General features: G+C 66.5%; 39 protein-coding genes (1 of these 39 running past the window's edge). 24 read left to right on the forward strand and 15 right to left on the reverse strand.

The genetic code is table 11. The annotated features are described in order from the left end of the window. The 10 genes from ASC78_RS05995 to ASC78_RS06040 form a co-directional block, all read left to right on the forward strand. The coding region (locus ASC78_RS05995; protein ID WP_200934274.1) for a YadA family autotransporter adhesin at window positions 1–2,065 on the forward strand (2,065 nt) is incomplete at its 5' end. 17 nt (window positions 2,066–2,082) lie between these two features. Next, on the forward strand, window positions 2,083–2,985 hold the full coding sequence (locus tag ASC78_RS06000; protein WP_082517448.1) for an OmpA family protein: 903 nt from the start codon (window positions 2,083–2,085) through the stop codon (window positions 2,983–2,985). An 81-nt stretch (window positions 2,986–3,066) separates the two neighbouring features. Continuing rightward, window positions 3,067–3,813, forward strand: a complete 747-nt coding sequence (locus ASC78_RS06005; RefSeq protein ID WP_055797888.1) for a response regulator transcription factor — start codon at window positions 3,067–3,069, stop codon at window positions 3,811–3,813. A 133-nt stretch (window positions 3,814–3,946) separates the two neighbouring features. After that, window positions 3,947–5,062 carry a FecR family protein gene (locus ASC78_RS06010; RefSeq protein ID WP_055797891.1) on the forward strand — a complete coding sequence of 372 codons (1,116 nt, stop codon included), beginning with the start codon at window positions 3,947–3,949 and terminating at the stop codon, window positions 5,060–5,062. Window positions 5,063–5,065: 3 nt separating this feature from the next. Beyond that, the gene (locus ASC78_RS06015) at window positions 5,066–7,438 is read left to right on the forward strand and encodes a CHASE2 domain-containing protein (protein ID WP_055797893.1); all 2,373 of its coding nucleotides are present in this window, start codon (window positions 5,066–5,068) and stop codon (window positions 7,436–7,438) included. A 276-nt stretch (window positions 7,439–7,714) separates the two neighbouring features. Further along, window positions 7,715–9,991, forward strand: a complete 2,277-nt coding sequence (locus ASC78_RS06020) for a YadA family autotransporter adhesin (RefSeq protein WP_055797895.1) — start codon at window positions 7,715–7,717, stop codon at window positions 9,989–9,991. After that, entirely contained in the window at window positions 9,963–10,856 is an 894-nt protein-coding gene (bamE, locus tag ASC78_RS06025) for an outer membrane protein assembly factor BamE domain-containing protein (RefSeq protein ID WP_235505004.1), read from the forward strand. The genes ASC78_RS06020 and bamE overlap by 29 nt, the downstream gene beginning before the upstream one ends. Window positions 10,857–11,040: 184 nt before the next feature. Next, window positions 11,041–11,358: a hypothetical protein gene (locus ASC78_RS06030; protein ID WP_055797899.1), complete on the forward strand. Its 318-nt coding sequence runs from the start codon at window positions 11,041–11,043 to the stop codon at window positions 11,356–11,358. A 331-nt stretch (window positions 11,359–11,689) separates the two neighbouring features. Further along, window positions 11,690–12,091 carry a hypothetical protein gene (locus ASC78_RS28285; RefSeq protein WP_327198113.1) on the forward strand — a complete coding sequence of 134 codons (402 nt, stop codon included), beginning with the start codon at window positions 11,690–11,692 and terminating at the stop codon, window positions 12,089–12,091. A 142-nt stretch (window positions 12,092–12,233) separates the two neighbouring features. Further along, window positions 12,234–12,479 (forward strand): GlsB/YeaQ/YmgE family stress response membrane protein, encoded by a 246-nt coding sequence (locus ASC78_RS06040; RefSeq protein ID WP_055797902.1) that lies wholly within the window; start codon window positions 12,234–12,236, stop codon window positions 12,477–12,479. Between the two features lie 63 nt (window positions 12,480–12,542). Here ASC78_RS06040 and ASC78_RS06045 read toward each other — a convergent pair whose 3' ends face one another. Both ASC78_RS06045 and ASC78_RS06050 read right to left on the reverse strand, forming a co-directional pair. After that, entirely contained in the window at window positions 12,543–12,929 is a 387-nt protein-coding gene (locus tag ASC78_RS06045; RefSeq protein ID WP_055797905.1) for a RidA family protein, read from the reverse strand. A gap of 8 nt (window positions 12,930–12,937) precedes the next feature. Beyond that, a complete protein-coding gene (locus ASC78_RS06050) occupies window positions 12,938–14,080 on the reverse strand; it encodes a DSD1 family PLP-dependent enzyme (protein WP_055797908.1) in 1,143 nt (380 codons plus the stop codon). Window positions 14,081–14,458: 378 nt separating this feature from the next. On the opposite strand from ASC78_RS06050, the gene ASC78_RS06055 reads away from it, so the two are divergent. Then, complete coding sequence (locus tag ASC78_RS06055; RefSeq protein WP_055797912.1) at window positions 14,459–15,043, forward strand: BPSL1445 family SYLF domain-containing lipoprotein; 585 nt, start codon at window positions 14,459–14,461, stop codon at window positions 15,041–15,043. Between the two features lie 4 nt (window positions 15,044–15,047). Here ASC78_RS06055 and ASC78_RS06060 read toward each other — a convergent pair whose 3' ends face one another. Beyond that, entirely contained in the window at window positions 15,048–15,902 is an 855-nt protein-coding gene (locus ASC78_RS06060) for a hypothetical protein (RefSeq protein WP_055797915.1), read from the reverse strand. Window positions 15,903–16,175: 273 nt separating this feature from the next. Here ASC78_RS06060 and ASC78_RS06065 point away from each other — a divergent pair, with 273 nt between their 5' ends. The 10 genes from ASC78_RS06065 (at window position 16,176) to ASC78_RS06110 (ending at window position 43,924) form a co-directional block, all read left to right on the forward strand. After that, complete coding sequence (locus ASC78_RS06065; protein WP_055797917.1) at window positions 16,176–16,721, forward strand: sigma-70 family RNA polymerase sigma factor; 546 nt, start codon at window positions 16,176–16,178, stop codon at window positions 16,719–16,721. 90 nt (window positions 16,722–16,811) lie between these two features. Continuing rightward, window positions 16,812–17,015, forward strand: a complete 204-nt coding sequence (locus tag ASC78_RS06070; protein ID WP_055797920.1) for a hypothetical protein — start codon at window positions 16,812–16,814, stop codon at window positions 17,013–17,015. Window positions 17,016–17,112: 97 nt separating this feature from the next. Then, entirely contained in the window at window positions 17,113–17,367 is a 255-nt protein-coding gene (locus ASC78_RS06075; protein WP_055797922.1) for an MbtH family protein, read from the forward strand. Between the two features lie 5 nt (window positions 17,368–17,372). Then, window positions 17,373–18,110, forward strand: a complete 738-nt coding sequence (locus tag ASC78_RS06080; RefSeq protein ID WP_082517453.1) for a thioesterase II family protein — start codon at window positions 17,373–17,375, stop codon at window positions 18,108–18,110. Further along, a complete protein-coding gene (locus tag ASC78_RS06085) occupies window positions 18,088–18,780 on the forward strand; it encodes a 4'-phosphopantetheinyl transferase family protein (protein ID WP_055797924.1) in 693 nt (230 codons plus the stop codon). Before ASC78_RS06080 ends, ASC78_RS06085 begins: the two co-directional genes overlap by 23 nt. After that, window positions 18,777–24,059, forward strand: a complete 5,283-nt coding sequence (locus ASC78_RS06090; protein ID WP_055797927.1) for a non-ribosomal peptide synthetase — start codon at window positions 18,777–18,779, stop codon at window positions 24,057–24,059. The genes ASC78_RS06085 and ASC78_RS06090 overlap by 4 nt, the downstream gene beginning before the upstream one ends. Further along, complete coding sequence (locus tag ASC78_RS06095; protein ID WP_055797930.1) at window positions 24,059–28,648, forward strand: type I polyketide synthase; 4,590 nt, start codon at window positions 24,059–24,061, stop codon at window positions 28,646–28,648. The genes ASC78_RS06090 and ASC78_RS06095 overlap by 1 nt, the downstream gene beginning before the upstream one ends. Further along, window positions 28,645–31,977 carry a non-ribosomal peptide synthetase gene (locus ASC78_RS06100; protein WP_055797933.1) on the forward strand — a complete coding sequence of 1,111 codons (3,333 nt, stop codon included), beginning with the start codon at window positions 28,645–28,647 and terminating at the stop codon, window positions 31,975–31,977. Before ASC78_RS06095 ends, ASC78_RS06100 begins: the two co-directional genes overlap by 4 nt. After that, window positions 31,977–39,839 carry a non-ribosomal peptide synthetase gene (locus ASC78_RS06105; protein WP_055797936.1) on the forward strand — a complete coding sequence of 2,621 codons (7,863 nt, stop codon included), beginning with the start codon at window positions 31,977–31,979 and terminating at the stop codon, window positions 39,837–39,839. Before ASC78_RS06100 ends, ASC78_RS06105 begins: the two co-directional genes overlap by 1 nt. Next, window positions 39,839–43,924, forward strand: a complete 4,086-nt coding sequence (locus ASC78_RS06110) for a non-ribosomal peptide synthetase (RefSeq protein ID WP_055797938.1) — start codon at window positions 39,839–39,841, stop codon at window positions 43,922–43,924. The genes ASC78_RS06105 and ASC78_RS06110 overlap by 1 nt, the downstream gene beginning before the upstream one ends. A 77-nt stretch (window positions 43,925–44,001) precedes the next feature. On the opposite strand, the gene ASC78_RS06115 is transcribed toward ASC78_RS06110, so the two are convergent. The 5 genes from ASC78_RS06115 to fhuF all read right to left on the reverse strand — a co-directional run bounded on the left by ASC78_RS06115 (window position 44,002) and on the right by fhuF (window position 50,374). Then, complete coding sequence (locus tag ASC78_RS06115) at window positions 44,002–46,203, reverse strand: TonB-dependent siderophore receptor (protein ID WP_055797941.1); 2,202 nt, start codon at window positions 46,201–46,203, stop codon at window positions 44,002–44,004. 171 nt (window positions 46,204–46,374) lie between these two features. Continuing rightward, entirely contained in the window at window positions 46,375–47,700 is a 1,326-nt protein-coding gene (locus ASC78_RS06120; RefSeq protein ID WP_055797944.1) for a lysine N(6)-hydroxylase/L-ornithine N(5)-oxygenase family protein, read from the reverse strand. A 13-nt stretch (window positions 47,701–47,713) separates the two neighbouring features. After that, the gene (locus ASC78_RS06125; protein ID WP_055797947.1) at window positions 47,714–48,748 is read right to left on the reverse strand and encodes a GNAT family N-acetyltransferase; all 1,035 of its coding nucleotides are present in this window, start codon (window positions 48,746–48,748) and stop codon (window positions 47,714–47,716) included. Beyond that, a complete protein-coding gene (locus tag ASC78_RS06130; RefSeq protein WP_055797950.1) occupies window positions 48,745–49,596 on the reverse strand; it encodes a formyltransferase family protein in 852 nt (283 codons plus the stop codon). The genes ASC78_RS06125 and ASC78_RS06130 overlap by 4 nt, the downstream gene beginning before the upstream one ends. Window positions 49,597–49,645: 49 nt before the next feature. Beyond that, window positions 49,646–50,374, reverse strand: a complete 729-nt coding sequence (fhuF, locus tag ASC78_RS06135) for a siderophore-iron reductase FhuF (protein ID WP_055797952.1) — start codon at window positions 50,372–50,374, stop codon at window positions 49,646–49,648. 151 nt (window positions 50,375–50,525) lie between these two features. Here fhuF and ASC78_RS06140 point away from each other — a divergent pair, with 151 nt between their 5' ends. Together ASC78_RS06140 and ASC78_RS06145 are read left to right on the forward strand one after the other, a co-directional pair. Continuing rightward, window positions 50,526–52,217, forward strand: coding sequence for a cyclic peptide export ABC transporter (locus ASC78_RS06140; protein WP_055797955.1), 1,692 nt, complete (start codon window positions 50,526–50,528; stop codon window positions 52,215–52,217). A gap of 9 nt (window positions 52,218–52,226) precedes the next feature. Beyond that, window positions 52,227–52,475 (forward strand): hypothetical protein, encoded by a 249-nt coding sequence (locus ASC78_RS06145; protein WP_055797958.1) that lies wholly within the window; start codon window positions 52,227–52,229, stop codon window positions 52,473–52,475. A 12-nt stretch (window positions 52,476–52,487) separates the two neighbouring features. Here the strand turns inward: ASC78_RS06145 and ASC78_RS06150 are convergent, their stop codons facing one another. The 4 genes from ASC78_RS06150 to ASC78_RS06165 all read right to left on the reverse strand — a co-directional run bounded on the left by ASC78_RS06150 (window position 52,488) and on the right by ASC78_RS06165 (window position 55,150). Further along, window positions 52,488–52,703 (reverse strand): hypothetical protein, encoded by a 216-nt coding sequence (locus ASC78_RS06150; protein ID WP_055797961.1) that lies wholly within the window; start codon window positions 52,701–52,703, stop codon window positions 52,488–52,490. 10 nt (window positions 52,704–52,713) lie between these two features. After that, window positions 52,714–53,325, reverse strand: coding sequence for an RNA polymerase sigma factor (locus ASC78_RS06155; RefSeq protein ID WP_055797964.1), 612 nt, complete (start codon window positions 53,323–53,325; stop codon window positions 52,714–52,716). A gap of 251 nt (window positions 53,326–53,576) precedes the next feature. Next, entirely contained in the window at window positions 53,577–54,281 is a 705-nt protein-coding gene (locus ASC78_RS06160; protein ID WP_055797966.1) for a glutathione S-transferase N-terminal domain-containing protein, read from the reverse strand. Between the two features lie 29 nt (window positions 54,282–54,310). Beyond that, entirely contained in the window at window positions 54,311–55,150 is an 840-nt protein-coding gene (locus ASC78_RS06165; RefSeq protein ID WP_055797969.1) for a hypothetical protein, read from the reverse strand. A 219-nt stretch (window positions 55,151–55,369) separates the two neighbouring features. Here ASC78_RS06165 and ASC78_RS06170 point away from each other — a divergent pair, with 219 nt between their 5' ends. After that, complete coding sequence (locus tag ASC78_RS06170) at window positions 55,370–56,023, forward strand: DUF1345 domain-containing protein (RefSeq protein WP_055798289.1); 654 nt, start codon at window positions 55,370–55,372, stop codon at window positions 56,021–56,023. Here the strand turns inward: ASC78_RS06170 and ASC78_RS06175 are convergent. The 3 genes in view from ASC78_RS06175 to ASC78_RS06185 are tightly spaced (at most 36 nt apart) and all read right to left on the reverse strand, a layout consistent with a single transcriptional unit that may run on beyond the window. Continuing rightward, window positions 55,998–56,969 carry a DMT family transporter gene (locus ASC78_RS06175; RefSeq protein ID WP_055797972.1) on the reverse strand — a complete coding sequence of 324 codons (972 nt, stop codon included), beginning with the start codon at window positions 56,967–56,969 and terminating at the stop codon, window positions 55,998–56,000. The genes ASC78_RS06170 and ASC78_RS06175 overlap by 26 nt on opposite strands. A 36-nt stretch (window positions 56,970–57,005) precedes the next feature. Continuing rightward, entirely contained in the window at window positions 57,006–57,500 is a 495-nt protein-coding gene (locus ASC78_RS06180) for a methylated-DNA--[protein]-cysteine S-methyltransferase (protein ID WP_055797975.1), read from the reverse strand. Window positions 57,501–57,506: 6 nt separating this feature from the next. Next, window positions 57,507–57,671, reverse strand: partial view of a DNA-3-methyladenine glycosylase 2 family protein gene (locus ASC78_RS06185; protein WP_055797978.1) — the 3' end only. 1,428 nt of this gene lie beyond the right edge of the window; only the last 165 of its 1,593 coding nucleotides appear in the window; its start codon lies beyond the right edge, outside the window; its stop codon occupies window positions 57,507–57,509.

A 57,671-nucleotide genomic window follows, 5' to 3' on the forward strand; every position in this document is an offset into this window, starting at 1 on the left:
GTTCACCAGCGTGACGACGACCAACCTGACGGCCACCGGCCCGACCACGCTGACTGGTGGCACCACCATCGGCGGCAGCCTGACGCTGAACCCGGCCACCACGGTAAACATGGGCGGCAACGTCATCACCAACGTGGCGGCGGGCACGAACCCGACGGACGCAGTGAACCTGAGCCAGGTGACTAGTGCAACCAATGCGCTGACCAGCGCTGGCCTGAACTTCACGGGCAACGATGCGACCGCAGGGGTGGTGCACCGGGATCTCGGCACCACGCTGGCGATCCAGGGCACGGCTGCAACGGCCGGCAGCTACTCGGGCGGCAACCTGAAGACGGTGACCGATCCGGTCACGGGTGCGATCAACCTGCAGATGGCCGACTCGCCAGTGTTTGGCGCCACGACGATTAACGCCGGCGGCACGGGCATCATCAGCGGCGTGACCGCCGGTGTGGCCGGCACCGATGCGGTCAACGTGACGCAACTCAATGCAGTCAGCACGACGGCCAACCTTGGCTGGAACCTGCAGGCCAATGGCGACATTGCTACCAACGTGGTGCCGGGCGGCACGGTGGAGTTTGTGAACGGGCAGAACATTCTGCTTACGCACACCGGCAACACCATCACGGTGGCAACGTCGCCCGATCTGGTGGCCAACAGCCTGACGATCAGCGGCGGGCCGACCATCAACAGCAGCGGCATCACCATGAATGCCGGCAACACGCTGAACATGGGCGGCAACACCATCACCAACGTGGGCGCGGGTGTCAACCTGACCGATGCGGTGAACCTGAGCCAGTTGAACACGGCAACCTCCACGGCGGCCAACATGTGGATCACCGGTTCGCCGACGGTCTACGTGGCGCCCGTCTCGACGGGCACCAACGCCACGGCAGTGGGCTCGGGCTCCTCGGCCACCGGAACCAACAGCGTGGCCGTTGGCACCGGTGCCGCCGCAACCACGGCCAACAGCGTGGCGCTGGGCAACGACAGCACCACGGGCACTGCCACCGCGGTAACGGGCACGACCATCGGTGGAACCAGCTACACCTTTGCGGGTGCGGCGCCGACGGGTGTGGTGAGCGTGGGTAGCGCTGGCGCCGAGCGCCAGGTCACCAACGTGGCAGCAGGGCAGTTGACCGCCACCAGCACCGATGCGGTGAATGGCAGCCAGCTGTATGCAACCAATACCGCCATCTCGAACCTGGGTACGGCCGTTACCGCGGCCCAGACCCACTACTACAGCGTCAACGACGGTGGTGTGCAGCAGGCCAACTACAACAACGACGGCGCCACGGGTGTGAACTCGCTGGCAAGCGGCGTGGGGGCCAGCGCCACCGGCGCGGGCGGCGTGGCGGTGGGCCTCAACTCGGTGGCAACCGGGGGCAACAGCATTGCGGTTGGCGCAGGCTCCGTGGCTTCGAGCGCGGGCGGGATCGCGTTGGGTGCGGGGTCCACGGCGACTCGAGCAGGCATGAACGGGCAGCGCGAAGCCTTCTCGAACGTCTCGGTGTCTTCCACGCAGGGTGCAGTGTCGGTCGGCAGCGCGGGCGGCGAGCGGCAGATCACCAACGTGGCCGGCGGTACCGCAGCCACCGATGCGGTCAATGTGCGCCAGTTGCAGGCAGTGAAGGACGGCGCCATCAGCTACAGCACGAACGTCGACGGCACCACCAACTACAACCAGATCGTTCTGGGCAACGGGCAGGCACCCAACGGAACCGTTATTTCGAACGTGGCGCCTGGCGTCGCGGGTACCGATGCCGTCAACGTCAACCAGCTCAACGGCGTGAGCAACCGCGTCAACGCGCTGGGCGACCAGATCGACAAGGTGGGCCGCAATGCCTACGCCGGTGTGGCAGCCGCCATGGCCGTGCAGATGCCGGGCCAATCGTTGCCGGGCAAGACGGTGATGCGTGTTGGTTACGGCGTCTTCAAGGGCGAGAGCGCCGTGGGCATCAGCTTCCGCCGCACTGCCGAGAACAACGGCTGGAGTTTGACCGGCGGCGTGGGCATGAGCCGCGCGGGCGCGGCGGCGACCGTCGGTGCCGAGTGGGTCTTCGATTGATTCAAGGAATAACGATCATGGAAAAACAACTGCAACAACGTGCCACTCTGCTGGTGTCGACGCTGGTCGGCCTGCCGCCCCTGCTTGCCCTCTTGTGCGTCATTGCACTGGGCGGCTGCGCGAGCCCCGGCTATCCCATTGCGCCGCAAGCCCAGGCAAGCGCCGCCAAGGACATGCCGCCACCGCCCAAGGCCGAGGACTTTCCGAAGCTCGACGCGGCCAAGTGGAAGCAGGGCGCTTTTCCCAGCTTGGAGGCGCTGCGAATGATGCGCACGGGCATGGGCAAGGACCAGGTTCGCGAGCTGCTCGGTTCGCCGCATTTCAGCGAGGGCCTGGCGGGTGTCAGGGAGTGGAACTACATCTTCCACTTTCGCACCGGTAAAGGCCCGGAGTTCACCACGTGCCAGTACATGGTTCGCTACAACGGCGACAGGCTGACCCACGGCATGTATTGGAAAGAGCCGGACTGCGCAATGCTGGTCGATGCGCCGCAGGTCAAGCCGATTCCCGTAGCTGCGCCGGTGATGACCGCGCCGCAGAAGGTGACGCTTGGCGCCGATGGCCTGTTCCGCTTTGACGGCGGTGCCCTCGGCGACCTGATGCCCGAAGGCCGCGCCAAGGTCGAGCGCCTGGCCGCGGATATCAAGCGCAACTTCAAGCGCGTGCAATCCGTTGCCGTGACGGGGCATACCGACCGGCTGGGCACCGCCAGCTACAACGAAGCGCTGTCGCTGGCACGGGCCAACACCGTGCGTGAGCTGCTGGCGCAACAGGGTGTTGAGCGCAACGCCATCCGCACCGCGGGCATGGGTGACCGGCAGCCGGTGGCGCAGTGCCCTGGCGCCGCAAAGACGCCCGCGCTGGTGAGCTGCCTGCAGCCCAATCGCCGCGTGGACATCGAGGTGGCGGGCGATCAGTAAGGATGCCAAGACATAATGTAACTTTTAGTATTAAAAGTATCATTTTGAGCGCTCCGGTCTTCTCACTCACGCCACACTTTTATGCGTATTGCTGTACTCGAAGACGAGCCGGCCCAGATGAGTCTGCTGGTCGACATGCTCCAGCACCGCTTGCTCGTCGTCGAGGAGCCGGTGTCGTGCGTGCCTTTCAGCAGTGGCGAAGCCTTGCGGGAGGCGCTTCGCACCGAAAGCTTCGATCTGCTGGTGCTGGACTGGAACGTGCCCGACCTGAATGGCGTGGAACTGCTGGCCTGGCTGCGCAAGCAGAGGGAGAGCACGGTTCCTGTGGTGATGCTGAGTTCGCGCCACTCCGAACGCGATGTGGCAAGTGCCCTTGGCACGGGGGCCGACGACTACGTGGTGAAGCCTTTTCGCCCGCTGGAGCTGGCCGCGCGCATCCAACGCCTTCTGAAGTCGAGGCACCTTGCGGCGGCAAGCGCGCTGGAGCACTTCGGCGCTTGGGTGTTCGACCGCATCTCATCGAGCGTGGGAATTGGCGCCGCGGGCGCGGAGCCGGCGCGCCGGGTGGCGCTGAGCGACAGCGAATTTCGCATGGCGCTGGCGCTGTTTCGAAACCTGGGCCGGCCGGTGTCGCGCGCGCACTTGCTGGAGTGCGCCGGCCGCGAGGGCGAAACGCCCAGCCGCGCGCTCGACAGCCAGATCTATCGGCTCCGTATCAAGCTACGTTTGAATGTTGCGCATGGGCTTCAATTGCACACCGTCTACGGACACGGCTATCGCCTGGAGGCATCGCATGGCAATGAGCATGCGGCCGTCGGGCCAGTCTAGGCGGCCCCCGTCAAGCAGCAGCCTTGCGTTGCTCGCTGTGTTGTCTTTGACGCTCCTGTCCGGCGCTGCGCGGGCACAGTCCACTCACGTGGTGCGGCCCGGTGAAACGCTGTGGGACATATCGCGCCAGCACATGAGTACGCCGCTGCGCTGGCCCGAACTGCAGCGCGGCAACGCCGTACCGGTACCCGAGCATCTGAAACCGGGTCAGATACTGAAGCTTGCCGGCGGCACTGCGGTCGCCACCGTGGTGGAGTTGTCGGGCAACGCATGGCTCAAAAGAGGTACCGCAGCGCCGCGCGCGCTGGCGCAAGGCGCTGCGGTGTGGGCCAACGATGTGGTGATGACGGATCGTGGCGCCTTTCTCAGTCTGGGTTTGGGCGACGGCAGCCGCCTGGTCATGCCTTCGAGCAGTGCGGTCCAGGTCCTGGTGGCCAATGGCCGAGTCACGCGGTTGCAACTGCTGGACGGGCGCGTCGAGGCGCATGTCGAGAAACAGCGCGGTCGTGAATTCGAGATCCGCAACCGCACGGCGGGGCTGGCGGTGCGCGGCACGCACTTTCGCGCGCGCAACGAAGAAGGTGTGACGACGGCGGAGGTGATCGAGGGAGCGGTGGCTGTGTCCAGCGCGGACCGTCCGGCCTTGCTGCTTGCAGCGGCAAGTGGCACCTTGCTGGAGGGCCCGGGCGCGCTGCAGGCGCAGCCGTTGTTGCCGCCACCGCAGAATGCGCAGCAAGGCGGTGCCCAGACCTCCGTGGTACCGGTGACAGGGGCCACGGGCTATCGCATGCAGCTGGCGCGCGACGATCACTTTCTGCAATTGACCTATGAGCAGCGTTCGAAGCAAGGCGACTTTGCATTGCCCGCGGATTTGCAGCCCGGCTTCTATCACCTGCGGCTCACGGCGTTCGATGCACGGCAACTCGAGGGCATGCCGGGCGACAGCATCGTCTACATCGGCGTGCCCGCAGCTCAGGCCGGCGTACGTCGCATGGACGATGGCCGCTACGAGATCAGCTGGCCTGCGCGGCCGGGTCAGCGCTTTGCGTTCGAACTGGCGCGCACGCCAGCTTTTGCGCCTGCGCTGGTGAGCGAGCCCGCGCTTTATAGCGGCGGCGCGCTGGTCGGCCCGCTCGACGTGCCGGGGCGCTATCACTGGCGCAGCCGCGAAATCACAGCGCCCGGCGCAGAGGCCGTGGTCTTCGAGGGCAGCTTCGACGTTCCCGCGCCACCACTGAAGAACCCCTGACCCGTGTGGCGCCGCTTTCACGCCGAATGGCTGCTGATGATGGCGTTGCTGCCTCTGGCGATGTGGTGGCTGCAGGGGTCGTCCGACCTGTCGCAAATTGACCTCAAGGTGTATGACCATGTGATGAGCGAGGCGCGGGCCACGCCATCGTCAGACATTCTGGTGGTCGGGATCGATCAACGCAGCCTCGACGCGCTGGGGCCTTGGCCCTGGCCGCGCAGCGTGCATGCACAGCTGCTGGAGCGGCTGGCGCCCATGGAGCCCAAGGGCGTGCTGCTCGACCTGTTTCTGGACACGCCATCGGTGGACCCCGAGCAAGACCGGTTGCTGGCGCGGGCCATGACACGGGTTCCGGTGTATTTGCCGCTGCACTTCACGGGGCCTGGCGACACGCCGCTCGACAACGTATCTGGCTTCCAGGAGCCCTTGCCCGAGTTCGCGCGTAGCGCCAAGGCGCTCGGGCACGTCAACATCACTCGCGATGGTGATGCCGTAGCACGTCGGATGTTCTTGCGCGAGGGACGGCAAGGGAAGCTGCAAGACTATCTCGGTTCGTACCTGGCAGGCCACATTGCGGCGCGCGAAGCCGATAGCTCGCCCTTGCGGCAGCGCGCTGATGGTTGGCAGATGCAAGGCGAATTTGGCATTCCGCTGGCCGGACCTGCGGGCAGCTGGCGCACAGTGCCCTACGTGAGTGTGCTGCGAGGCGAGGTGCCGCCGGAGCTGCTGCGCCACAAGATGATCCTGGTCGGGGCTGTCGGCAGTTCGCGGTTGGAAGACGAACTGTCTGTAGCTGGCGCGGGAGCGATCACCTCGCTTCCAAGCATCGAGCTGCACGCCAATGCCATCGACGCCCTGCGCCACGGGACGACGGTGCACTTTGTCAGCGGGGCATGGCTGGCGGCGTGGATCGCCGTGCCCATCTGGCTGGCGCTGGCGCTCTTTCGCCGGTATGCGCGCAAGGCGTGGACCGTGGCCCTTGCACTGGTGGCAATTTGCGTGGGCTTCAGCCTTGGTCTTTTCGGGACGGCGCACCTGTGGCTTCCTCCCTCTGCGCCCGTGCTGGGCATCATCCTGGGCTACATCCTGTGGAGCTGGCGGCGGCTGGACGCACTGATCCATTTTTTCCAACAGAGTGCCGCGGCACTCAATGCGGTGCCAAGCGGTGCCTTCGATCCGGAACGCCGTGCGCCTGTGCGGGCCTGGGACGACTTGCATGCACATACGCTAGTGCTTGACGATGCCATCGACCGCATCGCGCAGATTCGTACGCTGCTCAGCATGAGCTTGTGGCAAATGCCGGTGGCGCTGCTCGTGTGCCGCGACGACGGCACGATCACCACCAGCAATGCGGCGGCACGTGCGCTGCTGAATGCGGAGGCGGCAGGAGGCGCCGAGGCGGACGATCCGCTGCGCGGCCGCACTGTCGAGGCCCTGCTTGCGCAAACGAGCAGCGATGGGGCTGCCGCTCCGCCCGAGTGCGACGCCATGCGGCATTGGTCGGAAGGCATTGGCGTTGAACGCACGACCCCGGACGGCAAGGTATTGCGCGCTCAGGCTGCAGCGTTGAACCGGCTCAGCATGGGCGACACGAACTGGCTGGTGGTGCTGCACGACCTCACTGTAGAGCGCCGCGCCGAGCAGGAGCGCGAGCAGTGGCTGAGCTTCATGTCGCACGACATGCGCACGCCGCAGGTCAACATTCTGAGTCTGCTCGATCTGCGCGCCCACGGTGCTGACTGGCTCGACCAGCCCAAGCTGACCGAGAGCCTGCGCCGCGAGGCCGAGCGGTCTCTCCGTCTCGCCGACGACTTCGTCGATCTCTTGAAGGCCCGCATGCACAGCTATCGGTTCGTGCAGATGCCGGCAGGGACCATCGCGCTGGACGCTGTCGACCAGGTGTGGGCACACGCGGCGCAGCGAGGCGTCAAGCTCTCTGCCGAAGTGCCGACGGAAGAAGACGTCGAGCTGTGGACGGATGCGCCGCTGCTCACGCGCGCCGCCGTCAACCTGCTGAACAACGCGATCCGACACAGCTCTTCGGGCGCGTCGATCCGGCTGTACGTATCGGTGGGCGGCGAGGGAGCGGCGCAACGGGTGTTGATTGCCGTGAGCGATGAAGGCTCGGGCATGTCGCCGGAGGTCATGGAGGCATTGCTGCGTAAAGACGCGGAAGCCGTGATGCCGGCCCGAGGCAGCGATACGGATGCTGCTGCACCGAGCGGGTTTGCTGCGCGTTCGCATGGCGTGGGCTTGGCCATTGTGCGCGCCGTGGTCGATCGCCACGGCGGACGCCTCGACGGCCATAGCGAGCCCGGCGTGGGCACCACCTTTGTGATGGACTTGCCTCGCCACTTTCCGGCCGATCTAACCTGAACTGTCGGCGCTCGGGTTGCGTAGATTGGTTGATCTCTTAATACCAAACTACTCCGATCTGATAACTAGATCACATTCCCCTGCACCTATTCAACTCAATTCTCGCTAAACCTCGCGAAAGCCCCTCTCGCTCGCACCTCGCTCGACACCATAAGGGCAGTGAGGCCTAAGAAAGTTCTACGGCTGTATTGCCGGGACAAGGCCACCCGAGACCCAAACAAGGAGGTAGCGATGCAGAGAACAGATTGGACTAATTCAGGCACAACCCGAGGTCAGTTGACCAAGCGCGCGGTAAGCACTGCACTGGTGTTGCTGGCCGCGTCTGCCGCGCAGGCGCAGATCAAGATCGGCGACAACCCAACCACCATCAATCCGGGTTCCCTGCTGGAACTCGAAAGCACCAACCGAGGCGCCCTGTTCAGCCGCATTGCGCTGACCGACCGCAACACCTGGGGCCTGAATGGGAACCAGCCGGTCGAAGGCATGGTGGTCTACAACAGCACTGCAACAACGGGCGTCAACGGACTACAGGCAGGCCTGGTGGTGTGGAAGAACGGCCAATGGATCAGCGTGGACGAGACGCCGTACTTCCACACCAATTCAAACCTGACGGGCAATTCGACCTTGGCAAATTCGGGGGCCACTGGTGCCAACTCCATTGCTGTTGGCCCCAACGCGGTTGCCTCTGCCGCCAACACGTTGGCCGTGGGCTATGGCGCCACAGCAGCTACTGCAAACAGTGTTGCCCTGGGCGTCAATGCCAATGCGAGCAATGGCGGCATGGTGGCTATAGGCGCTGGCGCCCAGTCGCTTGCACAGAACACGATCGCCATTGGCGGTACGGCGAGCGTCCGGTTGGGCATCGCCATTGGCTTTGCGTCCAATTCTGCCGGTAACGGCGCCGTCGCCATCGGCGATGCAACGACTTCCAATGCGTTCTCCACAGTGGCGCTGGGCCAGAGTGCAGTGGCCACGAATGACTACGCCGTCAGCATGGGGCGCCTGGCGACTGCGAGCAACGTGCGAACCACTTCCCTCGGCGCCAACTCGGTGGCATCGGGCATCGCGGCAACATCCGTTGGATCGATGGCCAAGGCCACCGGCAACTATGCAACGGCAACCGGCGGACGGGTCTACATGCTCAATGGTGCTCCGCTAGACAGCACCTATACCCCAGGCACGGGGTTCGCAACGGCGTCCGACAGCTTCGTAGACACACAGGCAACAGGTGTGCTGGCGACGGCCAATGGGTCAGGGGCGAGAGCCACTGCGGACCAAAGCTTGGCGCTGGGTGCGTTAAGCCAGGCGAGCCAGGCCGGCGCGGTGGCGTTGGGCGCGGGCTCCATCTCCGACCGTGCGGTAGCTCCCACAACGGGCACCATTCCAGCCGGCAGCTTCGTCATCGACTACAACACCACCGACCGAACGCTCCTCGGTGCGGTTTCCGTCGGCAATGCCACCAGCTACCGCCAGATCACCAATGTGGCCGACGGGACGGAGGCAAACGATGCCGTCACGGTCCGGCAGTTGTCCGGCGCGCTGCAATCCTTTGCTGTCACCCCCACCCTGTATTTCCACGCGAACTCCAGCGCCGCGGATTCGCTGGCGATCGGCACTGAGTCGGTGGCCGTGGGTCCTCAGACGGTGGTCAACGGCAACAACGGCGTGGGCATCGGCAACGGTGCCGTGGTGCAGCAGAGCGCGCCCGGCGGCATTGCCATCGGACAGGCAGCCACGTCGCACATGGCGGACTCCATTGCGTTGGGCACTCAGTCTTCGGCCGCGGCTGCTCAAGGTGTGGCCATCGGTGCGGGAACGATCGTTAACCAAGCCGGGGGTGTCGCGCTCGGCGCTGGCTCGATCGCTTCGACAGCTGCAGGCGTGGCAGGCTATGTTCCGCCTACCGCCACAGACTCGCAGCGTGTAGCCATCGGAGCAACCACCAGCACGCTCGCGGCGGTGTCGGTCGGCGACGCGGCCAGCGGCCAGTTCCGCCAGATCACGGGCGTGGCCGCGGGCGCTGCCGACAGTGATGCGGTGAACGTCTCCCAACTGAAGGCGGTGCAAGGCACGGTGGCCGTGATCGATCAGTCAACGGTCAAGTACGACACCAACCCCGACGGCACGATCAACTACAACAGCGTGACCATGGGTGGCAACAGCTCGACCGGCCCGGTAAAGATCAGCAACGTGGCGCCCGGCGTTGCCGGCACCGATGCGGTCAACGTGAACCAGTTGAACAGCGGCATTGCCTCGGCTAACGCGTACACCGACTCGCGGGTGAACAGCCTGCAGAACACCATCGAACGCAACACCAAGATGCTGTCGGGCGGCATCGCCGCATCCGCCGCCATGGCGGTGGTCACGCCAGTGGAGCCGGGCCGCTATCACGTGAGCGGCGCAGTCGCCGGCTACAACGGCCAGGCGGCGATAGGCATCAACCTGCTCAAGCGTTCCGACAACGGACAGACCACTTTGCACGGAGGCGTGGGCTGGGGCTCCGGCGGCGGCAAGGCGATCGTTCGTGTTGGTTTCGGTTTTTCGTTCGATTGATCGAGCACTTAGGAGCAATCGCATGAAACAAGCAATTCAATTCTTCCTGTCGGCTGTGGTGCTGGCTGCCACCGTCGGCTGTGCGTCGACGAACGGCTCTTCGGCTGCCTCGGCCGAGCATTCGGTGAACTTCCCAGATATGGACAGGGCCTGGCTCAAGAACGGCACGTTCGTCGACGTGGAGCAACTGCGCCGCATCGGTCCTGGCATGACGAAGAACCAGGTTCGCGAACTCATCAGCTATCCGCACTTCAGCGAAGGCCTGTTCGGTCCGCGCGAGTGGAACTACATCTTCAACTTTCGCACAGGCAAGGGCCACGAGTTCATCACCTGCCAGTACATGGTGCATTTCGACAAGGACATGAAAAGCCAGGACTTCCACTGGAAGGGAACGGACTGCGAGGCGATGCTGAAGCCGGTTGCTCCTGTGGCAATGGCCATGCCCGCGCCCGCACCTGCTCCGGTCATGCAGAAGCGCGTCACCTTGAGCGCGGATGCCCTTTTCGCGTTCGATCGGTCGGCCGCTAATGACATGCTGCCCAAGGGGCGCGCCGAACTCGATGAACTCGCCCGGGCCCTGCATCAACAAGGCGTGGAAGTTCAAAGCCTGCAGATCACCGGTCACGCAGATCGGCTTGGCAGTCAGCCCTACAACCAGGAACTGGCGCTTCGCCGTGCAAGCACGGTACGCGACTATCTGAAGACATCTGGCCTTCGGGTGCCAATGCACGTCGGCTCGAGTGGTGCGCGTGAGCCCGTGACCATGAACTGCAAGGGCACGGCCCGCACGCCCGAACTGATTGCATGCCTGCAGCCGGATCGCCGAGTGGTGGTCGACATCACTGGTCAAGCGGCATCGAAGTGATTGCGCGATGGGGGCTGGTTGACCAGACATGAGGCTGAAGCGCGTCAAAAGTCACAACCAACGAGTTTTGACGTGTATGCCTTGTGCGTCTCTCCTGGCCCCTCGGGCGTTCTTGATATCAGGCTGCGCTTGCGCTTGGCTCCCCGGGCGGGGTGCAGCCGATTCTGAAACTCAAGGAGATCACATGAAGATTCAAAACACGATGTCCCGCATCCTGGTGGCCACCGCCATGGCTCTCGCAATTGCGCCTGCACTCGCGCAAGGTGTTGCACCGGCAGCAAAGAAGGCAGACATGCCGTCGGTTTCCGGCAATACGCAGATGCCGGCAGGCACGCAGAACCAGACCGGCGGCCCAATGGGCGAAACGGGTACGACCATGCAAGCCGCAACACCTGCTGCAAGCCCACAGCCGACGGCCCGCGCCGTGGCCATGGCGCCGGCTCCTCAGGCAGAACCTGCCCGCCGCCCGGTCGTACGCCGCGCCCGTGCCGACCGAGGCTGATTCCCCATTGCACACACACGCGGCTTAACCTTTCTGGTTGCGCCGCGTGTTCTTCATTTGCCTTTGCATGCACGGATGCATCCTTCGAGTTTTCTCGGCTACGCGATTTTTCTGCCTCGCTGTCGTTTGCGCCGCGCTGCTCCTTCAGGCATCGGGTGCCACAGAAGCTGCTCCACCTGTAGTTGATGCAGAACCAGCCGACGTTCGCGTGCTTGCGCAAGCAGCGGTTGGCACACGCGACAACCAGGGCCTTCCTTTCGCGATCGTCGACAAAAAGAGGGCGCGCGTTTTCATCTATGGGGCGCGCGGTGCCTTGCAAGGAGCATCGCCCGTGCTGCTGGGGCTCGCGCGCGGGGACGACTCCGTGCCGGGAATCGGCGAGCGGAAGATGTCCGAGATACGCCCCGAAGAGCGCACCACGCCGGCGGGGCGCTTCAATTCGGAGCCTGGCATCAACTTGCAGGGCGAAGACATTGTCTGGATCGACTATGACGCGGCAGTGTCCATGCATCGCGTCCGAACCAACAACAAGAAGGAGCGGCGGCTGGAGCGGCTTGCTTCGGCGCATCCCGAGGACCACCGCATTTCCTATGGTTGCGTCAACGTTCCTGCCGACTTCTACGATGCTCACGTGAAGCCGCTGTTCGGCAATGCACCCGGCGTGATCTACGTACTGCCCGAGAAAAAGCCTGCGCGCGAGTACTTCAAGTTTCTGCCGGACGCAGGTAGGTGATACAGCGTTGGACGTGCAGGAAAAAATATTCTCGCCAGACAGCAAAAAATCACAACCCTGAGGCGCCCTGACTTTTTCGCGCATCCATGACTGCTAGTCTCAGCTTTCATGGCCGCTTCGGCCTAATCAAGGGAGTAGATAAATGAGTTTGTTGTGGTTTCTCGTCGTGGGTCTGGTTGCTGGCTGGCTGGCTGGCATGCTCGTCAAGGGTGGCGGCTTCGGCCTCATCGGCGATCTCGTCGTAGGTGTGATCGGTGCCGTCTTTGGAGGCTTTCTGTTCAGTACATTCGGCGTTTCGAGTGGCGGCGGTCTTTTTGGCAGCCTTGTCGTCGCAACGGTGGGTGCCGTGGTACTGCTGATCATTGTCCGGCTCGTCAAGCGGGCATAGCGCGGGCGAGAAAAAGCAGATGCAAGCCGGTCGCGCTATGCGGTTGAGCGCGGGCCCGGCAGTTCAGCCCAGCGCGACGGCTTCGACCTCGACCTTGAAGCCGAAATGCAGCGGTCCCGTCGGCACGATGGCGCGTGAGGGCCGGGCATTGCCGGCCCACTCCGCATAGATCGCATTGAATGCCGGCCAGTTCTCGATGGCATCGAGATAGACGCGCACCTGCACCAGCCGATCGATGCCGCTCCCGGCCGCCAGCAGTGCCGCCTTCACGTTGTCGAGCACCTGGCGCGTCTGTTGCTCGAAGGAGGCTTCGGCCAGCCGGGTGCCGTCGGCCGTGATGGGCAATTGCCCGGAGACGAAGACGAAGCCGTTGGCCACGATGGCGTGGCTGTAGTGTCCGCCCGGTGCTGCAAGGCTCGCTGGCGCAATGGGTTCAATGCTGGTGCTCATGTTCTTTTCTACCAGCCGTGAAACCTGCTCCAGGTGGCCAGCGTTCCGTCGTGCGCCAGCGCGTGGTACTCGGGAAACTGCGCACCAGTGGCGCACGCATGGTTGGGCAGGATGCGAAGTTGCGTGCCGATCGGAAAACGAGCCTCGATGTCTGCGTCGGGTGCGCCTTCGCGCGACAGGATGCCGTGCTCCTGGTTGGCGCCGCTCAGCACATAGCCTTCGAGCACCGCCCCGTCGACACTGCAAACCTGGCCGTAGCCGTGGTCTTGCTTCTGCTTCTGCGTACCGCGGTCGCGGCTCATTGCCATCCAGCCCGCATCGACGATGGTCCATCCCTTGTCGGCCTGGTGGCCTATCACCGTGGTGAGCACGCTGAGTGCGATGTCCGACGTACCGCAGACGCCGATGTTCTTCATCACCAGATCGAACAGCACGTAGACGCCGGCCCGTACTTCGGTCACGCCGTCCAGGTGCTCTGCCGACAGCGCGGTGGGCGTCGAGCCGACGCTGACAACGGGGCAGGGGAGGCCGGCCGCGCGCAGCCGTTCGGCCGCGTGTACGCAGCCTGCGCGCTCCTGTTCCGCCATGGCGGCCAGCGCCTCGCGAGTGTCGAGGTCGTAGCTGGAGCCCGCATGCGTGAGCACGCCGCCAAGCCGCATGCCGCCCGCATGCAATATGCGTCCCACGTCGAGCAGCGCCGCTTCGTCGGGCTTGATGCCGGAGCGGTGACCATCGGTGTCAATTTCGATCCAGACTTCGAACGCCTCGCCTTGCGCACGGCCAAACTCGGTGATCGCGGCGGCCGAAGACACGCCATCGGTGATGATCTTCAGGTCGCATCCCTTGCGCCGCAATGCAAGCGCCTGCGGCAGCCGGTGCTGCGCCATGCCAACGGCATAGAGAATGTCCGTGATGCCGTCGGCAAAGAATTGCTCGGCCTCCTTGAGCGTGGAAACGGTGATGCCCTGGGCGCCGGCGGCGAGCTGCGCACGCACGATCGGTGCGCACTTGGTGGTCTTCACGTGCGGACGAAAACGCTTGGAGAGCGCGTTCACGCGCGCCTGCATGCGGTCGATGTTGCGCTGCATGAGCGGCAGGTCGATGACGGCGGCCGGCGTGTCGAGCGCCGCAAGGTGCGATGGTGTGTGCATGCGCCGTACTGTAGGGATTCGACGGGCGTGCGTGGTTTAAAAAAACTGCATCGACCGTTAAGCGCGGCTGAATGTTCCATGTCCAAGACCTCCAGCTTGCCGCAGCGCACAGGCACCCTCGCTCAGCGCCGCTGCGCGGGCACTCCCCGGGTTTTTCAACGCGTCACTGGGCAAGCTGCCGGCAGCGCGGCGCTGACTAGGCCTTTCTGCCCCGGCCACGGCCCGCCCGCGCTTCTCCGACGGCGCAACTTCGCGTAGGCCGTTTTCGCCAGCCGGTTCCGATGGGATTTTCCGGGGCTAGCATCGGTCGAACAGAAGGCCGCCGGGCGGTATGAGAACGCTCGGCTTTTCTACCGTTTTCTTGCAAAGGAGAGCGCCATGCGATCCATTCGTTTCAGCAGCCTTGCGCTTGCGTGCGCCGTCGCTGTCGGCAGCATCGCGGTCGTGGGTTGCACCACAACGCGGCCCCAGGACCAGGCCAGTAGCGCATCGACGCGCACTTCGATCGACGCCCAGGTCGACGCCGCATTGTCCAAGCTGTATGACTCCGTCAGGGGCTCGCGCGAAATGGTTGCCTCGTCCCGGGGCGTATTGGTGTTTCCCGCCGTGATCGGGGCCAGCATGGGCGTAGGCGCCGAATACGGCCGCGGCGCGCTGCGCGTGGGTGGACGCACGCAGGCCTACTACAGCACCACCGCGGGTTCGATCGGCTTCCAGGCCGGCGCGCAGTCGAAGGCCGTGATCTACGTGTTCACCACGCAGGCCGCGCTCGACAAATTCCGCAACAGCAAGGGCTGGACGGCCGGCGCCGATGCCACGGTGGCCGCGGCAACCTTCGGTGCCAACGGCAGCATCGACACCAACACGATCCAGCAACCCGTGGTTGGCTTCGTGCTGACCAACGTGGGCCTCGAAGCCGGCGTCTCGATATCGGGCGCGAAGATCAGCGAGATCCGGCTGTAGGCAATTAGCTGGCGGCCTCGCTTGCGAGCTGCGCCTGCAGCTCGGCGACCTGCCGCTGCAGCGCCGCGTTCTCGGCCGTCAGTTCGGCGACGCGCTGCTGCAGAAATTGCAGCGCGTCGGTCTCAGTTGCCGCGGCTTCGGACGAATTCGATTCGGCCGACTCATCGCGAGGCCTGCGCTTGGCTTCGCGGACGCGCTTGGCGGCCTGCTTGAGTTCGTCTTTGCCGGCGTTGGCCGCAAAGACCTGCTCTTCAGTGGGCAGGCTGGCCACGGCCGCGGCCGTGTTGATCGAAATCACACCCGACTTCACGGCCGCCACCAGTTCGGGCGCGGCCTGCTTCTGGATCTTCTCGATCATCACCACCTGGTTGCTGCTCAACCGCGCGGCACGGGCAATGGCTTCGCGGCTGCTGAGCGGCGCGGGCGGAGGCAGGGCGGAGGCGTTGGCAGCAGCGGACGCTTCCGTGGCGGGCGGGTCGGCATCGAATGGCGCATCGTCGTCCGATGAAGCCGTCTGCACCAACGCGCGTGCGCGGCGCTCGTCCACGATGTCTTTCTTCCGGAGCGCGAGCACGCCGCGCAAGAAATCGGAAATGCTGCGCCGGCCCAGGTGCTGGTCGATCATCCAGAGGTGCACGTCCTCGATCGTCTTGAATCGCGTGTTCTGCACCGTCTGGAACGGCAAGCCATGCTTCTGGCAGATACCGTAGCGGTTGTGGCCGTCCACCAGCACGTCGCCCCACAGCACCAGCGCATCGCGGCAACCTTCGGTGAGGATGCTGCGTTCCAGCGCCTCGTGCTCCTCCGGAGTCATTGGATCGATATAGGCTTTGAGTTCTTCGTTGACGACGATGTTCATGGGCAAGGGAGCGGGGAAAGGGGCGGAATTCTAGGCCGACCCACCATCGGCGAACGTTTGGTTGCCTGAAATCCTCAGGCCGGGTGTCTCGCTTTCGCGTGCTCGAACGTCTACTGGGTATGGAGCATGAAGAGGATCGGGAAATGGGGCTTTTTTGTATCCACAAGTAGTAATAATTCTCATTTGCATTGAACACTTCAGGAGTATCGCCTTCATGTTCACAGGTCTGCACCTTTGCCGACGTTCTTCCGGGCGGCCTCTGCCCCGCCTCGCATGATGAGAGAGCCCATCGACGTGGCGCTGCATCTGTCCGAACCCACGCTCGCCGAGGTCTTCATTGCCAACCGTCCGCAGCTGCTGCGCGTGGCGCGAAGAATCGTCCGCACCGCGGAGCTTGCCGACGACGTCATGCAGGACGCCTACCTGAAAATTGCCGACGGTCCCTGCGTGCGCAAGGTCGACCGGCCCATCGGTTATTGCTGCCAGGTGGTGCGCAATGTGGCGCTCGACTGCTGCCGGCGCCACACGGTCGAGGCGAGCTACCGCACTTTCGATATTGATGTCGAAGCGCTGGACGTGGCCGGCCCGGCCGCGCCCGATCGCCTGATGCGCGAGCGTCAGGCAATCCACGCCATCGACCAGGTGCTGGCCGGGCTGCCCGCGCGAACGCGGCTGGTGTTCGAGCTCTATCGCCTCGAAGGTCTCACGCAGCGCGAGATCGCGCTGCGCCTGGGTTGCGCGCTCGGCTTGGTGAACGGTCTCATCGCCGAAGCGGCGCAAGCCATCAAGGAATGCGGCCGCCTGCTTGTGGATGATTGAGCGCGTCTTGGCGGGCGCGGGATTGGTGTAAGGTGAAAGCCTTAGCGCTGGCGCATCGTGCGGACGCGCAATGCCACACACCCTTCACGCATGACACAAGAGCAGGACGACCCTATCTGGAGCGCCGCATGGCAATGGGTGCAGCGCGAGCACGACCGCGAGAACTTCGATGCGGCCGCACGCGCCGAGATGACAGCCTGGCTCATTGCCGATCCTCTGCATCGCAAGGCCTACGACAAGGCCGCCCGCCTGTGGCTGCTCGCCGGCCTGGTGCCGCCTTCCGCTTCGGAGTGAACAGATCTCGTCCTGAAACGTCTTGTTGAGCAGGAGCGAAGAGATGGCCCAGCGCCATCGCCTCGCTCTTTCTGTTCAACCGCATAAGGACGTATCCATGTCGACGAGCTGCTTCGATCGCGAAGACGAGACCTTCATTGTTCTGGTCAACCACGAAGACCAGTATTCCATCTGGCCCCACTGGAAGGCCGTGCCGAAGGGTTGGACCGCGGTCGACGGCGTGAAGGGCGACAAGAAGACCGTGCTCGCCTGCGTCGAAGAGGCGTGGACCGACATGCGGCCCCGCTCGCTGCGCGAGTGGATGGCGCAGCAGGAAAAAAATCCGACGAACACGCAAGCCGCGGCCGGTTGACGCGCGTGGAGACGAGCGTCTCGCTGCTGTGCCTGCCGTGCGCGGGCGCCAGCGCCACGATGTACCTGCGCTGGCGCCGCCTGCTGCCGCTCTGGATCCGCATCGTTCCCGTGGAACTGCCTGGCCGCGGCAGCCGGCTGGCCGAAAGCCCGGTTCAGGATTTCGACAGCCTCGTTGCGCAACTCTGCGCGGAGCAGGCCGAGGCCATGCGCGGCGAGTTCGCGATCTTCGGCCACAGCATGGGCGCATTGCTCGCTTACGGCATGGCTTGCCGATTGCGGTCGACGGGGCGCGCATTGCCTGTTGCACTGCTTGCTTCGGGCGCCGCCGCGCCGTCTCGGCGTGATCCCGGTCGCTTCGCTGACAAGACCGACGACGCCTCGTTGATCGCCGACTTGCGCAAGCAGGGAGGAACGCCGGAAGAAGTGTTTGCGAGCGCCGAGTTGATGCGCATCACGCTCGACGTGCTCGGCGCCGACTACCGCGTGTGCGAAGGCTTTCGATACGCTGGAGAGGCGCCGCTGCCGATGCCGGTGCACGTCTTCGCGGGACGCGACGACGACATCGAAGCCGAGCGCATCTACGCGTGGTCGGCCGAGGCGGGTGGTGCCTTTTCGCTCGACTGGTTCGGCGGCGGGCACTTCTTCATCCGCCAGCAGGAAACGGCATTTTTGGCGGCGCTTTCGCAGCGCCTCGGCAAGGTCGTCGCACGGGATCGCCATGCATCTCACGCCCTGGCCTGATCCGCTGCCCGCGGGCATCGAGGTGTACCGCCTCGACTTCGACCTGACCATCGAAGCAGCGGAGGCGCGGCGGGTGCTGACGTCCGACGAGCGTGCAAAGGCCGGCAGGTTCGCAAGAACGGCCGATCGCGTGCGCTTCACCGTGACACGTACCGCGCTTCGCAATCTGCTTGCAAGGCGCGTGGGCTGCGAGCCCGCCGAGGTGCCGCTTGTGGCGAGCGCGCATGGCAAGCCGTTCATCGAGTGTGCAGTCGGCAATGCGCCGCAGTTCAACGTCTCGCACTCCGGGTCGCATGCGCTCATTGCGCTGGGCGATGCACGGACTGTGACCGAGATCGGCATCGACATCGAAGCGTGCAAGGCCGATGTCGACGTCGAGGCTATCTCCTCGCTGGCATTCACCACCTGCGAATGCGAAGAAGTGCGCAATGCCGCCGATCGGCTGCATGCGCTCTACACCCGCTGGGTCGGCAAGGAAGCGGTGTTCAAGGCCATCGGCGTCGGCGTGGGCGCGCACCTGAAGTCGATCGGCATCCGGCCTGGCGCCAACGGGCAGTTCGCCCTCGAATGTGCCGTTCCCGAATGGACGAATTTTCAAGCCGTGACGCTCAGGGCGCCGATCGGCTATGCAGCCGCGCTCGCTTGGCGCGCAAAGGAAGAAACGACATGACCGAGATGCCGCAAAAGGCAAACCCGCAGCCGAAGAACTTCGTCGCCCACCTGCGTGCGCTGGCACGCACGCGACCGGGCGACGTCTGGCTCACCGTGGCTGGCACGGTGAATGGCGAGTACCACGAAGACCCGGTCAGCTACGGTGTCTTTGAGCGCCGCGTGCGCGCCCTTGCGGCCCGGCTGCAGCAGCAGTTCGCCAAGGGCGAGCGGGCCCTGGTCATGCTCGACAACGGCGACCACTATGCAGTGTGCATGCTGGCCTGCTTCTACAGCGGCGTGATCGCGGTACCGGTGTTCCCGCCCGAGTCCATGCGTCCGCAACACCTGGCCCGGCTCACCGGCATTGCCGCCGATTCAGAAGCGCGCTGCGTGCTGACCTCCGCCGCAATCGCGCGCGCAATGAATGCCGGTGGACCGTTCGGCAACGCCGAAGTCATCGCCGTCGATGCGGTGGATGCCGCGCTTGCCGATGCATGGGCGCCCTTCGATCCCGCCGATGGCGACATCGCGTTCCTGCAGTACACCTCGGGCTCGACCTCGGCGCCGAAGGGCGTCATGGTGACGCACGGCAACCTGATGGCCAACGAAGCGGCGATGACGCACGGCATGGGCGTGGGTCCAGACGATAAGTTCGTCTGCTGGGCGCCGCTCTATCACGACATGGGGTTGATCGGCGGGCTGCTGCTGCCGCTCTACAACGGCATTCCGCTGGTGCTTACATCGCCAGCGCATTTTCTCGAACGCCCGGTGCGCTGGCTCGAGCTGATCTCGCGTCATCGCGCCACCCACAGCGGCGGACCCGACTTCTCCTTTCGCCTCTGTCTCGAACGAGTGAACGATGCGCGATTGGCGCAGCTCGACCTGTCGAGCTGGCGCGTGGCCTACACGGGTGCGGAGCCGGTGCGCGCCGACACCGAAGCCGAATTCATCGCACGCTTTGCTTCCGCCGGCTTCGACCCCCGCGCGGCCTATCCCTGCTACGGCTTGGCCGAGGGGACGCTTTTCGTCACCGGTGGCGTGCCCGGCGGCGGCATGGTGGCGTGCACCTTCTCCATCGATGGCCTGGCCCGAGGCGAAGGGACGCCGGCTGACGAGGGCACGATGCTGGTCGGCTGCGGCGTTGCGGCGCCAGGGCATCGCGTCGAGATCGTCGATGCCGAGTCGCTGTTGCCGGCGTCACCCGGAAAGATCGGTGAAATCTGGACCAGCGGCGCGAGCATTTGCCTCGGCTACTGGGGCAAGGAGCGCGAGACCCGCGAGACCTTCGTCCTGCGCGACGGCCAGCGCTGGCTGCGCACCGGTGACCTGGGCTTCATGCACGAAGGCCAGCTCTACGTCACGGGACGGATCAAGGACCTGATCATCGTCCGCGGCCACAACATCTATCCACAAGACGTCGAGCGGCTCATCGAGGCCGAGGTCGACGCGGTGCGCAAGAGCCGCGTCGCTGTATTCGCGGTGCAGGGCGCGGAAGGCGAAGGCATCGGCGTTGCGGCGGAGGTGTCGCGCAGCATGCAGAAGTTGGTGCCGCCCGAGGTGCTGGTCGATGCGCTCGGCGCTGCCGTGAGCGAGGTGTTCGGCGAGCCGCTGTCGGTCGTGCTGCTGCTCAACCCCGGAGGCCTCCCCAAGACCACCAGCGGCAAGCTGCAGCGCAGCGCCTGCCGCACCGGATGGATCGACGGCACCGCCGATGCGTATGCGATCTACCAGTACGGCGCTTTCGCGCGGGGCGGCCCCGGCGAAGGGGCCACCCAGGCGCCGCTGGACGAAGTTGAAAACGCCGTGGCAAGCATCTGGCGCGAGGTCTGGAAGCACGGCAATGACCTCGCGCTTGGGCGCGACGCACACTTCTTCAACCGCGGCGGAAGCTCTCTCACGGCCACGCAAGCGGCCGCGCGCATCTCGGCGCATTGGCAGATCGATTTCCTCGCGCGGATGCTGTTCGAGCAACCGCGCCTGCAGGCTTGCGCAGCGGCCATCCGGCAACTGCAGGCGCAAGGCCTGCGCCCGCAGAGCGCACCGATTCCCGTGCTCTCGGCGGAGCGCCGGCTTCTGCCGATGCCGCTCTCTCATGCGCAGGAGCGCCAGTGGTTTCTCTGGCGGGTCGATCCGCACAGTGCGGCCTATCACGTGAGCGGCGCGCTTCGGCTCACGGGTGTGTTGAATGCCGATGCTCTGCAAGCCGGTCTCGATGACCTCGTCGCACGTCACGATTCGCTGCGCACGGTATTCAGCGCCGCCGCCGATGGTCATGCGGAGCAATGGGTCAAGCCCTCGGGCTCCGTGCCGTTGGCGATGATCGACTTGCGCGGGGAGCGCGACGAGCAACTGACACAAGCAACCCGGCGCCTCAAGGCCGAGCCCTTCGATCTGACGCAGGGCCCGCTGCTGCGCGCCGCACTGATCCGCACCGCCGACGACACCTATGTGCTCGCCGTGGTGATGCACCACATCATTTCCGACGGCGCCTCGATGCAGTTGCTGATCGACCAGCTGGCCGCCGGCTACGCCGCGCATCTGGATGGAGAAACCAAGCGACTGCCCGCGCCGCGCATCCAGTACGCCGACTACGCGCTCTGGCAGCGCGACTGGCTTGCGGCAGGCGAGGGTGAACGGCAACTGGCCTGGTGGCGCGCCCATCTCGGCGACACGCACGCGGTGCTGGACTTGCGCACCGACCATCCGCGCCGGGCGCAGGCCGGCTACAGCGCCGCGCGGCACGCCTTCGAGTTGCCGGCCAGCCTGCTCGGCAAGCTGCGCGGCATGGCGGACACCCAGGGCGCAACGCTCTTCATGGTGCTGCTCGCGGGCTTCCAGTCGCTGTTGCATCGCTACACGGGGCAGGAAGACATCCGCATCGGTGCACCCATTGCCAACCGCAACCGCATGGAGGTCGAAGGTGTGGTCGGCATGTTCGTCAACACCCTGGTGCTGCGCAATCCGGTCCACGGCCGCCTGAGTGCATCGCGCGTTCTGGCACAGGCCCGCGACGCCGTGCTGGGCGCGCAGGCGAACCAGGACCTGCCTTTCGAGCAGCTGGTGCAGACGCTGCAGCCCGAGCGCAGCCTGAGCCACACGCCCTTGTTCCAGGTGATGTTCAACCACCTGTTCGAGGACTATCGCGCATTCGCGCAGCTGCCCGGCATCGCGGCAGAAGACCACGCGCTGCCCGATCTCGCGGCGCAGTTCGACCTCACGCTCGAAGCGCGCGAAAGGCCGGATGGCCCTCTGTCGCTGTCCGTCATCTATGCGGCCGAGCTGTTCGAGCCCGACACCATCGAGCGCATGGCTGGCCACTACGTCGCGATCCTGCAGGTGTTGGCCGATCGCCCTGACGAGCCGGTCGGCGACATCGAACTGCTCGGCGCACCCGAGCAGGCGCGGTTGGCGCAATGGGGCGTGAACACGCACCGCGAGCCGCAGCCTGAGCCCGTGCACCGCATGATCGAGCGGCACGCGCGCGCGCAGCCCGACGCCACCGCGCTCCTCTTCGGGGATGAGGCGCTGAGCTTCTCTGAACTGAACCGCCGGGCCAACCGCCTCGCGCACCGGTTTATCGCTCTCGGCGTCAAGCCCGAGGTGCTGGTGGGCATCGCGATGGAGCGCTCCGTCGAGATGGTGGTGGCGATCCTCGGCGTGCTCAAGGCCGGTGGCGCCTACGTGCCGCTCGACCCGGAATACCCGGCGGAACGCCTGGCCTACATGATGCAGGACAGCGGCATCGGGCTGCTGCTCACGCAGCGCAGCCTCGTCGATTGCGTGCCCGACCGCCGTGCGTTGACCGTGCTGGAAGTCGACGCAGTCGACCTCGGCAACGAGCCCGACAGCGATCCGCAGATCGGCCTGCACATCGAGAACCTTGCCTACGTGATCTACACCTCGGGCTCCACCGGCAAGCCCAAGGGCGCCGCGATCCGGCACGATGCATTGCACAGCTGCATGGCCTGGATGCAGCGCACCTACGGCCTCACCCGCGATGACACCGTATTGCACAAGGCGCCGTTCGGTTTCGACGTGTCGGTGTGGGAGCTGTTCTGGCCCATGACCTCCGGCGCGCGGCTGGTGGTGGCCAACCCCGGCGACCACCGCGATCCGGCCCGGCTGGTCGAATTGATCCAGCGCCACCAAGTCACCACGCTCAACTTCGTGCCCTCGATGCTGCAGGCATTCCTCGCGCACAAGGGCATCGAAACCAGCACGCGCCTGCGCCACATCATCTGCGGCGGCGAGGCGATGCCGGCTGAAACGCAGAAGGAGACGCTTGAGCGCTTGCACGGCACGGGCCTGCAAAACCTCTACGGCCCGACCGAGACCACCATCCACGTCACCCACTGGGCCTGCCGCAACGATGGCCAAAGCCAGGTGCCCATCGGCCAGCCGATCAGCCACACCAGCACCCACGTGCTGGATGCCGACCTGAACCTCGTGCCCCAGGGCGTTGCAGGCGAGCTGTACCTGGGCGGCATCAGCCTGGCCCGGGGCTACCTGAAGCGGGCCGGCCTGAGCGCGGAACGCTTCGTGGCCGATCCCTTCGACAGCGAAGGCGGCGGAAGGCTCTACCGCACCGGTGACCTGGTGCGATGGAACGCCGAAGGGCAGCTGGAGTACCTCGGCCGCATCGACCATCAGGTGAAGATCCGCGGCTTCCGCATCGAACTCGGAGAAATCGAAGCGCAGTTGCTCGCGCAACCCGCGGTGCGCGAAGCCGTGGTTGTGGCGAAGGAAGGCCCGGCCGGCGCACGCCTCGTGGCTTACCTCGCGGCGCATGCGGATCACGTCATCGACACCGCCGCGCTCAAGGAGCGCCTTGCGCAGGTGCTGCCCGACTACATGGTCCCGCGCGCTTTCGCCGTGCTCGACAGTCTGCCGCTGAACGCCAACGGCAAGGTCGACCGCAAGGCGCTGCCGGAGCCGGCCTTCGCCAGCGAGCTTGCCTACGAAGCACCGCAGGGCCATGTCGCGCAGACCGTGGCCGGCGTCTGGTCCGAGGTATTGCAGGTCGAACAGGTGGGCCAGCACGACAACTTCTTCGATCTCGGCGGCCACTCGCTGCTCCTGATTCGCGCACACCGGTTGCTCGAAGACCGGCTGCAGGCTGCGATTCCCGTGGTCAACCTCTTCAAGTACCCCACCATCGAATCGCTTGCCCAGTGGATCGAGCAGGCACCGGCCGGTGCCGCATCGTCCGCCGCAGCGGCTGCAGCCGGCGACGACCGGGCACTGCGCCAGCGCGCCGCCATGCTTCAACGCCGCAAGGCGGCAGAGAGAGTCAACTGATGTCCCACCCCAACGAGCTCCCTGAACCGACGGGCATCGAGATCGCCATCGTCGGCATGGCCGGGCGATTTCCCGGCGCCGACGATGTGGACGCCTTCTGGCGCAATGTGCAGGGGGGCGTGGAGTCGGTGTCGCGCTTCACCGACGACGAACTGCGCGCGCGCGGCGTGCCGCAGAGCCTGCTGGACGATCCCGAGTACGTGAAGGCCGGTGTGAAATTCGACGGCTTCGACCGCTTCGATGCCGGCTTCTTCGGCTACACGCCGCGCGAAGCGGAGACCCTCGATCCGCAGCAGCGCATCTTCCTGGAGTGCGCCTGGGCTTCGCTCGAACATGCGGGCTGCGACGTCGCGCGCTGGCCGGGCAAGGTCGGCGTCTATGCGGGCGAGGGCACCAACCTGTACCTGATCCGCAATCTGCTCCCGTCCTTCGGCCTCGGCGCCGAGAGCGGCATCGCTGACCTGCTGGGTCTGATGAACGGCAACTCCGGCGGCTCGCTCTGCACGCGCGTGGCCTACAAGCTCGACCTGCGCGGTCCCGCGGTCACGGTGCAGACGGCGTGCTCGACATCGCTGGTCGCGGTGCACACCGCGTGCCAGGCGCTGCTAAGCCACGACTGCGACATGGCCCTTGCGGGCGGTGTGTGGCTCAACCTGCTGCAAGAGGGCGGCTACCGCTACCAGGCCGGCGCCATCCTGTCGCCCGACGGCCATTGCCGCGCCTTCGACGCGAAGGCCGCCGGCACGCTCATCGGCAGCGGCGCTGGCGTGGTCGTGCTCAAGCGCCTGGACGATGCGCTGCAGGGCGGCGACACCATCCATGCGGTGATCAAGGGCTCGGCCGCCAACAACGACGGTGCCGCGAAGGTGGGCTTCACCGCGCCCAGCGTGGATGGTCAGGCCGAAGTCATCCGCGCGGCGCAGCTCATCGCGGGCGTGGCGGCGGACACCATCGGCTATGTGGAGGCGCACGGCACCGGCACCACGCTCGGCGACCCGATCGAGATGGCTGCGCTCACCCAGGCATTTCGCGCCGACACCGAGCGGCGCGGCTTCTGCGCCATCGGTTCCGTGAAGACCAACATCGGCCACCTCGACGCGGCCGCCGGTGTGGCGGGGCTCATCAAGGCGACGATGGCACTCAAGCACCGCGTGCTGCCGCCCAGCCTGAATTTCGAGGAGCCCAATCCGCAGATCGATTTCGCGGCCAGCCCGTTCTACGTGAATACCGAAGCGCGTGCCTGGGTCGAGGGACGCATGCCGCGGCGTGCGGGCGTGAGTTCGTTCGGCATCGGCGGCACCAACGTGCACGTGGTGCTCGAAGAAGCGCCGGTCGCTGTGAATGCGGCCCAGGCGGCGGATGCGCCGGCCTGGCAGGTCTTGCCGGTGTCGGCAAAGAACGAAGCGGCACTGGCCCAAGGCCGCACGCAGCTCGCGGCGCATCTCCAGGCGCAGCCTGCGCTGGCACTGCAAGACGTGGCGCACACCCTGCAAATCGGACGCCGCGCCTTTGCATGGCGCAGCGCGGTAGTGGCGACCGACCCGGACATGGCCGCACAGATGCTGTCCTCTCCCGCCGCCGCATCGCGCAGGGCACCGGCCTCCGCGCCCGAGGTGGTCTTTCTCTTTCCGGGCAGCGGCAGCCAACATGCCTTCATGGGCGCCGCGCTCTACCGCGAGCGCGCCGTGTTCCGCGAAGCACTTGATCGCTGCATGGCCCTTCTGCGTACGCAAAGCAGCATCGATCTGCATCCGCTGCTGTTCCCTGCTGCCGGCGAAGAAGCACTGGCGAACGAGCGCCTGTTCCACATCGAAGTGGCACAGCCGGCGCTTTTTGCCGTCGAGTACGCCATGGCGCAGTGGTGGCTGCACTGCGGCGTGAAGCCCGCTGTGATGATGGGCCACAGCCTCGGGGAATACGTTGCGGCTTGCGTCGCCGGCGTGTTCTCGCTGGAGGATGCGCTGCGCATCGTCGCGCAACGCGCGCGCCTCGTACGGGCGCTGCCGGCCGGCGCCATGCTCGCCGTGTCGCTGCCGGAATCCGAGCTGGCGCCTTTCCTCGCGACAGGCTGCGATCTTGCGGCAGTGAACGGCGAGCAGCTCTGCGTGCTGGCCGGACCACCCGAAGCCATCGCACGCGCCGAAGAAGAACTGCGCGCGCGCCAGCATCTGCCGCGCCGCCTGCATGTTGGCGTGGCCTTTCATTCGCGCCTGATCGATCCGGCCGTGGCCGCACTGGAGCAGCTGGTCGCATCGGTGCCGCGCCACGCGCCGCGCATTCCTTTCATCTCCAATCTCACCGGCCTGCCGATCACCGCGCAGGAGGCCACCAGCCCCGCGTACTGGGGCCGGCACCTGCGCAACACCGTGCGCTTCGCAGACGGCCTGCGCCACATCTTCGACAAGCCCGGCCGCGTGGTGCTCGAAGTCGGCCCCGGAGAAACGCTGACAGGACTCGCGCGCCAGCATCCGGGCAGCAGCTCGGCTGCGGGCCTGTGGGCCAGCCAGGCGCATGCGCAGCAGACAGCGCGCAACAGCCAGCAACTGGCGAATGCGGTGGCGGGCTTGTGGAGCGCCGGTGTGGACATCGACTGGTCCGCATGTCATGAAGGCGGCGGTCGGCGACGCGTGCCACTGCCCACCTATGCCTTTCAGCGCCAGCGCTTCTGGGTCGAGGCCGGCGATGCCACACGTCCTTCGCCGCAAGCTGCAACCTCCGATATCTTCTATGTGCCGAACTGGCAGCGAAGCACACCGTTGCCGGCTGCTGCACAGCCTGCGGAACGCACAGGCTGCACGCTGATCCTGGGCGATGCCGACAGCTTCACCGACCGGCTCGCCCGCACGCTGCGGGAGCGCGGTGAACAGGTGGTTCTAGCTTTGCGCGGCAAGGGCTTTGAACGCACCGCGCCAGGGCAGTACACGGTGCGATCGGGCGAGCGCGCCGATCATCAAACCCTGCTGCGGGAAGCGGAAGCCGAAGCGGGTCCGGTCCGCCGGATTCATCATCTGTGGAGCCTCGACGGCGGCCGGCCCACGCCGCTGAATGCGGATGCTTTCGAAGCCGGTTACTTCAGCCTGCTCGCGCTCGTGCATGCGTTCGACGCCTCGGCCGGATCGGGCCGCGATCCCCTGGCTCTGACCATCGTCACCGACGGCCTCGAGGATGTCTCCGGCACTGAACAACTGGTACCCGAGAAGGCCACCCTGCTGGGCATCGCCAAGGTCGCGAGCCAGGAATATCCGTCGGTCGCTTGCCGCGTCGTCGACGTGGTGCTGCCCGCGCCGGAAAGCGCGGCCGAAAGCGACCTGGCACGCCGGGTCGCCGACGAGGCCGCGTCCGCGCAGGAAGACTTTGTTGTTGCCTATCGCGGCCCGCATCGCTGGGTCAAGAACTACGAGCCGCTGCCTGCGCAACCCGCCACGCCACGGCTTCGTGAAGGCGGCGTGTACCTCATCACCGGCGGCATGGGCGGCGTAGGCCTCGCCCTGGCGCGGCACCTGAGCCGCGCATGGAAGGCGCGACTGGTGCTGCTCGGCCGCACGCCGCTGCCCGCGCGTGGCGATTGGGAGCGCATCGTCGCATCGGCGGATGAGCCCGCGGCACTGCGCCGCAAGCTGCGGCAACTGATCGAACTCGAAACCGCCGGCGCGCAAGTGCTGACATTGACGGCGGACGTCACCGATGCCGCGCAGCTGCGCGAAGCCCTGGCCGCGGCACACGCGCGCTTCGGCGCGCTCAACGGCGTGGTCCACGCGGTCATGGACCCGGGGCTCGGCATGATCGTCCAGCGCACCCGGGCGCAGGTGGAAGCAGCCTTCGCGCCGAAGGTGGCGGGCACGCGTGCGCTGCTCGACGCGCTGCGCGCCGAGCCGCTGGACTTCGTGCTCTTCTGCTCCTCCATCGCTACGCTCGTCGGCGGCTTGGGCCGCAGCGACTATGCCGCTGCCAATGCTTACCTCGACGCGCTGGCAACGGCCCACCGCCGCACGTCGGCGCTGCCGGTGTTCTCGGTGAACTGGGACGCCTGGCGCGATGTCGGCGCCGCGGCCGACATGGACCTGCCCGAGGGCGTCGGCCTCGCCGAGCGCGCGGGCGTGCTCGCCTTCGAGCGCATCGTCAACGGGCCCGACCTGCCGCAGACGGTGGTCTCCGTGTCGCCGCTGGCGCCGCGGCTGCGCCCGCTCGGCAACCTGCTCGACACCGTGGGCGCTGACCAACCGGCAACCGAAGCCCGCGCCAGCCATTCACGCCCCGTGCTGCCCACACCCTATGCCGAGCCCGAAGGCGAACTGGAAGAAGGGCTGGCCGCGCTGTGGACCGAAGCGCTCGGCATCGCGTCCGTGGGCGTGCACGACAACCTGTTCGAACTGGGCGGCGATTCGCTGCTGGCGATCCGCCTGCTGTCGCGCGTGCGCAAGGCCTATGGCGTGGAGCTGCAGCCGGCCGATTTCTTCAAGGCGCCGACCGTGGCCGAGCTGGCCGCGCTGGTCGAGCTGCGGCTGATCGAGGAGATCGAGCGCGAGGCCCCTGCCACCGACGACCCGCATCCGGCCACGGATCGCATCACTGCAAGTTTTTCATCATGAGCGAAACATCTCCTCTTTCCGAACGGCGCGCCAGGCTCTCGCCCGAGCAGCTGAGCCTGCTGCAGCGCCGGTTGAAACAAGGCGGCAACGCGGCGCCCGCGCGCGAGGCCATCGTGCGCGGCCACATCGACGGGCCCGTGCCCGTGTCCTTCGCGCAGCAGGGCCAGTGGTTCCTGTGGCAGCTGAACCCCGCGAACACCGCTTACCACGTCGGTGGCGGCCTGGGCTTTTCGGGGCCGCTCGATGCGGCGGCGCTGCAGGATGCCATGCAGGCGATCGCCAGGCGCCATGAAGCATTGCGAACCGTGTTCGGTCCCGGCCCCGAAGGCCTGCCGGAGCAGCGCGTTCAGGCGGAGGTTCGCATCGACATTCCCTTTGTCGATCTCAGCGTGCTCGATGCGCAGACGCGCGAATCCCGCTACGACGAGGTGGTGGCCCAGGTCTGCCGCACCGCCTTCGACCTGACAACCGGCCCCTTGCTGCGCTGCGCCTTGCTGAAGATGGCCGACGGTGAGCACCAGCTGCTGCTCATGATGCATCACATCATCTCCGACGCATGGTCGGTCCAGCTCATGCTCGACGACCTTGCCCAGGCGTACGCCCTGCGAACGCAGGGCCTGCCGGACACGCGGCCCCAGCCGGAGATCTGCTACGTCGACTTCACGCTGTGGCAGCGCAAATGGCTGGCCGACGGCGAGGGCGAACGGCAACTCGGCTACTGGCGCAAGCGCCTCGGCGGCAGCCAGCCGGTGCTCGCGTTGACCACCGACCGGCCGCGGTCCGCCGAGGCCCGCTACAGCGCGGCACAGCACTCGCTCGACATTCCCACGGGTCTTGCGCAGGAGCTGAAGCAGCTGTCTCGTGCGCAGGGCGGCACCTTGTTCATGGCGCTGCTCACGGCCTTCCATGCCCTGCTGTTCCGTTACACAGGTCAGAACGAGATTCGCGTCGGCGTGCCCGTCGCGGGCCGCAGCCGTCCGGAGACCGCGGGCGTCATCGGCATCTTCATCAACACGCTCGTGCTCGATGCGCGCCTGCATGCGAAAACGAGCCTGGCCGACCTGCTCACACAGGTGCGCGACACCTCGCTCGAAGCCCAGGCGCACCAGGACCTGCCTTTCGAGTGCCTCGTGCAGGCGCTGCGCGCGGAGCACGGGCACGCGGCCGCGCCGCTGTTCCAGGTGATGTTCAACCACCTGGGACAGGGGGACAGGCCGCTGCGGGGCTGGCCCGATCTGCAGGTGCGGCGAATCGACCTCGAGGAACGCGCGGCGCCCTTCGAGCTGACGCTGGAAACCATCGAACGCGAAGACGGCGGTATCCGGGCCAACTTCCGCTACGCGGCCGAGCTGTTCGAGCCGGAGACCATCGAACGCATGGCCGGCCATTACAAGCGCGTGCTCGAAGCGCTGGTGGGCCAGCCGGCATCGAAGCTGGGCGAACTGGATCTGCTGGGCGATGCGGAGCGTGCCCGGATCGCGCAATGGGGCGTCAACACCCATCGCCGCGGCGAAGCGCAATGCGTGCATCGCCTGATCGAGCAACAGGCGGCCGAGTGCCCGAATGCCACTGCGCTGATCTTCGGTGCGGAAGTCTTGAGCTACGGCGAACTCGACCGCCGGGCCAACCAATTGGCACATCGCCTGATCGAGGAGGGCGTGCGCCCCGAGGTAAAGGTCGGCGTGGCGCTGGAGCGCAGCACCGAGCTGGTGGTCGGCCTGCTCGCGATCCTGAAGGCCGGCGGCGCCTATGTGCCGCTCGACCCGGAATACCCGGCGGACCGCATCGCCTACATGGTGGAAGACAGCGGGCTCGCGCTGGTGTTGACGCAGGAGCGCCTCAAGGAATGCTTGCCGTTGCGGTCCGGCATTCCGATGCTTGCACTCGACACGCTGGACCTCGGCGGCTATCTGGAAAGCAACCCGGCGGTGGCCCTCGACAGCGAGAACCTCGCCTACGTGATCTACACCTCGGGATCGACCGGCAAGCCCAAGGGCGCGGCCAACCGCCATGGTTCGCTCTACAACCGCCTGGTGTGGATGCAGCAGGCCTACAAGCTCGGCGAAGCGGACACCGTGCTGCAGAAGACACCGTTCAGCTTCGACGTGTCGGTTTGGGAGTTCTTCTGGCCGCTGATGTTCGGTGCCCGGCTGGCCGTCGCCAACCCCGGTGACCACCGCGAACCGGTGCGCCTCGCGCAACTGATCCGCCTGCATGAAGTGAGCACGCTGCACTTCGTGCCCTCGATGCTCCAAGCCTTTCTCGCGCACCCGGGCGTCGAGGCCTGCACCAGCTTGCGGCGCATCGTCTGCAGCGGCGAGGCATTGCCGGCCGAAGCGCAGAACGAGGTGTTCCGGCGGCTGCCGCAGGCCGCGCTCTACAACCTGTACGGTCCCACCGAGGCGGCCATCGACGTGACGCACTGGACGTGCCGAGACGACGGGCGCAGCCAGGTGCCGATCGGGCGACCGATCGACGACACGCGGACCTATGTGCTCGATGCCGAACTGAACCTCGTGCCGCCGGGTGCCGCGGGCGAGCTCTATCTGGGCGGTGCAGGGCTTGCGCGAGGCTATGTGCGGCGTGCGGCCCTGACCGCGGAACGCTTCGTGGCCGATCCGTTCGACAGCGAAGGCGGCGGCAGGCTGTACCGCACCGGCGACCTCGTGCGCTGGAACAGCGAAGGCCAGCTCGACTACCTGGGCCGCATCGATCATCAGGTGAAGATCCGCGGCTTTCGCATCGAGCTGGGCGAGATCGAGGCGCAGTTGCTCGCGCAGCCCGAAGCGCGCGAAGCCGTCGTCGTCGCGAGCCAGGGCACGGGCGGCGCGCGGCTCGTGGCCTACATCTCGGCGCAGGCGGGGCAGGCCATCGACACCGCGCGGTTGCGCGAACACCTCGGCCGGGCGCTGCCCGACTACATGGTGCCCAGCCTCGTCGTGGTGCTGGAGACTTTGCCGCTGAACGCCAACGGCAAGGTCGACCGCAAGGCATTGCCCGAGCCCGAGCGCGCGAGCACACAGGCCTACGAGGCGCCGCAGGGTGCCGTGGAAGAAGCGTTGGCCGCGGTCTGGGCCGAGGTGCTCGGCGTGCCGCGCGTGGGCCGGCACGACAACTTCTTCGAGCTCGGCGGGCATTCGCTCATGTCCGTGCAGGTGGTCGCCCGGGTGCAGGGCGCGATGCATGCGGACCTGACCGTCAGCGACATTTTCAGGCAGCCGGTTCTCATGGACATGGCCCGACTCATTGCAGGTGCCGGCGAAAGGAAACCCGTGGCCCAGTCTCTCTCCGACATCGACGCCTTCATGGACAGCCTGGAGATCGCTTGATGGACATCGCGGCCACCCATGACCAGATCGGCAAGCGCTTCTCGCGCCTGAACCCGGCGCAGCGCCGCGCGGTGTACCAGAAGATCCGCGCCGAGGGGCTGACCATCGGGCAGTTCCCGATCCTTGCGCGCGACGAGGCGACGCGCCCCGCCTGCGCGCCCTCGTATGCCCAGATGCGCCAGTGGTTTCTCTGGCAGCTGGAGCCGGGCAGTTCGGCCTATCACATCACCGGTGCGCTGCGGCTTCAGGGCCTCTTGAACAGGGACGCGCTGCAGGCGAGCTTCGACGCATTGGTCGAACGCCACGAATCGCTGCGCACGGTGTTCCGCGCGAATGCCGAAGGCCTGGTCGAGCAGGTGGTGCAGCAGCGCGCCGGGCTGGACATTCCGCTCATCGACCTCGGCGCGCTCGCGGACGGCGAACGCGATGCGCGGGCGCAGGAAGAAGCCCGGCGCGTTGCCGAGACGCCTTTCGACCTGACGGCCGATCCGCTGCTGCGGGTCGCGCTGATCCGCCTGGACCCACAGACACACCTGCTCGTCGTCGTGATGCATCACATCGTGTCCGACGGCTGGTCGCTGAAAATTCTCGTGGACGAGTTCGTGGCGCACTACCGCGCGCGGGCCAACGGGCAGCCGTCGAGGCTGCAACCTTTGCCGATCCAGTACGCCGACTATGCCGTCTGGCAGCGGCACTGGCTGGAAGCCGGCGAGAAAGAGCGGCAACTCGACTACTGGAAGGCGCATCTGGGCACCGAACACCCGGTGCTGCAATTGCCGACGGACCACCCGCGCCGCACGGACGGCCGGTACCGCGCCGCCCGCCATGACGTCGCGCTGCCGCAAAAGGTGGCGGATGCACTGCACAAGCGCGCGCAGGCCCAGGGCGCGACGCCCTTCATGGTGCTGCTTACGGGGCTGCAAGTGCTGCTGCACCGCTACACCGCGCAGCAAGACATCCGTGTCGGCGTGCCGGTGGCCAACCGCCATCGCGTGGAAGCTGAAAAGGTCATCGGTTTCTTCGTCAACACGCAGGTTCTGCGCAATGTGCTGACCAGCCGCACGACCCTGCTGCAGGCGCTGGAAGCCACACGCGATGCCGCAATGGGCGCGCAGTCGCACCAGGACCTGCCGTTTGAACAGCTGGTGGAGGCCCTGCAGCCCGAGCGCAGGCTTGGCACCGCCCCGTTGTTCCAGGTGATGTTCAACCACCAGCGGCGCGACCTTCGCGCGCTGGAGAACCTGCCCGGCCTGACCTTGCAGGACCACGAACTGGGCGGCCAGGCCGCGCAGTTCGAACTCACGCTGAGCGTGCTTGAAGACGCGCAGGGTCATGTGCAGGCCAGCTTCCACTATGCGCAGGAGCTGTTCGATGCCGAGACCGTCGCGCACATGGCGGGGCACTACCTGGCGGTGCTGGGCGTGCTGGCCGGCACTCCGGCGCAGGCGGTCGGCGACATCGACTTGCTCGCGCCTGCCGAGAAAGATCGGCTCGCGCTGTGGGGCGTCAACGCCCAGGCCGGCCAGCGCAGCGAGCCCGTGCATCGCCTGATGCAGCGGCACGCCCGCGAGCGCCCCGAAGCCACGGCCCTGCTGTTCGGCGACGAGGTGCTGAGCTACGGCGAGCTCGACCGCCGCGCCAACCGCCTGGCCCACCGGCTCATCGCGCTCGGCGTGAAGCCCGACACGCGCGTCGGCATCGCGGTGGAGCGGTCGTTCGACGTGGTTGTCGGCCTGCTCGGCATCCTGAAGGCCGGCGGCGCCTATGTGCCGCTGGACCCGGAGTACCCCGCGGACCGCCTGGCCTACATGGTTGCGGACAGCGGCATCGACCTGCTCGTGACGCAAAGCCATGTGAAGGCGCGCATTCCCTGCGGCGAGCATGTGAGCGTGCTGCAACTCGACACCCTCGACCTGGGTGCCGAGCCGGTGCATTCGCCAGGCATCGCGGTGCATGCGGGCAACCTGGCCTACATCATCTACACCTCCGGTTCGACCGGCATGCCCAAGGGCGTGATGGTGTCGCACGGGCCTTTCGCCGCGCATTGCGTCGAGACGGCCGTGCTGTACGAGATGGGGCCGCACTCCTGCGAGCTGCACTTTCTCTCTTTCTCTTTCGACGGTGCGCACGAGCGCCTCTTCACGGCCCTGTGCTGCGGCGCCTCGCTGCTGTTGCGCGATGCGTCGCTGTGGACCGCCGAGCAGACATTGAACGCGATGCAGCGCCACGGCGTAACCAATGCCGGCTTTCCGCCGGCCTACCTGCGCCAGCTGGCCGACTGGGCACGCGACACCGGCCGCTGCCCGCCGGTGCATCTGTATTCCTTCGGCGGCGAGGCGATGTCGCGCGAAGGCTTCGATGCCGTGCGCCGGCACCTGAAGCCCGAACTGCTGATCAACGGCTACGGCCCCACCGAAGCAGTGGTGACGCCGATGCTTTGGAAGGTCGATGGCGCGGCGAGCTTCGAAGAGGGCTACGCGCCCATCGGCCGGCCCGTGGGCGACCGCAGCGCGCGCGTGCTCGATGCCGACCTCAACCTCGTGCCGCGCAACGTCGCGGGCGAGCTGTACCTCGGCGGCGCGGGCCTGGCGCGCGGCTACCTGCATCGTGCCGCGCTCACGGCCGAACGCTTCGTGGCCGACCCTTTCGACGATGCCGGCGGACGGATCTACCGGACCGGCGACTGGGTGCGCTGGCGCGACGACGGCCAGCTCGAATACCTGGGGCGCATCGACCACCAGGTGAAGGTCCGTGGCTTTCGCATCGAGCTCGGCGAGATCGAGGCGCAGCTGCTGGCCCAGCCCGAGCTGCGCGAAGCCGTGGTGATCGCGCGCCACGGGCCGGGCGGTGCGCGGCTCGCGGCCTATGTGTCGCTGAAGGCGGAACGGTCCGTCGACGTGGCGGTGTTGAAGGAGCGACTTTCTCACGCGCTGCCCGACTACATGGTGCCTTCGGCCATCGTCGTGGTCGATGCGCTGCCGCTGAGCCCCAGCGGCAAGGTCGACCGCCAGGCCCTGCCGGAGCCCGCACTTGCGCAGGACGAGAAGGCCTACGAAGCGCCGCAGGGTGAGGCCGAACAGGCCATCGCCAAAGTGTGGACCGGCGTGCTCGGCCTGGAGCGCGTGGGCCGGAACGACAACTTCTTCGAGCTGGGCGGCGATTCCATCCTGAGCCTGCAGATCGTGGCGCGGCTGCGCCTCGCGGGCTGGAAGGTGAGTCCCAAGCAGATTTTCGAACGCCAGACCGTGGCGCAGCTCGCGGGCGCGGCCGAGCCCGTGGGCGATGCCAAGCGCCCGGCTGCCGGCGATGCGCACGGTGAGGCACCGCTGCTGCCGTTCCAGCATGCGTTCTTCGAGATGCAGATGCCGGTGCGCAACCACTGGAACCAGGCGGTGCTGCTGAAGTGCCGCGAGCCGCTGCAGCTGCCGGCCTTCCGGCAGGCATTGCGCGCGGTGGCGCAGCACCACGACAGCCTGGGCCTGCGCTACAGCCAGGACGCCGAAGGCGCGTGGCATCAGCGCTATACCGCGATGCCGCAGAGCGAACTCGACGAGCTGCTGTGGGTGCGCAAGGCCCGCGATGCGGCGCAGCTCGAAGCGCTCTGCGATGAAGCACAGCGCAGCCTGGACCTCGCGCGCGGACCGCTGCTGCGTGGGCTCGCGGTCGAGTTGCCGACCGGCGAATCGCGGCTGCTGGTGGCCATCCACCACATGGTGGTCGATGGCGTGTCGTGGCGCATCCTGCTGGAAGACCTGCAGGACGCCTACCGCCAGACCCTCGCGGGCCAAGTCATCGTGCTGCCCGCCAAGAGCAGCAGCTACAAGGACTGGACCACCGCGCTGCAGGGCTATGCGGAGAGTCATACCGAAGGAATCGGCCATTGGGGGGCCCTGGCGGACGTTCCCGCGGCGCTGCCGTGCGCCCACCCTGAGGGGCCGAACACCGTCGCCGACCAGCAGACCGTCGAGCTGCGGCTGGACAAGGCAACGACGCAGGCACTGCTGAAGGACGCACCCGCGGCCTATCGCACGCAGGCCAACGACCTGCTGCTGGCCGCGCTGGGCCGCGCGCTGTGCGCGTGGGCCGGCCACGCCAAGGTGCTGGTCGACCTCGAAGGCCACGGCCGCGAAGACCTGTTCGACCACATCGACCTGTCGCGCACCGTCGGCTGGTTCACGACCCTGTTCCCCGTTGCGCTCGATCCGCTGGGCGAACCGGGCGAAGCCATCAAGCGCGTGAAGGAAACCTTGCGCAGCATTCCCGACAAGGGAATTGGCCATGGCGTGCTCAGGTACCTCGGCAATCCCGCGCAACGGCAGGCGCTGCGCGCGCTGCCCCGTGCGCAAGTGGTCTTCAACTACCTCGGCCAGTTCGATGCCGGCGCCGACGAGCGCGCGCAATGGGTGCTGGCCCACGAACCGAGCGGCGCGCCGGTGGATGCCGGCGCACCGCTGACGCACGAGTTCGCGGTCAACGGCCAGGTCCACGACGGCGTGCTGGCGCTGCGCGTGAGCTACAGCCAGGCGCGCCACGATCGCGCGGCCGTCGAAGGCTGGGTACAACGGTTCCAGCAGGAGCTCGAAGCGCTGGTGGCGCATTGCACCAGCGGTGCACAGGGCGTGACGCCGTCGGACTTTCCGCTGGCACGCATCGGTTCGCAACTGCTCGACGCACTGCCGGTTCCGGCGGCGAACCTGGCGGACCTGTACCCGCTCTCGCCGATGCAGGCGGGCATGCTGTTCCACAGCTTGTACGCACCCGGCGGCAGCGCCTACGTCAATCAGCTGCGCGTCGATATCGACGGGCTCGATGTTGTGCGCTTCAGGGCCGCATGGCGTGCAGTGCTGGAGCGGCACGACGTGCTGCGCACCGGTTTCCTCGTGGGCGAACCCGCTTTGCAATGGGTGGCCCGGCAGACCGGGTTGCCGATGGCCGAGCACGACTGGCGCGACCGTGCCGACGTGGCCCATGCGCTCGACGACCTGGCGCGGGCACAGCTCGCGCAGGGCTTTGATCTTGCGCAGCCACCATTGATGCGGCTCGTGCTGGTGCATGCGCAGGGCGGCAAGCACCACTTCATCTGGACCATGCACCACCTGCTGCTGGACGGCTGGAGCACCTCGCAGCTGATGGGCGAGATGCTGCGGCACTATGCCGGCGAAGCCGTCGCATCCCCGAGTGGGCGCTACGCGGACTACATCTCCTGGCTGCAGCAGCGCGACGGCAAGGCCGACGAGCTGTACTGGCGCGAACAGCTCGGCCGTACCGAAGGCCCCACATGGCTGGCCAACACCCTGCCCAAGCCGCGCGATGCGCAGACGGGCCATGGCATGCACCGCTTCGAGATCGGAGCGCAGCGCACGCGCGCACTGATGGAAGCGGCGAAGCGCGAACGCGTGACCCTCAACACATTGGTGCAAGCTGCCTGGGCCCTTCTGCTGGCGCGCCACACCGGGCAGCGCACGGTGAGCTTCGGCGCCACCGTGGCGGGCAGGCCGGTGGAGCTCCCCGGTGCGCAGCAGATGCTGGGCCTTTTCATCAACACGCTGCCGGTGATCGCCGCGCTGCAGCCGGCACGGAGCGTGGGCGACTGGCTGCGCGAGCTGCAGGCGCAGAACCTCGGAGCGCAGGAGCACGAACACACGCCCCTCTACGAGATCCAGCGCTGGGCGGGGCAGGGCGGGCAAGACCTGTTCGACAGCATCGTGGTGTTCGAGAACTACCCGCTGGACCAGGCGCTGAAGCAGGGCGCGCCGGACAGGCTGCGTTTCGGCGAAGTCTGGAACCGCGAGGAGACGAACTACCCGATGACGCTCTCGGTCAACCAGGGCGAGACGCTGGTGCTGAGCTACAGCCATGCGCGCAGCCAGTTCGGCGAAGCGCTCGTGCAGACGCTGGCGCGCCGCATGGAGACACTGCTCGAAGCGCTTGCGCACGAGCCGGGTGCGCCGGTGGGCGACATCGGCCTGCGGGACGAAGGCGATTCAACGCAACCGGAGCCCGCGAAGAACCTGCACGACAGCGCCACCGGGCAACCCGTGCACCGCTGGTTCGAACGGCAGGCCGCATTGCATCCTGATGCGACGGCGGTGGTCTTCGGCGATGAAAGCTTGAGCTACGCCGAACTCGACCTGCGCGCCAACCGGCTCGCGCACCGGCTCATCGGCCTTGGCGTGGCGCCGGAGGTCAAGGTGGGCATTGCGGTGGAACGCTCCATCGAGATGGTGGTGGGCCTGCTCGCCATCCTGAAGGCCGGCGGCGCCTACGTGCCGCTCGACCCCGAGTACCCCGCCGACCGCCTGGCCTACATGATCGCGGACAGCGGCATTCGCCTGCTGCTCACGCAAAGCCACGTGACGCCGAAGCTCCCGCTGCAGGACGACGTGCGTGTGCTGGCGCTCGATACGGCCGACCTGAGCGCGGAGCCCTCGCACGCGCCCGAGGTGGCGGTGCATGCCGATCACCTGGTCTACGTCATCTACACCTCGGGTTCCACGGGGCGCCCGAAGGGAACGCAGCTGACCCACCGCAACGTGACGCGGCTGCTCGACTCCACACAGCCCTGGTTCGGCTTCGGTGCGCAAGACGTGTGGACGAACTTCCACTCCTACGCCTTCGACTTCTCGGTGTGGGAAATCTTCGGCGCGCTGTGCACCGGCGGCAAGCTGGTGGTCGTGCCGTTCTGGGTCAGCCGTTCGCCCGACGATTTCGTGGCGCTGCTGCGCGAGCAAAAGGTCACCGTGCTGAACCAGACGCCGTCGGCCTTCCGGCAGCTGATCCACAGTGCGGCGCTGGCCGCGGGCGATCGCCTGCCGCTGCGCTGCGTGATCTTCGGCGGCGAAGCGCTCGAGCCCGAGAGCCTGCGTCCGTGGATCGAACGCTTCGGCGACCGGCAACCGCAGCTGGTCAACATGTACGGCATCACCGAGACCACCGTGCACGTGACCTACCGGCCGATCTTGCGCGCCGACCTCGACGAGCAGAGCAGCCCGGTGGGCGCCTGCATTCCGGACCTCGGCCTGTGGGTGCTCGACAGCGACCTCAACCCGCTGCCCGTCGGTGTGGCGGGCGAGCTACATGTCTCGGGCGCGGGCCTGGCGCGCGGCTACCTGAACCGCGCCGGCCTGAGCGCGGAGCGTTTCGTGGCCGCGCCCTTCGGCCCCGCGGGCGGGCGGCTGTACCGCACCGGCGACCTGGTTCGCTGGCGCGGCGACGGCGAGCTCGACTACCTCGGTCGCATCGACCACCAGGTGAAGATCCGCGGCTTTCGCATCGAGCTCGGCGAGATCGAGGCGCAATTGCTCGCGCAGCCCGAAGTGCGCGAAGCGGTGGTGCTGGCGAAGGAGGGCGCGGGCGGTACGCGGCTGGTGGCCTATGTGTCCGCACGGGCGGGGCAGACGGCGGACGCCATGGCGCTGCGCGAGCGGCTGCTGCGGAAGCTGCCGGACTACATGGTGCCGGCGGCCCTGATGGTGCTCGATGCCGTGCCGCTGAATTCGAACGGCAAGGTCGACCGCAAGGCGTTGCCCGATCCGGAGCTGGCGGGCGGCAGCGCGTATGTGCCGCCCATGGGAGATGTGGAGAGCGCACTCGCCGCCATCTGGGCCGGAGTGCTCGAGGTGGACCGCATCGGGCGCAACGACAACTTCTTCGAGCTGGGCGGCCATTCGCTGAGCCTCCTGGCCGTGCAGACCAAAGTGCAGAAGCAGTTGGCGGTGCAGTTGCCGCTCAAGCGCTATTTCGAAAACCCGACGCTGGCCGCGATGGCCGGCGTCGTGCAGGATGAGGTCGGCACAGCGGCGGCGGGAGGGTCCGAAGACCTCGCGCAGATGGCCGCGCTGCTCGACCTTCTGGAGGATTGATGGAGATCGACAAACACAGCATCGCGGACCGGTTCGCGCGCCTGTCCCGGGAAAAGCAGAAGGTGTTTCTCGGCCTCCTGCAGAAGCAGGGCGTGGACTTCGCCAAGCTGCCCATCGTGGCGGTGCCGCCTGGAACGAAGGCCGAACTTTCCTATGCGCAGTTGCGCCAGTGGTTCCTGTGGCAGCTCGACCCGAAGAGCACGGCGTACCACATCTCCGGCGCGCTGAAGCTGCATGGGGTGCTGGACATCGATGCGCTGAAGAAGAGTTTTGCGGCGCTGGTCGAACGCCATGCCTCGCTGCGCACGGTATTCCAGCCGGACGCGCAAGGGCTGTGCGAACAGATCGTGCAGGACCACGTCGCTCTCGACATTCCGGTCATCGACCTGGCCGGTGCAGAGGGCGATGTGGAAGCGCATGCGCGCGAAGAAGCCCGCCGCCTGAGCGCGACGCCCTTCGACCTCACGACGGGTCCGCTGATGCGGGTCGGCGTCATCCGGCTCGCGCCGCAGGCGCATGTGCTGGTGCTGGTGATGCACCACATCATCGCCGACGGCACCTCGCTGCATCTTCTGGTGGGCGAGTTCGTGGCGCAGTACCGTGCGCGGGTGCGCGGCGATGGGATGGACCTGCCGCCGCTGCCGATCCGCTATGTGGACTACGCGGCATGGCAGCGCAACTGGCTGGAAGCGGGCGAGAAAGAAAGGCAACTCGCCTATTGGACCGAGCGCCTGGGCACCGGCAACCCGGTGCTGCAGCTCGCAACGGACCACAGCCGGCGGCCGAGCGGGCACTACACCGCGGCCCGGCACGGCGTCGACCTGCCGCCCGAGCTGGTGCAAGGCCTTCACAAGCGCGCACGCGCCCAGGGTGCGACGCTTTTCATGGTGCTGCTGGCCGCATTCCAGGCCCTGCTGCACCGCTACACCGGACAGCAGGACATTCGCGTGGGCGTCTCGGTAGCGAACCGCCATCGCGGGGAGACGGAAGGCGTCATCGGGCTCTTCGTCAACACGCAAGTCATGCGCAGCGCGGTCGAAAGCCGCATGAGCCTGGCACAGGTGCTGACACAGGCGAAGGAGGCCGCGATGGGCGCGCAGGCGCACCAGGACCTGCCGTTCGAACAACTGGTGGAGGCGCTGCAGCCCGAGCGCAGCCTGAGCGTGAGCCCGCTGTTCCAGGTGATGTTCAGCCACGAGCGGACCGACTCCCGCACGCTGAAGCGGCTGCCCGACCTGGCGCTGGAAGACTATGCGCTGGCGGCGCCGGTGGCGCAGTTCGAACTGGTGCTGAGCACCAGCGAGGATGCCGACGGGCGCATGCATGCGAGCTTCATCTACGCATCGGAGCTGTTCGAGCAGGGCACCATCGAACGCATGACCGCGCACTACGTCGCGATGCTCGGTGCGTTGGGCGGCGACGACGGGCACGCCGTGGGCGACGTCGACCTGATGGACGCGCCCGAAAAAGCGCAGCTCGCGGCATGGAGCGTGAACGCGCAGCGCGAGCCGCAGCACGAACCCGTGCACCGGACGATCGAGAAACAGGCCCGCGCGCAGCCGCAGGCCATCGCGCTGCTCTTCGGCGACGAGGCATTGAGCTTCGACGAACTGAACCGCCGGGCCAACCGCCTGGCGCATCGCCTGATCGCCCTCGGCGTGAAGCCCGACATGCGCGTGGGCATCGTCATGCAGCGTTCGGTCGAGCTGGTGGTGGGACTGCTCGGCATCCTGAAAGCCGGCGGCGCCTATCTGCCGCTGGACCCGGACTACCCGGCCGAGCGCCTCGCCTACATGGTGCAGGACAGCGGCATCGAACTGCTGCTGGCACACCGCGCCACGCGCGACTGCCTTGACGACCGCAGCAGCCTGACCACGCTGGAGATCGACAGCATCGATTTCGGCGGCGAGCCCGACACCGATCCGCAGGTTGCATTGCACGGCGAAAACCTCGCCTACGTGATCTACACCTCGGGCTCCACCGGCAAGCCCAAGGGCGCGGCCATCCGGCACGATGCCTTGCACAGCTGCATGGCCTGGATGCAGCGCACCTACGGCCTTACCCGCGAGGACACCGTGCTGCACAAGGCGCCGTTCGGCTTCGACGTTTCGGTGTGGGAGCTGTTCTGGCCCATGACCTCCGGTGCGCGGCTGGTGGTTGCCAACCCCGGCGACCATCGCGATCCGGCCCGGCTGGTCGAACTGATCCAGCACCACCAGGTCACCACGCTCAACTTCGTGCCATCGATGCTGCAGGCCTTTCTCGCGCACGAAGGCATCGAGGCCAGCACGCGGCTCAGGCACATCATCTGCGGCGGTGAGGCGATGCCGGCCGAGACGCAGAAGGAAACGCTGCAACGCCTCAGTGGTGCGACGCTGCAGAATCTTTACGGCCCGACCGAAACCACGATCCACGTCACGCGCTGGACCTGCCGTGACGATGGGCAGAGTCTCGTCCCCATCGGCCAGCCGATCACCGACACGCAAGCCTATGTGCTCGATGCCGAGCTCAACCTCGTGCCGCGCGGTGTGGCGGGCGAGCTGTACCTCGGGGGCGTGAGCCTCGCGCGGGGCTACCTGAACCGGCCGGGCTTGAGCGCCGAGCGCTTCGTGGCCGATCCGTTCGGCGGCAACGGCGGCAGGCTGTACCGCACGGGCGACCTGGTGCGCTGGAATGCCGAGGGGCAGATTGAGTACCTGGGCCGCATCGACCACCAGGTGAAGATCCGCGGCCTGCGCATCGAGCTCGGCGAAATCGAGGCGCAGTTGCTCGCGCAGCCCGAAGTACGCGAGGCGGTGGTGGTGGCGCGCGAAAGCCCGGGCAGCACCTCGCTCGTGGGCTACATCGCGGCGCATGCGGACCACGCGGTCGACAGCGCGGTGCTGCGCGAACGCCTCGGCCAGGTGCTGCCCGACTACATGGTGCCGCGCTTGGTCGTCACGCTCGCGGCCTTGCCGCTGAACGCCAATGGCAAGGTCGACCGCAAGGCCTTGCCGGAGCCGGAAGGGCTGGGCAGCGAACGCGCCTACGAAGCGCCACAAGGCAATGCCGAAGAGGCACTGGCCGCGATCTGGAGCGACGTGCTGGGCGTGGCGCGCGTGGGGCGCAACGACAACTTCTTCGAACTGGGCGGCGATTCCTTGCTGAGCCTCAAGCTGGTCGCGCGCATCCGAAAGCAGCTGCCCGGTGGCAGCCACCTGAGCCTGGCCGACGTGATGCAAGCCGCAAGCCTGTGCGAACTCGCGGCGCGCGTGCACCAGCGTGCGGCCACCGCCAGCGATGCGGTGTGCCTTCATGCCGAAGGCACGGGTGTGCCGCTGTTCTGCCTGCCCGGCTTGATCGTCAACTCGCGCGAGTTCCAGCCGCTGGCGCGCGCGGTCCAAGGCGACCGGCCGGTGTATGCCTTCGTGAGCCACGTCTACACGCGCAAGCGCTGGCGCGGCTTTGCCATTCGCGAACTCGCGGCCGAATATGCGGACTTCATCGTCGCAACCGCCACTGGCGGCCGCTGCGCGCTGCTGGGCTGGTCGCTCGGCGGCGACCTGGCCTTCGAGGTGGCGCGTCAACTGCAGGGGCGCATCGAGATCGTGTTCTTCGGCGCGGTCGATGTGTTCGAGTCGGAGCCGATGGTTCCCGCGGGCACCCTGACGCCGGCGCAGCGCGCGCAGGCTGACGAGGTGCTGGCCGCATGGCTTGCCAAGTCGGACATGGCGGCGCAGTGGAAGGCGCTGTTCGCCCGCATGACCGATGCGGAGCGAACCTGGGTGGCCGAGCAATTGCTGGCCCCGGCCTGGGTTTCGCCGCTCGACGGCGCCGGCGACGAAGCCTACGAGTACCTGCTGTGGGCCACGCTGGACAGCCGCGTGCAGTCCGCGCGCTACCAGGAGGCCCCAACCGACCTGCCCGTGCAGGTGTTCCATGCCGAGCGCTCGCTGCAGGCGCCGGGTGTCCTGCGCCAATGGCCGGACCGGGCACGCGTGCTCTCGACCGAAGTGGTGGCGGGCACCGGCCACCTGGACATCATCCGCGACGCGCAGTTCGGCACCATCGTGAAGAGCCGCTTGCTAGAGCTCGACCCCGCGTAGCGGCAAAGACGCGGCAAAGACGAAAAAAAAGCCGGATGCCCGCGAGGGCATCCGGCTTTTGCTCTGGAGCGCCGCGCTTACCAGCGGTAGGTAGCCGTCGCCACCGCCGTGCGCTGTGTGCCCAGGTAGCAATAAGCGTAGGCGCAATTCGCGACGTAGGTCTTGTTGGTCAGGTTGCGCAGGTTCAGCGCCAGCGTCCAGCGGTCGATGTCGTAGCCGATCATCGCGTCGAGCAGCGTGTACGACGGCACCTTGGCCGGCGCGACCACTTCTCCGTCGCCATGGGTCGAGCCGTTGAAGCGCGCGCCCACGCCCACCTTCAGGCCGTTGCTGAAGCGGTAGTCCGCCCACACCGACAGGCGATTGCGCGGAACCGACATCGACTGCTTGCCGATCTCCTCGACCCGGCTGCTGGCCGTGACGATGGCGCGCGGCGTGTAGGCGTACGAGGCCGTGAGGTTCAGGCGCGGCATGAGCTCGGTGGTGGCCTCGAGTTCGAGGCCGCGCACCGAGATCTCGCCCGTCTGCTTGGGCATGAAGCTCGCATCGAAGGTGATGTAGTTCTTGCGGCGCAGGTCGAAGATGGCCGCGCTGTAGAGCGACTTGCCGCCCGGCGGCTGGTAGCGGATGCCGGCCTCGTATTGGCGGCCGCTTTCCGGCTTGAAGGGCGTCTTGGTGGCGGGATCGAGCGCGCCAATGGGCGCGAACGATTCGGAGTAGCTCAGATAGGGTGCGAGTCCGTTCGGCGCCAGGTAGACGAGGCCCGCGCGCTTGGTGAACTTGTGCTCAGAAATGCGCTGCGTGGTGCCGTCGAGCCGGCTGTAGTTGCTGCTCTGCGCCGTGTCGTAGCGCCCGCCCAGCGTGAGCGACCAGCGGTCGCCCCACTTGATCTGGTCTTGCACGTAGATGCCGGTCTGCGCCAGCCGGTTCACGCCGTTGACGTACGGGGCGGGAAGGTCGATGGCGCCGCCGTAGACGGGGGCATAGATGTCGAGCAGCGGCGCGCCGACGATGCTGCTGAACGTGTACTGGTCGATGCGAGTGCGCTGGTAGTCCAGCCCCACCAGCACCTTGTGCTGCCAGTCGCCCGATCGCAGGTCGGCCTGCAACTGGTTGTCCATGGTGAGCGAGGTCGTGCTTTCCTGGCTGCCGAAGACGCCGCGGTTCAGGTATCGGTAGTTGGCGGGGCTGAGCGCATTGGCGGGATCCATGACCGCGAAGCTCGGCGACTGCAGGGTCCGGTAATCGACTTCGAGCTTGCCGTAGCGCAGCTTCTGGCGCGCGGTGAAGGTGTCGTTGAAGCGATGCTCCAGCTGGTAGCCGATCATCTTCTGGTCGTGGTTGAAGTGATCGAAGCTCGGGTCGGCGACGTTCAGGTCGCTCGGAATGAAGGTGCCGATGCGCGTCGGCTTCAGCGAGCCCTCGACGGGCCGGATCCGGCTGTAGGCGCCTGCGCGGTTCTTTTGGTACTGGGCCAGCAGCGTGAAGGTGGTGTCGCTCGAGGGCTTCCAGGTGATCGAAGGCGCGATGTAGGTGCGGTCGTCGCGCGAGTTGCCTCCGGGCAGCTGGGCGTCGCGCAGCACGCCGGTAATGCGGTAGAGCACCTTGCCTTCCGCATCGAGCGCGCCAGAGAAGTCGCCGGCCACCTGGCGGCGGGCATCGTTACCGTACTGCAGCTGGATCTCGCGCAGCGGCTCCGCCGTGGGCAGCTTGCTCGCGATGTTGACCACGCCGCCCGGACTCGCCATGCCGTAGAGCACCGAGGTCGGGCCGCGCAGCACTTCGATGCGCTCGCTGCCGTAGTTCTCGGTCTTCCAGACGCCCCAGGTGCCGTTGTTGCGCAGTGGCAGGCCGTCCAGGTAGAAGCCGGGCGCATAGCCGTCGAATCCGCGGATCGCGATCCAGTCGTAGCGCGAATCGGCGCCGAACGGGGCGATGGCGACGCCCGGCGTATAGCCAAGCGCATCCTTGACGGTGGTGGCGCCGATGGCGTCCATGCGGTCGGCCGTGATGACCGAGATCGACTGCGGCGTCTCCACGATCGGCGTGTCGGTCTTGCTGCCGGCCGTGCTGCGCTTGGCCAGGTAGCCGTTGACGTGGCCGGTGGCGGATTCTTCCGTGGTGGCGTTCACGGTGATCGCGGGCAGGGTCGGGTCTGCGGGACGCGGCTGCTGTCCCGTGGCTTGCGCCGAGGCGCTCACGCTGCAAAGTGAAAAGGCTGTGCCGAAAGCCGCGGCAAGCGCGGTATTCAATAGACGTTGACGGGGCAGGGGACGCATAAGGTTGATGACTCCAGGGTGCTTGAATACGACGTGTTCACGTTTCGGCGCCCAAAGCGGCCGATGCCGGCGCCTTGGTGCTTCCATACATGAGACGTTTGACTTAAAAAAAAGGAGACAGCGGGCTGTCTCCTTTCTTTCTGCCTACCCTCCCCGGGGGCAAGGACCTGCCTAGGCGCGGACCGGTTGGCGCTCGCGGAGGGCGCTGTTTGCGGCATTGGCCGCCGTCGGCGTGCCCGCCGGAATCGCCTTGAGCAGCGCATTGCCGATCTCGCCCGTGCGCACCGAGGTGACCGACAGCAGCGTGTCGCTCAGCCCGTGCGAAGACTCGCAGGCGCCCTGCAGGAAGATGGCGGGATGGAAGTCCGGCGTGCTGCCGAGGCGGTAGTGGCGATCGACCGAGAAATCTCCAAGATACGGGGCGAGCGGCGTCAGCAGCGCCTTGTGCTGTTCGCGCGCATACCCGGTGGCCAGCACCACGGCGTCGTAGCGCGAGGTGCTGTCGCGGCCGGTGTCCTGGTCGGAGAGGGTGAGGTGGATGCCGTCGACCGTGGCATGCACGCCGCGGATCTCGTGCCGGCGCAAGAAGCGCATGCGCTCCTCCCCGCGGACCTTCTGCTCATAGAACATCTTGAAGATCTGCTGGATCAGGTCGAGGTCGGCCACCGCGTAGTTGGTGTGGCCGAACTCGTCGATCAGTGCGGCGCGCTCGTCCTCGGTCTGGCTGTAGATGTAGTCGGTGAACTCGATGTTGAACACCTCGTTCACGAAGGGGCTGTCGTCGGACGGTCGGATCGAGCGGGACCGCATGATCAGGTCGACCTGCGGCGCGTGCGGCCGGCCCTGCAGGTCCATGAAGATCTCGGCCGCGCTCTGGCCGGCACCGACGATGGCGATTCTTGCGGCGTCGGGCAGGCGGGCCATGTCCCGCAGGTAGCTGCTCGAATGGAACACGCGCGGATCGTCCCTGAGTGGCCCGAAGCCTTCCGGAATGTTGGGCATGCCGCCGATGCTGACGACCAGGTTGCGCGCGAGCCGCTCGGTCACCTGGCCGCTACCGTCGCGCGAGCGCACGCGCAGTAATGAAACCTCGCCGCCGTGAGTTTCCTTTTCGGGCAGCACCTCGAAGACTTCCTCGCCGTACACGCAGGCGTCCTCGAACTGGGCCGCGGCCCAGCCCAGGTAGTCGTTGAACTCGTGGCGGCTGGGGAAGAAGGTCTTCAGGTTGATGAAGTCCTGCAGGCGCTTCTTCTCGTGCAGGTAGTTGATGAAGGTGAAGCGGCTGGTCGGGTTGCGCAGCGTCGCCAGGTCCTTCATGAACGAGATCTGCATGTGCGCCTGGTCCAGCATCATGTCCTTGTGCCAGGCGAAGCCGGCCTGCTTCTCGATGAACATCGCATCGACGCGGCGGCCGTCGCGGCGTTTCTCGTCCAGCGCAATGGCCAGCGCGATGTTCGAAGGGCCGAAGCCGATGCCGATGAGGTCGTGAATCACCATGGCGGTTTTTCCTTTACGCAGAGTGTTGGGCAGGCGTGGCGGCGCCGTCGCTGCGGGGCAGCCACAGGGCGTCGGTGAAATAGCGTTCGCGCAGCATCACCACGAGCAGCGCGCGCTTGTGCGGCAGGTCGAACTCCTTCACCTTGGCGTAGCCGGACTTGTCGAGGTTTCGGATCTGCTGCAGGTGATCAATGCGCGGCTCGCCCACCGCACGCTGGGTGCGCGGGTCGCACAAAAAGATGTAGTGCGAGATCGAGGTGAGCCATGCGGTGGCGAAGGCCTTGCCGCGGAATGCGGGCTCGCCGATCAGCACGTGCCAGCCGCGGTCGTGGTCGGCCACGTCATAAAAAGGCGCGATGCGGCTCTCCTTGGCCCAGTACATCTCGAAGTAGCCGAAGGGCTCGTCGTCGAGGCAGGCGATCATCGAATGCATGTGCGGGTCGCGGTCGATGGCCGAAAGGTACTGGCGGTGCTTGTCGAGGTCGCCTTCTTCCTTCCAGATCACGGCCACGTCGGGGTCGTTCATCCAGCGGTTGAACATCGCGAGGTCGGCCTCGAAGTCGAAGCTGCGAAACGAAAAAGTCTTGCCGAGCCAGGGAATGAAGCGCTGGTAGAGCACGCCGCGCGGTTTGGGCGGTCGCACGGGGTGGCGCTTTCCGTTGCTCAATGCGTATTGAAGCGCGATGGGCGGGTGCACGGTGGGCAGCCAGAGAGAGGGCTGCTGCCACAGCATGTCGCGGCAGGCGAGGGCCTTGCCATCTTCGGCTTGCAGCAACACGCCGGCCTGCACGAGTGCTGCGGCCGGATGGCTCGGGGCCACGGTGCAGGTCTTGTTCGCCGGTTGGTATTCGAACGCGCCTTCGAGCGCCGCGAGCAGATGAGCCGTGGAGGCGTCGCTGCCGTCCACCCACTCAAGCGTGGCGCCCTGGCCGGTCTTCCATAGCGAGCGCGAGCCGTCCTGCGTATTTCGCACGCCGAGCATCTCGCCTTCGCGGGTGATCGCGTGCGGCATGCCGTCCGCATAGGAAACATGGAGAGCGGACGTCATGCGATTCTTTCGGTGAGCGGTTGCCGTTGCTCTGCAAGCAGGGCGAGGCCCTCGTGCAGGGCGGGGAAGAGGCTGTGGTTGAAGTTGTTCCAGCGCAGCTCGAGGATCGTGTCCTCGGATTCGATGGTGGTGCGCAGCGCGTCGTGGATCACCTCGCCGGAGTCGATGCCGTTGTCGACATAGTGCAGCGAGGCGCCCGTCTTGAACAGCGGCGCGACGGCGGTGCTCTCCATCGTTGCCCAGTCGACGATCTTGCGGCCCTGTGCGCCGTGCAGCGCATCGAGCGTGGCGTAGGCGCCGCGGCGTTCGTAGGGGGACTCGATGCGCGTGATGCCCGGATGGATATTGACGATCTTGCGGTGGAACGGTGCGCCGGGCCGCACCAGTTCGTCCAGGATCACGAGCAGCCCGTCGAGCACGACGATATCGGCCTGCAGCGTCAAGAGCTTGTCGAGCAGCGTGCGCTCGAAGCGGCTCTTGCCGGCCACGCGATCGGCCGCATCGAGCGGCAGCCGCCGGTATTCGGAAGGCACCGAATGGAAGATGTCGGTGAGCGTCTTGCCCTGCGTCTTGAGCCCGCTCGGAAAGATCCATCTCTTGCCGGGCTGACACGAGAAGCCGTAGTCCTGCAGCGCGGCCTGGTCGCGCGGCGAGCGCGGGTCGTCGTCGATGACGATGCCTTCGAGCGAATAGGCGTCGCCCAGCGGGGTTTCATCGAGCGCCCGGGCCAGGTACTCGAGCGGGGACGCCATGTAGCGCTGCTCGCCCTTGTACGCAATGTGCTGGCCGGCCTTGTCGGCCGCGGCGTTTCTCAAAGACAGGATGTAGACGAGCTTGGCCTTGGACATAGGTGTGGAATGAATGGATAGAACGAAGACGGAATGCCCCGCAATCTGTTCACCCGAAGCCGCGGTGCTCCGGCGCCAAGGGGCATGCGTTGCAGTGGTGCTCGTGCGGCAACAGGTAGTTGAGGCAGCACTCTCGGTGCAGCTTCACGGGTGCATTGCGCAGGCGGCCGTGCAGCGGATTGGCGCGAAGGTCGCGCGGCCATGTCGCGGTGTGAAGCAGCAGCTGTCGGTCGTGTGCAATCGATGGCGCGCGGTCTGTTGCGGCCAGCGCCACGTCGAACACCGGTTCCATGAGCCGCACGGTGTTGCTCCAGAGGATCTTGGGCGCGAGCCGCGTGAGGTCGCAGAGAGCTGCAAAGAGTGGGGCGAGGTGCTGCCACAGCAGCGGTTCATAGCGCTCGGCGGCATCGGCCCCATGTTGCGATTGGCCCGGGTGCCGGATGTGAAAGCCGACCGGGCCGCCGTGCGCATCCAGCCGCACCCAGGTGTGTTCCGCCGCAATGGGAAACACATGCCGCAGCATGCTGGCCGCGGCCATCACGGGCGGCAACAGCATAGCGATGTATTCGAGGCTCCACGCGGATGCGACAGGGCGCCAATCGGCGCCGCTGACACCTCGGTAGCGCGCGTTGCGTTGCAGCACGTCGGCGAGCAGCGCGGGTGACCGTGCGAGTTCCGCCACGCGCACCGCATCGGCGGGCACCGTGTCCGCGCATTGCAACTTCTCGCCATGCGCGGCCAGATCGCCCTGGAACAACGGCTCCAGCAGCGGGATCATGGGTCGGCGTTCGGCGGGGTCATGCCTTCAAGACGGATTGGCGCGGCGGCTGTTCATGTGGCGCCGCGCTGAACATTGCCGAGGCTCAGCCGTCTAGGCAGTAGGTGGCACGAAGCCACCGCTGTCGCCCCCGGGCGGAAAGAGCCTTTGCATGACAACTACCACCACAGGCAACGGCGCCGAGATCGGGCGCCTGCTGAAACCCTTTCTTCCGTGGATCGTGCTGTCCGCGGTCACGGGCGTCGGCGCCGGGGCCGCCACGGTCGCGCTGCTCGGCACCATCAACCGGGTGCTCAACCAGCCCGGCGGGCTGGCGGGGGGCCTGTTGCTGACCTTCATCGGCCTGTGCGGCGTGGCGCTGTTCGGGCGCATGGCGTCGGACGTGTCGACCAACTTCGTCGGGCAGCGTTTGGTGGCCCAGGTGCGCAAGAGCCTGGCGCAGAAGATTCTCTCGGCGCCCATCGATGCGCTGGAGCGCTACCGCACGCACCGCCTTATGCCGGTGCTGTCGCAGGACGTGGACATGATCAGCGACGTGGCGTTTGCATTGTCGGGAACGCTGATTGCGCTGGCCGTGGCGCTGGGCTGCCTGAGCTACCTCGCGTTTCTTTCGCTGCCGTTGTTCGGCCTGATGCTGGTGGCGCTGGTGATCGGCATCACCGTGCAGCTCATGGCGCAGATCCGCGGCGAGGCCGGGTTCTGGAAGGCGCGCGAACAGGAAGACCAATTGCACAAGGCCTACCGCGCCATCAGCGAAGGCGCGAAGGAGCTGCGCATGCACCGCACGCGCCGCACGCGCATGTTCGCGGGGCAGATCGAGCGCATCGTCGACACCATCCGCGTGGTCAACGGGCGTGCGATCAACACCTACGTGATTGCGACCGCTTTCGGCTCGGCACTGTTCTTTCTGCTGATCGCGCTGATCCTGGGCTGGGCGGCGTTCCGCACGACCGAGCCCGCGGTGGTCAGCGGCTTCGTGCTGGTGCTGCTGTTCCTCAAGGGGCCGCTGGACCAGATCGCGCTCACCTTGCCCGGCGTGGGCCGCGCCAAGGTCGCCTTCCAGCGCATCGGCGACCTGTCGGCACGCTTTGCCACGCCAGAGCCGCACCTGCACCTGGAGCGCGCGTCCAACGGCGTGATCCTGAAGAACGAGATCGGCATGCGCGGCGTGCGCTACGCCTTCGATGCGCCCGATGGCGGCGAGGCCTTCACGCTCGGGCCGATCGACCTGCAGCTGCGCCGCGGCGAGATGGTGTTCGTGGTGGGCGACAACGGCTCCGGCAAGACCACGCTGATCAAGCTGCTGCTCGGTCTCTATGCGCCGCAGGCGGGCGAAGTGCTGATCGACGGTTCGGTCGTGAAGCCCGAGGGCCGCGACGACTACCGCCAGCTCTTCACCACGGTGTTCTCGGACTTCTACCTGTTCGAAGATCTGGTGGCGGGCGAAGAGAGCGAGGGCGGTGCCGGCATGGAGGTGCTGCCCGAAACGGCCCTGCCGTATCTCGAACGGCTGGAGATCGCCCACAAGGTGAGCCTGAAGAACGGCGCGTTCAGCACCACCGACCTCTCGACCGGCCAGCGCAAGCGGCTGGCGCTGGTGCACGCGTACCTCGAAGGCCGGCCCGTGCTGGTGTTCGACGAGTGGGCCGCCGACCAGGACCCGACCTTCCGCCACCTCTTCTACACCGAGCTCTTGCCCGAACTGCGTGCCAAGGGCCACCTGCTGGTGGTGATCTCGCACGACGACCGCTACTTTCACCTGGCCGATCGCGTCATCAAGATGCATGCGGGCAAGATCGCGGAAGACAGGGTGCGCGAATCGCGGGAAAGCCTCGCCGCGTGAAGGAGGGGAATGAAAGACAAGACCCACAAGAGCCGGCCGCCCGATGGCCCCGCCTTCAACGTCGCCTGGACGCTCTTTTGCACGCTGCATGACGAGCCCTCGCCGGAACGTGCGGAGCAACTCGTACGCTGGCTCGGCGTCGATCCCGAAAATATCAGCGCGCTGGACGACGTGCTGACCCTGTGGGCGTTGACCGGGGCTGCGCTCATGAAGCCTGCGCTGGAGGAGGCGCGGCATGAAGAGAAGCGCCTGCAGTGAAGGGTTGCGGCGCTACTTCCGAAAGTCGCGCCACTCGGCTGCGATGCCGCCAAGGGCATCCCAGCGCCGCCGTGCTTCCTGGGCGGCGGCCGCATGTTCGGTTGACCTGCTGCGCCACCGGGCCAAGGCCAGGCGCGCGGCAACCGCGGCGTCGTGCGGCGCGCTTTCGCTCTCGACGATGAGCGCGAGCGCGCGTTCGATGAGCTTTTCGTCCGGCGCGCTTGCCACGATGCGCCGCTCAGGCGAAGTCTTCGGCCAGCTTCGCGTCGAAGCCCGTGCGGTTGGAGACGGTCGTCTGTTCGATCAGTTCCGAGCGAAGCCGGGCGAACACGCGCGAGCAGTCGATGGCCGCGCGCAGCAGATGCTTGGCCACGGCCATCTCGGTGATGTTCAGTTGCTGGGCGATCTCGGCGCGCGTGTGTCCGTAGGCGCGAAACAGCAGGAACACTTCGCGCCGGCGGGGCGGCAGCGTCTCCAGCGTCTCGACCACGCGCGCCAGGACCTGCTGCTGCGACGCGATGAATTCGCAGGATGGCGCCGTCTGGCGCGAGCCGACGCTGAAATGCGAGCTGACCCAGTCCTGCGCCACCTTGCGCCGGCGGGCGTCGTCCACGCACAGGTTGCGCGCCACCCGAAACAACAGGGCGCGCGGCGACTCGATGCCGCCTGGCGTGCCGTCCGATGCCGTATCGATGCGGATGTCGTGGTTCAACTTGAGCGCGTGCGCATACACCCGCTCGAAGCTCGACTGCGCGATGTCCGCCGCGTAGTGGGGGTCCCGCAGGTCGCGCGTCAGCTGACGGCGCAAGTCCGCATAGTGAGCCACGAGTTCCTGGACGAGGTCGCGCATCCGATCGCCTTCTTGCAAGCTTTCGCAGTGGTGGTTCCCGGGCCGGTCACCGGCGCAATCTGCGGGGTGACTCGGTACTTTGAATAAGAATTATTCTTATTGAAGTGTAACCTTAACCGCTGCTGAACGAGGCGGGAAAGGATGCGGGAACCGTCAGCGCGTGCCCTGAAAAAGACACTCGGCCAGAAAATGAGTAGTTCTGTTTTCGGCTGAGCGGCGGAGCCTCCCAGCCGAAGAAGTCAGGCCGGAAATCAGACCCGCTTGGGGATGCTCAGGCCCTTCACGACGGCGGGCCGCGCCACGAAGGCTTCGATCGTGCGCGCCACGTTCTTGAACTCGCTGAAGCCCACGAGCTCGCCCGCTTCGTAGAAGCCGATCAGGTTGCGCACCCACGGGAAGATGGCGATGTCCGCGATGGTGTAGGTGTCGCCCATCACCCAGTTGCGGCCATCAAGACGCTTGTCGAGCACGCCGAGCAGCCGCTTTGCTTCGGCGACGTAGCGGTCGCGCGGACGCTTGTCTTCATAGTCCTTGCCCGCGAACTTGTTGAAGAAGCCGAGCTGGCCGAACATGGGGCCGATGCCGCCCATCTGGAACATGAGCCACTGAATGGTTTCGTAGCGGCCCGCGGCATCCTGCGGAATGAACCGGCCGGTCTTGTCGGCCAGGTAGAGAAGAATCGCGCCCGACTCGAACAACGCGAGCGGCTTGCCGCCGGGCCCGTCGGGATCGAGGATGGCGGGGATCTTGTTGTTCGGGCTGAGCGACAGAAACTCCGGCGACATCTGGTCGTGGGTTTCGAAGCTCACCAGGTGCGGCTCATAGGGGAGGCCGGTTTCTTCCAGCATGATCGACACCTTCACCCCGTTGGGCGTGGGCAGCGAATAGAGCTGCAGCCGGTCAGGGTGGAGTGCGGGCCATTTCTGGGTGATGGGAAAGCGGGACAGGTCGGTCATGGGCTCAGTGTAGGTCGGTCGCCGAAGACTCAGAACCTAGCCTTGACGAAGGCCGACGGCCCGTTCAGCTTGACCTTGACGCGGGTTTCCGCCGTACTGGTTTCACGCGCCATGTCGATGTGGGTGGCGCCATAGGCCAGCACCAGGCCGACGTTCTTTACCGGGAACCACTCCACGCCGGCGGAGGCGTTGTAGATGCTGCCGTGAAAGCGGCCGCCGCCCTTGCGCACGCCGGAGAAGTCGGCAAAAAGACGCAGGTCGGGACTGATGGCATGCCGCACGCCGACTTCGAGCAGTGGCGCAACGGCGTTGTCGCTCGAGTCTTCGTTCAATGTGCGGATGCGTCCGTTCACCGCGACGTTGGCGTTGGTGGCGACGCCGATGTTGTAGTAGGCCGCGCCCGCACCCAGGCCGAACACCGTGTTGCCCGAGCCGAGCCACCACTTGTACGAGAGCTTCGCGAAGTCGAGCTTCACGTTGAGGTTGGCATTGCCCACCGCGCTGACCGTACCGAAGCCGCCGAAGGACTCGTTGCCCCCGGCCTGGCCGAAGTAATCGCGCTTGTAGCGGTAGTAGTCGAACGAGAGGCCGTGACTGTCGCCGATGAGCAGGTCGGCCGTGACGCGCGGCATGGTCACGCGGCCAGGCTCGAGGTCGCGCGTGCGCAGCGCACCGTACGGCGAGCTGACCGTCGCATTGAATTTGGGATCGGCGCTGTAGGCTCCCACCGAAAAGCTGAAACGATCGAGCGCGGGCGACGGTTCGGCGAAGGCCAATGCGGGCGCAAAGAAAAACCCGACACCGGCCAGTGCGCCCAGCTTCGTCAACCGTGCGGGGCTGGCGAGCGGGCGGGAGCGGAGCAACAGCATGAGGAGGTCCTTAAGAGAGAAGAGAAGAGGACAAAAAAGCCTCGGCTCGACACGCAATTTTTATGCGCGCAAAGCGCCAGGCGGCGGCTCCCTTTTGATGACTGAGAAGTTATAGCGCAGCTTTAAAACGCCCATGCGTCGATTTGCCGCTTTGCGTGTAAGACGATGTTGAAGCATGCATTGGCAAGCCTGAAAAAGTATTCAAGCTAAGCTTTGAAGATGCGCAAACATCTTTCTGTGACCACCGGTCCGCAGCGTCTTCTCTATGCCGGCGTGGCGGGCCTCGTCGTCGCGGCCATCGCTTGGCCTCTCGATGGCATGGCGCGCGGACTTGCGGGCTGGTGCACCAACTGCGTGGTGTTCCTCGTGCTCACATGGTGGCTGGCCGATACTTTCGATGCACAGCAGACCCGCGAGCGCGCGCAATCGCTCGATCAACCCAATGTGGTGATATTGGTATCGATGCTGGTGGCCATTGGTGCGAGCGTGGTGGCCATCGCGATGCTGCTCCAGCAGGTCAAGCTGATGAGCGGGCCGGTGCGCGCAGGGCATATCGCGCTGGGGCTGGTGGCCCTGGTGGGCTCGTGGCTCATGATGCACACGATCTACGCCTTTCACTACGCGCACCGCTATTACATCGACCAGCGCGACGGTTCGCCCGACGGCGGGCTGGATTTTCCGGGCAAGCAGGAGCCGGACTATTTCGACTTTCTCTACTACGCCTACGTCGTCGGCATGACCACGCAGGTGTCCGACGTCCAGGCCACGTCGCGGGAGATGCGCCGCATCACGCTGGTGCACAGCGTGCTGGCCTTCGCCTTCAACATGCTGGTGCTCGCGCTGTCCGTCAACGTGGTCGCGGCGGCGATGTAGCGGCCGGCGAGCCCGCGCCCGGCCACAGCTTCACGAGGCCGGTGGACAGCGCCACGCCGCAGACGATGACGGCCGCGCAGATCAGCATCCATTGCGTGATGTTCTCGCCAAGGAACACCGCGCCATAGAACACCGCGAACACCGGCACCAGGAAAGTCACCGTGAGCGCGCGCGCCGGACCCGCATTGGCGATGAGCCGGAAGAACAGGATGTACGCCAGGCCCGTGCACGCCACGCCCAGCGCAAGCAACGCCAGCCATGCGCGCAGGCTCGGCATCTGCGTGGGCCAGAACCACAGCGCGGGCAGCGCGAGGAACAGCGTGGCGCCGATCTGGCTGCCGGTGGCCGTGGCCAATGCGGGCACACCGCCCAGGTAGCGCCGCGTGGCGCTGGCCGCCACACCGTAGCTCGCGCAGGCGCCCAAACAGGCGAGCACGGCCCACAGCGCGGCATTGCCGTCCGCATCGGCGTGCAGGCCCGCACTGCGGCTCGCCAGCATGGCCACGCCCGCAAAGCCGATGATGAGGCCGACGATGCGCGAGCCATCGGGCCGGTCGCGAAACCAGGCCCATGCCACCAGCGCGCCGAACATTGGCACTGTGGCGTTGAGCACCGCCGCCAGGCCGCTGTTGATGGTCAGGAGTGCGAAGCAGAAGAGCGCGAAGGGTATGCCGGAGTTCAGCACGCCGATGGCCATCGATGCCTTCCAGTGCTGCCCCAGCGCCGGGCCATGGCCGCGCAGGAACAAGAGCGGCAGCAAGAACAGCGTGGCCACCGCCACACGCACCGCGGCCGCCGGCAGGGCACCGAACTCGGCCGCGCCGATACGCATGAAAAGAAAGGATGCGCCCCAGAGCGCGCCCAGCAAAATGAGGTCGAGGAGCCACGCCTTGGGCTTGGTCGAAGGCGTGGTCGCGGGGGTGTTGTCTTTCGTTTTCGTGCTCATACGTTCTCGATGGTGCGCATCGCCCTGGAAGCGGCTCTACTTCGATTCCAGCTCCAGGAGCGCGGTCTTGCGATGAAGCCCGCCAGCGTAACCGGTCAGCGATCCGTCCGCACCCAGCACGCGGTGGCAGGGCACGATCACGCTGATCGGGTTGCGCCCCACGGCCGCGCCCACTGCGCGCACCGCGGTTGGGTTGCCCACGTTGGCGCTCAATGCGCCATAGGTCATGGTCTTGCCCGCCGGTATGGCGAGCAACGCCTGCCATACGCTCTGCTGGAACGCGGTGCCGTGCGAGAGATCGAGCTTCACGTCGAAGGTGTCGCGCTTGCCGGCGAAATAATCGCGCAGCTGTGCGCCGGCTTCGACCAGCGCGGGATGGTCGTCCCGGGTCTGCCAGCCGGTGGTGTCGGGCCAATGACGCTGCTGGTCGAACCATACGCCCGCCAGGCCTTCGTCGGTGGCTGCCATCGTGATGCCGCCGAGCGGCGTATCGATGGTCGATGTGTAGATGACTTTGCTCTTGAACTTCATGACATTTCAGGCGGAGACGCCTGCCGTGGTGAGGTTGTTGAAGGAAGCTTCTGCGGCGGTGGACGCGACCGAAGCAATAGGCGACGGCGCATGCCAGGCACGCAGCACCGCATAGCCGCGCCAGGGCCGCCATGCCTGCGATGCCTCGCTGGCCGCGCGCGCGGTGGTCAC

Source organism: Variovorax sp. Root318D1, assembly GCF_001424835.1.
Taxonomy (GTDB): Bacteria; Pseudomonadota; Gammaproteobacteria; order Burkholderiales; family Burkholderiaceae_C; genus Variovorax.

Excerpts from the sequence above, each read along its gene's own strand:
- ASC78_RS06005 (WP_055797888.1), top strand. The coding sequence starts at position 3,067 with ATGCGTATTGCTGTACTCGAAGACGAGCCGGCCCAGATGAGTCTGCTG.
- ASC78_RS06155 (WP_055797964.1), bottom strand. The coding sequence starts at position 53,325 with ATGCGCGACCTCGTCCAGGAACTCGTGGCTCACTATGCGGACTTGCGC.
- ASC78_RS06130 (WP_055797950.1), bottom strand. The coding sequence starts at position 49,596 with ATGTCCAAGGCCAAGCTCGTCTACATCCTGTCTTTGAGAAACGCCGCG.
- ASC78_RS06165 (WP_055797969.1), bottom strand. The coding sequence starts at position 55,150 with ATGCTGTTGCTCCGCTCCCGCCCGCTCGCCAGCCCCGCACGGTTGACG.
- ASC78_RS06140 (WP_055797955.1), top strand. The coding sequence starts at position 50,526 with ATGACAACTACCACCACAGGCAACGGCGCCGAGATCGGGCGCCTGCTG.
- ASC78_RS06060 (WP_055797915.1), bottom strand. The coding sequence starts at position 15,902 with ATGAACATCGTCGTCAACGAAGAACTCAAAGCCTATATCGATCCAATG.
- ASC78_RS06010 (WP_055797891.1), top strand. The coding sequence starts at position 3,947 with ATGAGTACGCCGCTGCGCTGGCCCGAACTGCAGCGCGGCAACGCCGTA.
- ASC78_RS06085 (WP_055797924.1), top strand. The coding sequence starts at position 18,088 with ATGCATCTCACGCCCTGGCCTGATCCGCTGCCCGCGGGCATCGAGGTG.
- ASC78_RS06050 (WP_055797908.1), bottom strand. The coding sequence starts at position 14,080 with ATGCACACACCATCGCACCTTGCGGCGCTCGACACGCCGGCCGCCGTC.
- ASC78_RS06120 (WP_055797944.1), bottom strand. The coding sequence starts at position 47,700 with ATGGTGATTCACGACCTCATCGGCATCGGCTTCGGCCCTTCGAACATC.
- ASC78_RS06115 (WP_055797941.1), bottom strand. The coding sequence starts at position 46,203 with ATGCGTCCCCTGCCCCGTCAACGTCTATTGAATACCGCGCTTGCCGCG.
- ASC78_RS06145 (WP_055797958.1), top strand. The coding sequence starts at position 52,227 with ATGAAAGACAAGACCCACAAGAGCCGGCCGCCCGATGGCCCCGCCTTC.
- ASC78_RS06065 (WP_055797917.1), top strand. The coding sequence starts at position 16,176 with ATGATGAGAGAGCCCATCGACGTGGCGCTGCATCTGTCCGAACCCACG.
- ASC78_RS06105 (WP_055797936.1), top strand. The coding sequence starts at position 31,977 with ATGGACATCGCGGCCACCCATGACCAGATCGGCAAGCGCTTCTCGCGC.
- ASC78_RS06040 (WP_055797902.1), top strand. The coding sequence starts at position 12,234 with ATGAGTTTGTTGTGGTTTCTCGTCGTGGGTCTGGTTGCTGGCTGGCTG.
- ASC78_RS06180 (WP_055797975.1), bottom strand. The coding sequence starts at position 57,500 with ATGAAGTTCAAGAGCAAAGTCATCTACACATCGACCATCGATACGCCG.
- ASC78_RS06075 (WP_055797922.1), top strand. The coding sequence starts at position 17,113 with ATGTCGACGAGCTGCTTCGATCGCGAAGACGAGACCTTCATTGTTCTG.
- ASC78_RS06100 (WP_055797933.1), top strand. The coding sequence starts at position 28,645 with ATGAGCGAAACATCTCCTCTTTCCGAACGGCGCGCCAGGCTCTCGCCC.
- ASC78_RS06095 (WP_055797930.1), top strand. The coding sequence starts at position 24,059 with ATGTCCCACCCCAACGAGCTCCCTGAACCGACGGGCATCGAGATCGCC.
- ASC78_RS06170 (WP_055798289.1), top strand. The coding sequence starts at position 55,370 with ATGCGCAAACATCTTTCTGTGACCACCGGTCCGCAGCGTCTTCTCTAT.
- ASC78_RS06175 (WP_055797972.1), bottom strand. The coding sequence starts at position 56,969 with ATGAGCACGAAAACGAAAGACAACACCCCCGCGACCACGCCTTCGACC.
- ASC78_RS06070 (WP_055797920.1), top strand. The coding sequence starts at position 16,812 with ATGACACAAGAGCAGGACGACCCTATCTGGAGCGCCGCATGGCAATGG.
- ASC78_RS06110 (WP_055797938.1), top strand. The coding sequence starts at position 39,839 with ATGGAGATCGACAAACACAGCATCGCGGACCGGTTCGCGCGCCTGTCC.
- ASC78_RS06055 (WP_055797912.1), top strand. The coding sequence starts at position 14,459 with ATGCGATCCATTCGTTTCAGCAGCCTTGCGCTTGCGTGCGCCGTCGCT.
- ASC78_RS06030 (WP_055797899.1), top strand. The coding sequence starts at position 11,041 with ATGAAGATTCAAAACACGATGTCCCGCATCCTGGTGGCCACCGCCATG.
- ASC78_RS06125 (WP_055797947.1), bottom strand. The coding sequence starts at position 48,748 with ATGACGTCCGCTCTCCATGTTTCCTATGCGGACGGCATGCCGCACGCG.
- fhuF (WP_055797952.1), bottom strand. The coding sequence starts at position 50,374 with ATGATCCCGCTGCTGGAGCCGTTGTTCCAGGGCGATCTGGCCGCGCAT.
- ASC78_RS06090 (WP_055797927.1), top strand. The coding sequence starts at position 18,777 with ATGACCGAGATGCCGCAAAAGGCAAACCCGCAGCCGAAGAACTTCGTC.
- ASC78_RS06160 (WP_055797966.1), bottom strand. The coding sequence starts at position 54,281 with ATGACCGACCTGTCCCGCTTTCCCATCACCCAGAAATGGCCCGCACTC.
- ASC78_RS06045 (WP_055797905.1), bottom strand. The coding sequence starts at position 12,929 with ATGAGCACCAGCATTGAACCCATTGCGCCAGCGAGCCTTGCAGCACCG.
- ASC78_RS06000 (WP_082517448.1), top strand. The coding sequence starts at position 2,083 with ATGGAAAAACAACTGCAACAACGTGCCACTCTGCTGGTGTCGACGCTG.